Genomic DNA, 50,767 nt, shown 5'->3' on the forward strand with positions numbered 1-50,767 from the left:
CCCCGATGATCCTCGCCGTCATCGTGCTTCTCATCGCGATCGCCGCCGGCATCGCGGTGACGGTCTTCATCGGGAGCTGGTGGGCGGTCGCCCCCGGCGTCGCGGTCGGCTGCGGGGTCGAGCGCTTCCTGCGGCGGCGGGAGCCCGCGCGGGTGCGGGAGGCGCGGATGCGTGCCGTCGCGGACCTGCCGCTGAGCTCCGACCTCCTCGCCGCCGCGCTGCGCGCCGGAGCCCCCGTCGACCGGGCGGTGTCCGCGGTCGCCGAGGCTCTCGGCGGTCCGCTGGGGGAGCGGCTCGACCGGGTCGGCCGGTCGCTGCGGCTCGGCGCGGATCCCCCGGAGGCGTGGGCGCACCTGGCCGACGTCGCCGGCGCGGAGCGGCTCATCGCGGCCGCGGTCCGATCCAGCGCCAGCGGCGGGGCCCTCGCCCGCGCGCTGACCCGGCTCGCCGACGACCTGCGCGGCGACCGGGCCGCGGCCGCCGACGCCGCCGCCCGCCGGGCCGGGGTCCTCATCGTGCTGCCGCTCGGCCTCTGTTTCCTGCCCGCCTTCGTGCTCGCCGGCCTCGTGCCGGTGGTGGTCGCCGTCCTCGGCGACGTCCTGTGACAACCCGACAAAGAAGGAGATCCACGTGCGCAGACTCATCACCCGCCTCGCCACCCTGCGGGGCGACGAGGGCATGAACACCGCGGAGTACGCCGTCGGCACGCTCGCCGCGGTGGCGTTCGCCGGCGTTCTCTACAAGGTGCTCAGCAGCCCGAGCGTGCAGGCGGCCCTGACCGGGGTCATCAACGAGGCGCTGAAGTGACCGGGCGCCGGTGGCCCGGCCGGCTGCGGACGCTCGGGCGCGACCGTGGTGCGTTCACCGCAGAGATGGCGGCCGGGCTGCCGGCGCTCCTGCTGCTGCTGTTCGCCGGGCTGACCGCGGTCGGCGCGGTGACGGCGAAGGGCCAGTGCGTCGACGCGGCCCGGGAGGGTGCGATTCTCGCCGCCCGCGGCGGCCCGGGTGGCGAGAACGCCGCGCGGATCGCCCCGGCGGGCGCCCGCGTCGAGGTCGCGGAGCGCGGGGACGAGGTGATGGTGACGGTTCGCGCAGGGGTGCCGATTCTGGGTGGCCACCTGCCGGCGATCACGGTGGACGCCACCGCGGTCGCCGCGCGCGAACCGGACGGGTCGGGGAGCGTGCCGTGAGCGTCGGTGGTCCTGCCGGCCGGGACCGTGGGGCGGCGTCGATCTTCGTGTTGGCGGTGGGGTTGGTGCTGGTGGCGGCCGGGGTCGCGGGAGCGGCAGTCGGCGCGGCGCGGGTGGGGCGACATTTGGCCCGCACCGCGGCCGACCTGGGTGCACTGGCGGGTGCGGTGCGGGCCATCGAGGGCCGCGACGCGGCCTGCGCCCGGGCGGCACAACTCGTCGCCGCGAACGGCGGCCGGACCAGGTCCTGCCGGCTCGACGGCCTGGATCTCATCCTCGAGGTCGAGGTGACCGTGACGCCGTTTCCGGGCCTGACCCGGTATGCGACGGCGGTAGCCCGGGCCGGGCCGATCACCGCGCCCGTCGGTTGACCCGCCGCCCGCCGCCCGCCGCCCGCCGCCCGCCGCCCGCCGCCCGCCGCCACCGCCGGTTGACTTCGCCGCGCTGAGCTGACGGCCCTCGGCGGCTGGAAGATCGAGAATTGTCGGTGGGTTGACAACCTGATCAACCGCTCGGGCGTATGGGGTGCATGACGGTGCAGACGAGCGGGTGTGAACGTGGCAGGTGACGCACCCGAGGAAGCCCGGGTCGCGTTCACCGGTTTCTTCAACGACAGCGGGCGGCGGCTGGTGAGGCTGGCGTACCTGCTCGTCGGGAACCTGGGCGATGCCGAGGAGGTGACACAGGAGGTGTTGGAGGAGCTGTACCGCCGGTGGGCTGACGTGCGCCCGGACACCGTCCTGGCGTACGCCAGGAGGGCGGTCGTGAATCGGTCACGCAGCCTGTTGCGCCGCCGGGCTGTGGCGCGGCGGTTCGCGCCGCGACTGGCCCAGCCCGAGCAGGCCGGGCCGGCTCCGATCGAGGACGGGTGGCTGTGGGACCTGGTGCGGACCTTGCCGCGGCGGCAGCGCGAGGTGGTGGTGCTGCGGTATTGGTGCGATCTGGGCGAGGCGGACATCGCGCGGGTGCTGAGCGTCAGCACCGGAACGGTCAAGTCCAGCGCCCACCGCGCTCACGCCCGGCTCGCCACCGCGTTGGCGGAGCACGACAGCGCAGTAACCGAGGATCAGAAGGGAGCGCGGTGATGGACGAGCTCGACCGGCGCCTGAGGAACGTGCTGACCAAGGCGGGCGAGCGTGCCGACCCGGCCGCCGCGCGACTGCGTAACCCGGCCACCGCCCCGCCGCGCAAGGCCGCGCGGTTCGGCTCCGGCGGCCGGCACACCACCTGGCTCATGGTCGCGGCGTCCAGCGTGGCCGTCGTGGCCGTCGCGGTGGGTATCGCGGCCGGGATCCCGTCGATGATCGGAAACACGGGTCCGGCGGCAACCCCCGGACCGGCCGGGTCCACCGGCCCGACCGTCGGAAGGGCGGACGGCACCCACCCGCTCTGGAGGCTGGGCGCCGCGGAGAACGAGCCGTGGGCGTACGACCAGTTGACCATCGGCCGGCAGGTGACGCCGCCGGTCCCGTACACGCAGAATCCGGAGCTGGTGCCGGAGCTCGCGAAGGTGCCGACGTTGGTGACCCGGGCCGGCCCGATCCGGTTCCCCGGCACGAAGGGGGTGCACCTGGTCGCGCAGCGCCCAGCGGGCGTGTTCATCGCGGTGGCCGGCACCGGTGGCGGCGACGGCCTGTTCGACGTCGACTTCGAGCTCGTCACCGCGGACAACACCCGGCGCACGCTTCATCACAGCCCCGCGGTGGGCAGCTACGAGGTCTCTCCGGACGGCACGAAGCTGGCGCTGAGTACCTGGCTCGACCGGAAGAGCCAGCGCAGTGCACCGGCGGTGGAACTGGTCGACGTGGCCTCCGGCAGCGTCATCCAGCGGATGGCGGGCCCCTTCACCCAGGTGAGGTGGGCGTCCGACACCGTCCTGGTGCTCGGCGGCAAGCGGGGCGAGGCGACCAGCCTGGCCTGGCGCGCGCCCTGGACCGGCGAGGGCGAGCGGATCCCGGTGCGCGCAGGCTCCACTTTCGCTGTCGCCGGTGGGTTGCTGGCCTGGGACGATGCCACGGGATGCCTGCAGAAGCTGGACGGCGAGGCGACCGTGACCGCTGCCAACTGCAACGGCTGGAGCCTCGCCGGGTTCGTCTCCCCCGGCGGCCGGTACGTGTCGCTGGAGTGGGCCGACGGCAGCAGGTTCGGCGTTCTCGACCTCAGCCGGAACCAGGTCCGGTCCTGGCCGGTCCCCGGCCAGAACCCGTCTTGGCTGGGGCCGGCCGACGTCCTGCTCTCCGAGGCCGGCACCGACGACACCCCGCGGGACGCCCGCTGCGACCTGACAACCGACACCTGCTCCCTCGCCCCGAACTCCGTCACCGACTACGGGGCGGACTGGCTCGGCGGGTAGCAACGACGTCGGTACGCCGGACCCGTGTGCCGCCGGGTCCGGCGATCCCGGCTGCGGGCTGCGGGCCGTCCGGGTGGATCACCCGGTGCGGGCGGTGCCGGCGGCGAGCACCGTCGCGGCCGCCGGCACCGGGCGTTCAGTCGCCCTCGGCCTCGCCGAAGGGGTCTTCGATGACCACCGCCCAGTCACCGGTCATGCCGTCCGGGACGGCCGTGAGGACCACCGTGTCGCCCCTGTGGATCCTCGCGCCCGGGACGCTGCCCACGGCGCACGCGGCCAACGAGTAGTCCCAGAACCGGCAGGTGTCCACCGTCGCGCCGTTGATGGTGACGTTGACGGCACCCGGCGTGTTCGCGTGCACGGTCGTGCCGGCGCCGGTCCAGGCGAACGTCCTCGTCACCGGCGCCTGCGGGTCGGCCGGGTCCGAGCGCAGCACGTGGGCGCGGACGGTCGGGTCCGCGGCGGTCGGGTTGTCGGCGGGCAGCTCGAGGGGCTGCAGCGTGGCCGGCCGCGGCGGGTACGGGTACGCGGCCGGGTCGACGGGCACCCCGACGGCCAGGCCGAACTCGGCGGTCGGAGCACCCTCGGTGAAGGTGAGGACGAGGGTGGCCGGCTTGCCGGCCGCGAGGTGGAGCTCCTTGCCGGCCTTGGGCAGGGTGACGAATCCGGCACACTGCTCGCCTTGGCTCACCGGCCTGCCGTTGAGGCTCAGGGCGTGCGGATGATCGCCCTCGCACCGGGTCAGGAAGGACAGCCCGTCGACGGTGGCCGGCGTGAACGTCAGGGTGACCGACTTCGCCGGCGGAAGCGCCGTCTTCGTCGCGATGACCCGGTGGCCGGAGTCGTACTCGGGGAAGCCGTCGATCATGCGTACCTGTGCGGGGGCGACGGCGGACGTGCCGCGCTGGTGGTCCGGCACGACCAGCGTGCCCATCCCCACGGCGGCGACCGCGAGGGCCGTCGCGGCCCCGGCCGCGATCTGCCGGCGCCGGCGCCGGACGCGCAGCCGGTGGTGCACGCCGTCGAGCATCCGGTGCCCGGGGAAATCGCTGTGGTCGGTGGCGGACCGCTCGTCGAGCACGTCCCGCAGCTCGGTGAGGTTCATGAGAAGGCTCCTTCGCGGGTCAGGGTCTCGTCGAGGCGCAACTTCGCCAGGGCCTTGCTGGCCTGACTCTTGACGGTGCCGACCGAGCAGCCCATCGCCTCGGCGATCTCCGCCTCGGCCAGCGCGTCGAAGTAGCGCAGCACGATCACGGCTCGTTGCCGGGCCGGCAGCCGGCGGAGCGCGTGCCAGACTTGCTCGCGTTCGTCGTGCCCGGGGTACGGGTCGGTCGCCGACTCCGGCAGCCGGTCGGTCGGCACCTCGGCCCGCCACCGCCGCCGCCACCAACTGGTGTTGGTGTTGACCAGGACGCGACGGACGTACGGCTCCGGGTCGCCGTCGATGCGGCGCCAGGCCGACCAGGCCTTGACCAGGGACGCCTGCAGCAGGTCCTCGGCGAGCGCCCAGTCCTGGGTGAGCAGGAACGCGGTCCGCAGCAGCCGCGCGGAGCGGCTCACCACGAACTCGTCGAATCCTTCAGTTGTCACAGCGGCGCCTCTCATCGGGTGTCGCTGTTCAATACGCCCTGGCGGGGCCACGACGTTGCCTGGGTTTTCGGGGGTTTCGCGAGGGGCCGGGTTTGCGGCGACATGGACCCGTCAACCCGATCAATTCCGGTCGGCGAGGGCGCTCAGCACCGCGTCCAGCACCGCGATCGCGCCGTTGCGGTCCAGCGGGTTGTTGCCGTTGCCGCACTTCGGCGACTGCACGCACGACGGGCACCCCGTCTCGCAGCCGCACGACGCGATCGCCTCCCGGGTCGCCGACAGCCAGGCGGACGCCGTCGCGTACGCGCGTTCCGCGAAGCCGGCGCCGCCCGGGTGCCCGTCGTAGACGAATACCGTCGGTGCCTCGGTGTCCTGGTGGTTCGCGGTCGACAGGCCGCCGATGTCCCAGCGGTCGCACGTGGCCATCAGCGGCAGCAGCCCGATCGCCGCGTGCTCCGCCGCGTGCAGCGCACCCGGCACGTCCGGCGGCTGCACCCCGGAGGCCGCCAGCAGCCGCGGGGAGACGGTGAACCAGACCGCCACCGTACGCAGCTCGCGGGGCGGCAGATCCAGCGGCCGGGTGTCGATGACCTCGCCCGAGCCGATGCGCCGCCGCTGGTAGGACACCACCTGGTTGGTCACGTCCACCTCGCCCAGGAACAGGCCCACCGGGCCGGCGTCCACGCGCTCGCGGACCGAGACCACCGACAGGTCCGTCACGTCGCGGGCGTGTGTCGACCAGTCCGGCTCCGCCGCGTGGACCAGCGCCACCGCGTCGTCCAGGTCGAGGTCGTCCACCACATGGGAGACGCCCTGGTGCAGGTAGACCGCGCCGGCATGCAGCATCACGTGGGATGAGCCCTGGTCGACGGTGCCGAGCAGGCGGCCGGTCGCCGATTCGACCACCGACACCGGCGCGCCGCCGGTGCCGCGCAGGTCGACCGCGGGCCGTCCCCGGTGCGTCCAGTACCAGCCCGACGGGCGCCGGCGCAGCGCCCCCGACGCGGTCAGCGCCGCCACCGCCTCCCGGGCGGGCTCGCCGCCGAACAGTTCGAGGTCCGGCTCGGTCAGCGGCGCCTCGGACGCCGCGCAGCACAACTGCGGCCCCAGCACGTACGGATTGGCCGGGTCCATGACTGTCGCCTCCACCGGGCGGCCGAAGAGCGCCTCCGGGTGGTGGACCAGGTAGGTGTCCAGCGGATCGTCGCGGGCCACCAGCACCGCCAGCGCCTCACCGCCCGCGCGGCCGGCGCGGCCCGCCTGCTGCCACAGCGACGCCCTGGTGCCCGGGTAGCCGCAGATCAGCACCGCGTCCAGGCCCACCAGGTCGACGCCGAGTTCCAGCGCGTTCGTCGAGGCCAGCGCCAGCAGCTCGCCCGAGAGCAGGGCCCGCTCGATGGCCCGCCGGTCCTCCTTCAGGTAGCCCGCGCGATACGCCGCCACCCGGTCGCCCAGGCCGGGCACCGCCTCGTCCAGGCCCCGCCGGGTCATGGCCGCGACGACCTCCGCGCCGCGCCGGGAGCGGACGAACGCCAGCGTCCGGACGCCGGCCACGACCGCGTCCGTCAGCAGGTCCGCCGTCTCCCGCAGCGCCGACCGGCGCACCGGCGGCAGCTCGACCTCATCATCGGGGGAAGGCGGCAGCAGCGGCGGCTCCCACAGCACGAACGTCACCGCGCCGCGAGGCGACGCGTCCTCGGTCACCGGGGTCACCGGCAGGCCCGTCAGCCGGGATGCCGCGTCGCCGGGTTCGCCCGAGGTCGCGGACGCCAGGATGAACGTCGGGTCGCCGCCGTATCGTGCCGTCAGCCGGCGCAGGCGGCGCAGCACGTGCGCCACGTGCGAGCCGAAGACGCCCCGGTACGCGTGGCATTCGTCGATCACCACGTACTCCAGGCGGCGCAGGAACGTGCCCCAGCGGGCGTGCCCCGGCAGCAGCGCGTGGTGCAGCATGTCCGGGTTCGTCAGCACGAACCTGGAGTGCTGCCGGATCCACTCGCGTTCCTCGCGCGGCGTGTCACCGTCGTATGTGGCCGGCCGCACGCCGTCGAGGCCCAGCCGGGCGAGCGCGCGCGACTGGTCCGCCGCGAGGGCCTTGGTCGGCGACAGATAGAGCACCGTCGCCCGGGAATCACCCAGCAATTTGGTCAAAGCAGGCATTTGGTACGCCATCGACTTGCCCGACGCGGTGCCCGTGGCCACCACCACGTGGCTCTTGTGGTGCGCCAGCGTCGCCGCCGCGGCCTGGTGCTCCCACGGCCCGGTGATGCCCAGATCCGCGTACGCGGAAATCAGTGCCGGCGCCACCCAGCCCGGCCACGGGGTCTTACGCCCAGGTCGGGCGGGCTCGCGCCGCACGTGTGTCACGGGCGATTCGCCGGCCGGGGCGGCGGTGCCGGCGCGCAGCCGGTGCAGCAGTTCGACGGGTCCGAGCCCGGGAGAAGCGCCGCGTGCGGCCGGGATGCCCGGGACGGTCGTGGTCACGATCTGCACTGTGACACCGCCATGCCCCGAACCTCAAACGGGTACGAGGGAGGTGCCGACGCGGCGGTCCCGGACCGGCGGTGGTTAGATTCGCTGTGGAGATCGGCTGCCGGAAAACTTGCCCCCGAGGGAGGAGGACCGATGGAGCTGTCGCTGACAACCCGGGCTGTCGGCGAGCACACGGTGCTCGATGTCGGCGGTGAGGTCGATGTATACACCGCGCCGCGCCTGCGTGAGCGCCTCGTCGAGTTGGTCGACGGCGGCTCGCGCAACGTTGTCGTGGATCTCGCGCGCGTCGATTTTCTCGACTCCACCGGCCTCGGTGTCCTGGTCGGCGCCCTGAAACGGCTGCGCGCCGCGAACGGCACGTTCGGCCTGGTCTGCTCGAAGGAGCCGCTGCTCAAGATCTTCCGGATCACCGCGCTCGACCAGGTGTTCCCGATCTTCCCCTCCGTCGAGGCGGCCATCTCGACGTCGGCCGGAGATGGCGACGACATCCACCCGTCGGCGTGATGGCAACGGTACGGCTGTCTTTCTCCCCCGCGCCGGTGCATGTCCGCACGGCCCGGCTGGTCGGCGTGGCGGTGGCCCGCCGCGCGGGTGTCGCCGAGGAGTTGCTCGATGAGGTCCGGCTGGCGATCGGCGAGGCCTGCACGCGCGCGGTCGCCCTGCACCGCCAGTACGGCCTGCCGGACCTGGTCATGGTGGAGATGTCCGACTCCGACTCCTACACGGTGCGGGTCGTCGACCGCGCGCCGATCGAGGCGAGCGTCGGCCTGGCGAAGCTGCCGCCGGACGAGCTGGCCGACGAGTCGCTGACCGACGAGGCGCTGACCACCGGCGTCGGCTTCGCGCTGCTTGCCGGATTCGTGGACGACCTTCAGGTGCGCCCGGTCGACGACGGCGCCGGCACCGAGGTCCGCATGGTCTGGCCCGTGCACCGCCGCTGAGGCGCGAACGGGAGTACCGCGCGGATGAAAAATCCGCGCCGGGCGCGGGGCGCCGGTGACGCCCGACGAGGCCGCGGAGCCTAGGCCGTAACCGATTCGGGCGCCAACCGCTAACACAGCGGTAAACATCACCACGACACGGCCGGATCCGGGTGTGACCACTGACACGTCTGGCCGATACAGTACGCCGGTAATCAGCTACTGCTCCCTGGTCCCGCGTCCGCGGGCCCGGGTGTCGTCTCCCCGAGCAGGGAGTGCGCCCGCGGTTTCGTCCGCTGTCGGGTGCGTTCGGCGTACAGGAGGACATTGATGTCCGGGACCTCCATAAACCTTGCCGCGGAAAGCGGCGGGGTGTCCCTCAGCAGTCAAAACGTCACGTTCGTCATCGTTGCGATCGTCTTCGCGCTGGTGGCGCTGGCCTTCGCTGCTGTTTTCGTCAAATCGGTGCTCGCTGCCGGTCGCGGCACGACCAACATGCAAGAGATCGCCGGGGCGGTGCAGGAAGGCGCGTCCGCGTTCCTGTTCCGGCAGTTCAAGACCCTCGCCATCTTCGTGGTGATCGCGGTCGTGCTGCTGTTCCTCCTGCCGGTGCACAACACCGACAGCGAGACCGCGGTGAAGATCGGCCGGTCGCTGTTCTTCATCGTGGGTGCGGTCTTCAGCTCGTTCATCGGCGGCGCGGGCATGGCGCTCGCCACCCGGGCCAACCTGCGGGTCGCCGCGGCGGCCGGAGAGTCCGGCGGTCGCGAGAAGGCCATGGGCATCGCGTTCCGCACCGGCGGCGTGGTCGGGTTCCTCACCGTGGGCCTCGGCCTCTTCGGCGGCGCGCTGGTCGTGCTGATCTACCGCACCGACGCGGCGACCGTGCTCGAGGGCTTCGGCTTCGGCGCCGCGCTGCTGGCCATGTTCATGCGGGTCGGCGGCGGCATCTTCACCAAGGCCGCCGACGTCGGCGCCGACCTGGTCGGCAAGGTCGAGCAGGGCATCCCGGAGGACGACGCGCGTAACCCCGCGACGATCGCCGACAACGTGGGAGACAACGTCGGTGACTGCGCCGGCATGGCGGCCGACCTCTTCGAGTCGTACGCGGTCACGCTGGTCGCGGCCCTGATCCTGGGCCAGGCGGCGTTCGGCCAGGACGGCCTGATCTTCCCGCTGATCGTCTCCACGGTCGGCGTGGTCATCGCGATCGTCGGCGTCTTCATCACCCGGCTGCGGGCCTCGGACAAGAACGGCCTCACCGCCATCAACCGGGCGTTCTACATCTCGGCCGTGCTCTCCGCGGTCATCGTGGCGATCATCAGCTTCGTGTACCTGCCGGACAGCTTCGCGGGCTTCGGCGCGGACGCCGGCATCGACCCGGGTGTGATCGACAGCGGCGCCAACCCGCGCTGGGTCGCGATCGGCGCCGTCGTCATCGGCATCGTGCTGGCCGCCGCCATCCAGGCGCTGACCGGCTACTTCACCGAGACCGAGAAGCGCCCGGTGCAGGACATCGGCAAGTCGTCGCAGACCGGCGCGGCCACCGTCGTGCTGGCGGGCATCAGCGTCGGCCTCGAGTCGGCCGTGTACTCGGCGCTGCTGATCGGCGCCGGCGTCTTCGGCGCGTACCTGCTCGGCGGCACGTCCATCACGCTGTCGCTGTTCGCGGTCGCGTTGGCCGGCACCGGTCTGCTGACCACGGTCGGCGTCATCGTCGCGATGGACACCTTCGGCCCGATCTCCGACAACGCGCAGGGCATCGCGGAGATGTCCGGCGACATCGACGAGAACGGCGCGCGAATCCTGACCGAGCTCGACGCGGTCGGCAACACGACCAAGGCGATCACCAAGGGCATCGCGATCGCCACGGCCGTGCTGGCCGCGACGGCGCTGTTCGGCTCCTACACCAACACGCTGCAGGCGTCGCTGGCCGACGCGGGCATCTCGGGCGATCGGATCGGCACCGAGATCCTCAACATGCTGAACCTCTCCAACCCGCGCAACCTGGTCGGCCTGCTGATCGGCGCCGCGGTGGTGTTCCTCTTCTCCGGCCTGGCGATCAACGCCGTGTCCCGCTCCGCGGGCGCGGTCGTGATGGAGGTACGCCGCCAGTTCCGCGAGTTCCCGGGCATCATGGAGCGCACCCAGCGCCCCGAGTACGGCAAGGTCGTCGACCTCTGCACCCGGGACGCCCAGCGCGAGCTGCTCACCCCCGGCCTGCTCGCCATCCTGGCGCCGATCGCGGTGGGCTTCGGCCTGGGCGCGGGCGCGCTGGCCGCCTACCTGGCCGGTGCGATCGGCACGGGCACCCTGATGGCCGTCTTCCTGGCCAACTCGGGTGGCGCGTGGGACAACGCCAAGAAGCTCGTCGAGGACGGCGCGTACGGGGGCAAGGGCTCCGAGGCGCACGCCGCGACGGTCATCGGCGACACCGTGGGTGACCCGTTCAAGGACACCGCCGGACCGGCCATCAACCCGCTGCTCAAGGTGATGAACCTGGTGTCGCTGTTGATCGCTCCGGCCGTGGTGACCCTCAGCATCGGCAGCGACAAGAACAACGCGGCGCGGATCGCGCTCGCGGTCGTCGCGGCGCTGATCGTCGCGGGTGCGGTCGTCTGGAGCAAGCGCAAGCCCATCTCCATGGGCGAGGATGCCCCGGCCACCGAGACCCAGTCGGAGCGCATCAGCGCCTGACCGGATCGACGTATCGGAGGGCGCCCGGCACTCGCCGGGTGCCCTCCGACGCGTGTTGGCCGTACGCTGCAATCCATGCGCACGGCCCGCTCCGCATCCTCACTCATCGTTCTTTCGCTCGTCGTGACACTGGGTGGTTGCGCCGGCGGTCCCGCGCCCCGCGCCTGGGCCGCCTCGGTCTGCACGGTGCTGTCCCCGTGGCGCACCGAGATCGGCACCCTGGCGACCCGCACCCAGCAGCAGATGACCGCCGAGACGACGCCGGCGCAGGCCAAGGAGAACCTCATGCGGCTCTTCGGCGGCGCCGAGTCGGCCAGCGAGAAGGCCCGGGCCGGCGTGCAGCGGGCCGGCGTGCCCGACGTGGACGAGGGCAAGGAGGTCGCGGACGGCTTCACCGCGTCGCTCGGCGCGATGCGTGACGCCTACGGGCGGGCCAAGACGGGCGTCGAGGCGCTCGCGACCAGCCCGTCCAAGGACTTCTACGCCAAGGTCAAGTCGGTCGTGGAGGTTCTGAACACCGAGTACCAGCAGAGCGAACTGGACACCAGCCGGCTGGATTCCGAGGAGCTCAAGAAGGCGTTCGACGAGGCGCCCGAGTGCCGATGACGGAGCGCCGCTGATCATGGCCGAGCCCGGGTGGCCGCTGATTCCGCGCGAGGTGCTGCCCGCGCCGGTTGAGCCCGCCCCCCGGCGTGGCCGGCGCCGCACGATCACGGCCGTCCCGGCCGGCCGGCAGTTGTCGATCTTCGGGGTCGAGGCGGCCGACCCGTCGCTGTTCGACCTGGTCGGCCTGCTGGCCGGCCCGGGCCGGCTGGGCCGGATGGGCGGCACGGCCCGGGTCTCGGTCCGGGTCGACGCGGCCTGGCGGGTGCACGTGCTGGTGGACGAGCTGGTCTCGCGCGGCCTGGTGGTCAACTGGGCGCCGGTGGCCGGCGAGGAGCGGAACGAGCCGGTGGCCGAGCTCACGGTGGAGCCGGTTGAGCAGACGATGGCGCACACGGCGGAGCCGCCCGGGCAAGACCCTGCCGACGAGCCGGCGGGTAAGAAGGAGAGCGCGGAGCCGGATACCGTCGCCTTCGAGGTCCGGACCGCGTTCAGCAGCAGGTTGAATCCCCTGGCCCGGGCCTGGCCGCCGGCCGCCGACAAGCTCTTTCTCGGCGGGCCGCGGCTGCGGCTCTGGGTCGCCGCGGCGGGCGCGCCGCGGCCTCAGGGATACGCACTCGGTCTGGATCCCGACGGGTTTCTTGACAGGGCGACCGCCGCCGCGCTGACCCGGGCCGGGCTCGCGGGCACGATCCAGGCCGGCCCGGCATATGTGATCGCAGGTCACAGGCGCCTCGCGCGCCTCGCCGAGCTGGTCGGTGAACGGCCCGCGGCGGCGCCCGAAAGACTCTGGCCGGGCGGCGCGGGTGCGTGATCTTCCCCGATTGTGTGCGACACGACGCCATGTTCCCGGTGTACGGTGTCGCCGTCGGACGCATGCGGTGGCCGGACCGTTACCATCCGACTTCTGCATGCCCGGGGAATGTTGGCTCGTCCGGCGCGTTACGTTGAACGTCCGCACGTCTGTCGTCCGCGACGGACCGCCGAGCGAGTGAAAAGTATGGGAGCGCCGTGCCGGAGAAAGCCAGGACGACCCGTCTGGTCATCGTCGAGTCCCCGTCGAAGGCCAAGACGATCGCCGGCTATCTGGGCCCCGACTACTTCGTCGAGGCCTCCTTCGGGCATGTCCGCGACCTGCCACGCAACGCCGCCGACGTGCCCGCCAAATACAAGGGCGAGGCGTGGGCCCGGCTCGGCGTCGACGTCGACAACGGCTTCCAGGCGCTCTACGTCGTCTCCTCGGACCGCAAGCAGCAGATCGCGAAGCTGACCAAGCTGGCCAAGGAGGTCGACGAGATCCTGCTCGCGACCGATGAGGACCGCGAGGGCGAGGCCATCGCCTGGCACCTGGTCGAGACGATCAAGCCCAAGGTCCCGATCAAGCGGATGGTCTTCCACGAGATCACCAAGTCGGCCATTCAGGCCGCCGTCGCCAACCCGCGCGAGATCGACCGCGACCTGGTCGACGCGCAGGAGGCCCGGCGCATCCTGGACCGTCTCTACGGGTACGAGGTCAGCCCCGTCCTGTGGAAGAAGGTGATGCCCCGCCTGTCCGCCGGGCGCGTCCAGTCCGTGGCGACGAGGATCGTGGTCGAGCGGGAGCGCCAGCGCATGGCGTTCCGTTCCGCCGAGTACTGGGACATCAACGCCCAGCTTTCGGTGCAGGGCAAGGCCGAGGGCACCCGCAACTTCCAGGCGACGCTGATCGCGCTCGACGGCGACCGGATCGCCACCGGCCGCGACTTCGAGCCGACGACCGGCCAGGTCAAGCCCGGCGCCGGCGTCGTGCACCTCGACGGCGACGGGGCCCGCGGGCTCGCCGCGCGCCTCGAGGACCGGCCGTTCACGGTCACCCGGGTCGAGGAGAAGCCGTACCGGCGCCGCCCGTACGCGCCGTTCATCACCTCGACGCTGCAGCAGGAGGCCGCCCGCAAAATGCGCTTCTCCTCGTCGCAGACCATGCGCACGGCGCAGCGGCTGTACGAGAACGGTTACATCACCTACATGCGTACGGACTCGGTGAACCTCTCCGAGACCGCCATCACCGCGGCCCGCCGCCAGATCGCCGAGCTGTACGGCCCGAACAACGTGCCGCCGCAGCCCCGCCGCTACACGGGCAAGGTCAAGAACGCGCAGGAGGCGCACGAGGCGATCCGCCCCGCGGGCGACAACTTCCGCACCCCGGGCGAGGTCGCCGGCGAGCTCTCCGCCGACGAGTTCAAGCTCTACGAGCTGATCTGGCGCCGCACGGTCGCCTCGCAGATGACCGACGCCGTCGGTAACTCCGTCTCGGTGCGGATCCGCGCGGTCTCCACCGCGGGCGAGGAGGCCGACTTCGGCGCCAGCGGCAAGACGATCACCGATCCCGGCTTCCTGCGCGCCTACGTCGAGTCGTCCGACGACGAGAACGCCGAGGCCGAGGACACCGAGCACCGCCTGCCGAACCTGGTCAAGGACCAGCCGCTGACGCCCGAGGAGCTCAACGCGGTCGGCCACCACACCTCGCCGCCGGCCCGCTACACCGAGGCCTCGCTGGTCAAGGCCCTGGAGGAGCTGGGCATCGGCCGCCCCTCGACGTACGAGTCGATCATGCGGACGATCCAGGACCGGGGGTACGTGGAGAAGCGCGGCCAGGCGCTGATCCCGTCGTTCATCGCCTTCGCGGTCGTCGGCCTGCTCGAGGGGCACTATCCGCGGCTGGTCGACTACAACTTCACCGCCGCGATGGAGACCCAGCTCGACGACATCGCCGGTGGCGACCACGCGGCGCTGGACTTCCTCACCTCCTTCTACTTCGGCAGCGACCTGGGCGCGGACGACTCGATCGCCAAGGCCGGCGGCCTCAAGAAGATGGTCACCGAGAACCTCAGTGAGATCGACGCCCGCGCGGTCAACTCGATCGCGCTCTTCAAGGACGACTCGGGTCGCAACGTGGTGGTCCGGGTCGGCCGCTACGGGCCGTACCTGCAGCGGGCCCTGCCCGACGCCGGCGAGGACGCGCCCGAGGACCGGGTCTCGATTCCCGAGGGTGTCGCGCCGGACGAGCTGACCACCGAGAAGGTCGACGAGCTCTTCCTCGGCGGCGGCGGCGAGCGCAGCCTGGGCGACGACCCGGCGACCGGCGAGCCGGTGCAGCTCAAGTCCGGCCGCTACGGCCCCTACGTCTCCAGCGGCGAGCGCAAGTCGTCGCTGTTCAAGACCCAGACGCCGGACACGCTGACCCTGGAGCAGGCGCTGCGGCTGCTCGAGCTGCCGCGCACCGTCGGCAAGGACCCGGAGGGCGCGGAGATCCTCGCGGCCAACGGTCGCTACGGGCCGTACGTGAAGCGCGGCGACGACTTCCGCTCGCTGGACAGCGAGGACAAGCTCTTCACCGTCACCCTGGACGAGGCGCTCGCGCTGCTCGCCGCCCCGAAGCACCGGCAGCGCCGCGCGGCGGCGCCGCCGCTGCGGGAGATGGGCGTTGACCCGATCACCGAGAAGCCGATGGTGATCAAGGAGGGCCGCTTCGGCCCCTACGTGACCGACGGCGAGTTCAACGCCTCGCTGCGCCGCGGGCAGACGCCGGAGGAGCTGACCGTCGAGCAGGCCTCCGAGATGCTCGCGGAGAAGCGTGCGAAGGGCCCGGCGCCGCGCAAGAAGGCCGCCGCCAAGAAGGCCCCGGCGAAGAAGGCGGCCGCGGGCGAGGGCACGCCGGCGAAGAAGACCGCCGCGAAGAAGGCGCCGGCCAAGAAGGCCGTCGCCAAGAAGGCGACGCCGGCCAAGCGGGCGGCCAACGCCTCCCCGGCCGCGAAGAAGGCCACGCCGGCCAAGAAGGTGGCGCCGGCAAAAGCCAGCGCCACCGCCGAGTAGCCCTGTGGACGGGCCTGTGGATAACTTTTCTCAGGCCCCCAGGACCCGGTCCAGGTAGGCGTTGGAGAAGACCCGGCCGGGGTCCAGCTCGTTGCGCGCCGCGAGGAAGTCGTCGAACTTCGGGTACGCCCGGCGCAGCGACTCCGCGTCCCGGTAGTGCAGCTTGCCCCAGTGCGGGCGCCCGCCCAGCGGCTCGCAGACCGCCTCGAAGGCCCGGAAGTACGGCTCGTACTGGCTCCCGCTGAACTGGTGCACGGCGAGGTAGGCGGAGTCGCGGCCGTAGCCGTGCGACAGCCAGGCGTCGTCCGGGCCGGTGAACCGCACCTCGACCGGGAACTGCACCTTGAACGGCAGCTTGTCGATGATCTTCGGTAGCGCCGACAGCACCTCGGGCAGGCACTCGCGGGGGATCTCGTACTCCATCTCGGTGAAGCGGACCCGGCGCGGCGTACAGAAGACCTGGTCGGAGCGGCCGGTGTAGGTCCGGGCCGTCAGGGCCCGCGCGGAGATCGCGCTGATCATCGGCACGGCGGCGGGAATCACCCGGCCCAGCCGGCAGACGCCCTGGAAGACGGTGTTCGCCAGCAACTCGTCGTCCAGCCAGCCGCGGAACCTCGGCAGCGGCCGGTCCGACACCGGCACCCTGTTGTTGCGCTTCAGCTGGGCCCGGTCGGTGTACGGGTACCAGTAGAACTCGAGATGGTCGTTGCTCGCGATCTGCTCGTCGAGCCCGGCGAGCACCTCGGACAGCGGCAGCGGCCGCTCGTCGGCGAGCAGCGTGAACGCCTCGACGCAGCGCAGGGTCACCTCGACCAGGACGCCGAGCGCGCCGATGCCGATCCGCGCCGCGGGGAAGAGCGGCGAGGTCGAGTCGATCTTCTGTACCAGGCCGGAGCCGGTGACCAGGGTGAGCGACTCCACACAGGAGGCCATGGTCGAGTGATTTCGGCCGCTGCCGTGCGTACCGGTGGAGATCGCGCCGGCGACGGTCTGCTGGTCGATGTCGCCCAGATAGGGCATCGCCAGGCCGTTCTCCGCCAGGATCCGGTTCAGCCGGTGCAGCGGCATTCCGGCCTGGACGGTGACCAGATTGCCGGATATCTCCACCAGCTCGCCCAGGCGGTGCAGCAGCATCCGGCGATCGTCCGCGACCGCGATGGCGGTGAACGAGTGTCCGCTGCCGACGGCCTTGACTTTCTGTCCGGTGGCGGACGCCTCCTTGACGAAGGCCGCCACCTCGTCGACGCTGCCAGGGGTCAAGACCTCGGCGGCGACTGATTGCTGGTTGCCGCCCCAGTTGCGCCAGTGACGCGCGGCCACGGGGGGTGAATTGTCACTGGTCATTACGGCTGAGTCCTCCCGACGAGCGGACAGTCGCACAAAACCGGGAATGCCGGGTGTCGTCGGCGTCCCGTCGATGCTTCTCGCTCGTTGATCCGAGTAACGTTCCGATTATCACTGCTGAGAGGGAGTGGCGACGCGTGTCGACACCAACCGTCACCACCGGACCACTGCGCCGGGTTCCGGTGCAGGGCAGAAGCGTTGCCCGGGTCCAGCGCATGCTCGATGCCTGCGCGGAGCTCGTGGACGAGGTCGGGTACGAAGGCCTGACCACGACCCTGCTCGCCGAGCGCGCCGAAGTCGCCATCGGCTCGGTCTACCAGTTCTTCCCCGACAAGCGGGCCATCGTCCAGGCCCTCGCCATGCGCAATATGGACGCGTACCTGCAGAGTCTGTCGGCACGCTTCGCCAACGAGACGTTCGCCCACTGGTGGGACGGCGTGGACGCGGCGATAGACGCCTACATTCACATGCACCGCAGCGTGCCGGGCTTCCGGACGCTGCACTTCGGCGACGTGGTGGATCTGCACCTGCTCGACGCCGAGCGCGACAACAACGCGGTCATCGCCGACCGGCTCGCCGAGCTCCTGGTCGACCAGTTCCAGCTGATGGACCGGGCGCGGCTGCGTTTCGCGCTGCTGATCGCGGTCGAGGCGTCGGACGCGCTGATCAAGCTGGCGTTCCGGCGCGACCTGACGGGCGACGAGTCCGTGCTGACCGAGGCGAAGGCGCTGATCCGGGAGTACCTGCACCGCCACGTTCCGGCGTGAGGACCTAACCGAGGAACGCATGTCCCTCTCCCCGGTACGTCGGGGTCGGCGTTGCCGTGTCGCCGTCGACGAGGTGCACCTCGTTGACGTGTTCACACGGCTCGCCGGCCTTGGCGTGGCGGAACCAGACCCGGTCGCCGGGCTGAAGCTTGTCCGCGGCGGCGCCGATGAGGGGCGTCTGCACCTCGCCGGCGCCCTCGTCGCCGCGCAGGCGCAGGCCCTCGGGCAGCCACGGCATCGGCTGCCGCGACGGTCCGGTCGGGCCGGAGGCGATCCAGCCGCCGCCGAGCACGGTGGCGATCCGGGGCGCCGGACGGCGGACCACCGAGAGTGCGAAAAACGCCGCAGGGGTGGGCTGCCAGTTACGGTACGTGTCGAACAGGGTCGGGCCGAAGAGCCCGGAGCCGGCGGCGATCTCGGTGACCGACGGGTCGGCGGCGGTCGCCGCCATGCTGCCGGTGCCGCCTCCGTTCACGAACTCGAGCTCCACGTGCTCGCGGACGGCCCGGACCGCGGCCAGCCGGCGCTCCAGCAGCTCGGGCAGGGAGCGGCGCTGCATCAGCCGGATGCCCCGGGCCCGCAGTGCCTGGCCCGGTGGCTTGTCGCCGAGCCCGGCGATGTGCGCCTCGTAGGCCATCATCGCGACCAGCTTGAAGCCCTGCCGCTTGACCAGCTTGGCGGCGAGCGCCCCGGCCTGCGCCGCGGAGTGGACCGGGGAGCGGCGCACGCCGACGTGCAGCGGCCCGGCGGGCCGCCAGGAGGCGTCCAGCTCCAGGCAGATGCGGATGTCGGGGCGGCTGCCCGGCGCGGCGATGGCGTCGACCAGGTCCAGGTGGGCCGGGTCGTCGACGACGATGGCGATCGCGGCGGCCAGCTGCGGATCCGCGGCCAGCTCGGCGATCGCGGTCCGATCGACAGTCGGGTACGCGACCAGCACGTCGTCCGTCACGCCGCGGCGTACCAGCCAGATCGCCTCGGGCAGGGTGTATGCCATCACCCCGGACCAGCCGGGGCGGGTCAGTACGCGCTCCAGCAGGGCGCGGACGCGTACCGACTTGCTGGCAACCCGGATCGGCTTGCCGGCCGAACGCGCCGACAAAGCGGCGGCGTTGGCGTCGAAGGCGGCCAGGTCGACCGCGGCGAGCGGCGTCTCCAGCCGACTGGTCGCGCGTTCGAGGCGTTCGTGCAGCGCACTGCGTTCGACGATCACGCCAGCAACCTAACTGTTGGCGAGCCAATGCGAAACACCTTCATTTTCGCGCCACCCGGATGAGCGCAACCGCGATGAGCCGCTGCCGCCCGTTAGAGTGCTTCGAGCAGTGACCACGGGGAGGTACGGCCATCGACACCGACACGAGTACGGCGCGCAAGGAAGCAGGTCCGGTCGACCTGTCCGGCGCGGCCGCACTGCGTTCCGTTCTGCGGATTCGCCCGTTCCGACGGCTGTGGCTCGTGCTCAGCGTGGCCTCGTTCGGCGACTGGATCGGCACGCTCGCCACCGCCCTGTTCGCCTCTCAGCAGGTGACCGGCAGCGTGGCGCAGAGCAGCGCATTCAGCAGCACGATCGCGATCCGCCTGCTGCCGGCGCTGCTGCTCGGCCCGATCGCGGGCGTGTTTGCCGACCGGTTCGACCGCCGCTACACGATGGTCATCTGCGACATTCTTCGCTTCTTCGTCTACGGCTCCATCCCGGTCGTCGCGCTGATCAGTGACTCCGGCGCCGTGACCGTCACCTGGGCGGTCATCGCCACCTTCATCGGCGAGACGATCACCCTGATGTGGATCCCGGCCAAGGAGGCCGCGGTACCCAACCTGATCCCCGCTGGGCGCCTCGAGGTCTCCAACCAGCTCACCCTGATCACCACGTACGGGATCACGCCGATCCTCGCCGCGCTCGCCCTGGCCGCGCTGGACGGCGTGGTCCGCGGGCCGATCAGCGGGCTGCCCGACTGGGCGGAGCCGGTGCAGATCGCGCTCTGGATCAACGCGCTCTCCCGGGCCGCCACCGCCGCGGTGGTCTTCTTCGGCATCAAGGAGATCAGCGCGGGCCACCGGGAACGGCGCGCGAAGGCCGCCGAGACCAGCATGTTCCGGCAGTTCGTCGAGGGCTGGAAGTACATCGGCGGCACCCCGTTCGTGCGCGGCCTGGTGCTCGGCATCTTCGGCGCGTTCGCCGGCGCCGGCATCGTCATCGGCACCGCCCGCTTCTTCACCGCCTCGCTCGGCGCCGGCGACGCCGCCTTCTACCTGCTCTTCGCGACCCTGTTCATCGGCCTCGCGATGGGCATCGGCCTGGGCCCGATGGTCGTCAAGGAGCTGTCCCGGCGCCGCTGGTTCGGCCTGAGCATCGTGCTCGCCAGCGGCGCGGTCGGATTCCTGTCCGTGGCGTTCCACCTGTCCATGGCGCTCTTCGGCGCGCTCTTCGTCGGGGCCGGCGCCGGCATGGCGTTCCTGGCCGGGGTCACCCTGCTCGGCGGCCAGGTCGACGACCAGGTGCGCGGCCGGGTCTTCGCCGTGGTGCAGATCGGCGCCCGGCTCGTCCTGCTGCTGGCCATCTCGCTCGCCGGCCTCCTGGTCGGCATCGGCGGCTCCCGCTCGATCTCGGCGGGCAGCGTCTCCGTCGACATCTCGTCCACCCGCATCCTGCTGCTGGTCGCCGGCCTCATCGGCGTGTGGACCGGCGTCAGCGCCCTGCGGCAGATGGACGACAAGCGCGGCGTGCCGGTCCTGGCGGACCTGTGGAGCTCGATCCGTGGCCGCCCGCTCTCCCCGGCCGAGGAGTTCACCCGGCAGGGCATCTTCGTGGTCTTCGAGGGCGGAGAGGGCGCCGGCAAATCGACGCAGGTGAACCGGCTCGCGGCCGGGCTGCTCGAGGCGGGCCACGACGTCGTCGTCACCCGCGAGCCGGGCGCGACCGACATCGGCGCCCGCATCCGCAGCCTGGTGCTCTCCAACGGCGAGGACGCGGACGCGCCGTCGCCGCGCGCCGAGGCGCTGCTCTACGCCGCGGACCGCGCCCACCACGTGGCCACCGTCGTACGCCCGGCGCTCGGCCGCGGCGCGGTGGTGGTCAGCGACCGGTACGTGGACTCGTCGCTCGCGTACCAGGGCGCCGGCCGGACCCTGCCGGTGCAGGAGATCTCCTGGCTGTCGTCCTGGGCGACCGGCGGGCTCAAGCCCGACCTGGTCGTGCTGCTCGACGTGGACCCGGCCGTGGGGCTGGGCCGGGTCGACACCCGCGGCGCCGGCTCGGACCGGCTGGAGAGCGAGTCCCGCGCCTTCCACGAGCGGGTGCGGTACGCGTTCCTGGACCTGGCCTCGGCGGATCCGAAGCGCTACCTGGTGCTGGACGCGGCGCGGCCCGCCGACGAGATCGCCGACGTGGTGGCGACCCGGATCAACGGGCTGCTGAGCTCGGGGGACGACAGCCACCCGGCGCCGGCGTCGACGGGGGTTCCGCCGGGGCCCGACCTGAACGCCCCGGACCTGGCGGCCGCGAGCGCCTCCGACGAGACGATGGTGGTCCGGCCGGGCACCGGGCCGGACGAGACGATGGTGATCCCGCCGGGCACCGGGCCGGACGACACGATGGTGATCCCGCCGGGCACCGGACCGGACGACACGATGGTGGTCCGGCCGGGCACCGGGCCCGACGAGACGATGATGATCCCGCCGGGTGCCGGGCCGGACGACACGATGGTGGTTCGTCATGGCCCGTCCGCTTCCGAGGCGGACGAGACGATGGTCGTGCCGACCGGCTCTCCCGCCTCCGCCGACGACGGCGGGCAGACCGCGGCGACGAAGGACCGGGCCGGCGCCGGCGACGAGCCGCCGCAGGTGGGCATGCGGCCGTGAGCGAGCGAGAATCGACGCCATGACTGTGTTCGCGGACCTGGTCGGGCAGGACGAGGCCGTCGAGACGATGCGCCGGGCCGCCGCTGCCGCCGCCCGGATCGTCTCCGGCGACACCGGGGCGGCGAACGGCGCCATGACCCACGCCTGGATCTTCACCGGGCCGCCGGGATCGGGCCGCTCCGTCGCCGCCCGCGCGCTGGCCGCGGCCCTGGAATGCGAGCGCGACGGCACCGGCTGCGGCGAGTGCCACGGCTGCCACACCGTGCTCGGCGGCACCCACGCCGACGTGCGCTTCGTGGTCCCGGAGGGCCTTTCGATCGGCGTGAACGAGATGCGGGCGCTCGTCCTGCGCGCCGGCACCGCCCCCTCGGGCGGGCGGTGGCAGGCGGTGGTGATCGAGGACGCCGACCGGCTCACCGAGGCCGCGGGAAACGCGCTGCTCAAGGCCATCGAGGAGCCGCCGCCGCGTACGGTGTTCCTGCTCTGCACCCCCTCGACGCACCCGGACGACATCTCGGTGACCATCCGGTCGCGCTGCCGGGTCGTGCCGCTGCGGCAGCCACCCGCCGAGGCCGTCGCCGAGGTTCTCGTGCGCCGCGACGGCGTCGCTGCCGATGTCGCCGCCTGGGCCGCGGCCGCCGCGCAGGGGCACGTGGGCCGCGCCAAGCGGCTCGCGAACGACCCCGATGCGCGTGGCCGCCGCGAGGCGGTGCTCGCCGTGCCGCGCCGGCTGACCGGCGTCGGCGCCTGCTTCGACGCCGCCTCCGCGCTGATCGAGGCCGCGGAGGCCGAGTCGGCCACGGCGTTCGCGGAGAACAACACCACCGAGCGCGCGGCGCTGGAGCAGGCCCTCGGCGCCGGCGGCACCGGCCGGGGCGCGGCCGGCGCGATGCGCGGCGCGGCCGGGCAGCTCAAGGAGCTGGAGAAGCGGCAGAAATCCCGGGCGACCCGCTCGCAGCGCGACGCCCTGGACCGCGCCCTGGTCGACCTGGCCGGCTTCTACCGCGACGTGCTGGTGACCAACCTGCGCGCCCCGGTCGCGGTCGTGCACACCGACGTCGCGGCCTCGTCCTCGGCCGCGGCCGAGAAGTGGACGCCGGAGAGCACCCTGCGCCGGCTGGAGGCGATCGTGGCCTGCCGCGACGCCATCGAGCAGAACGTGAAGCCGAGGATCGCCGTCGAGGCGATGATGCTCAACCTCTGGCGCGGGTAATCCACAGGGGACGAAGAGGGGCTGCGCGGGGGTCACCGACCGGGTACGTTCGGTGTCGCACCGCGAAGCGGCACGCCCGGTAAGGAGCCTGTGGATGCCCCGCGAGATCGACGAGGCATGGATCGACGAGGCGATCGAACGCTACCGCCGCCTCGACGTGCTGCGGGGTGAGTTCGACAAGGCCGTCGCCGGGCACGTGGTCTCGGTGCACTCGCCGGACGACTCGATCGAGGTCCTGGTGACCGCGGCGGGCGAGATCACCGACGTGCGCATCCGTGGCAGCCTGCAGCACCGCAGCGCCGCCGAGCTGGCCCGGGAGGTGCAGGCGGTGGTGACGACCGCGACGGAGGCGGCCCGCTGGGCCCGGCAGAAGCTGCACGACGAGGTCTACGGTGCGTTCCGATCGCTGGGGGAGCCCTGACATGGAGAAGCTCGCCGAGCGCCTGGAGTCCGTGGCAGACGCCCTGACCACGGTGGACCGCTCGCTGCCCGCGCACGGTTCCTCGCCGGGCGCGTTCGGCGCGGATGACGAGGGCGCCCCGGGCCGCCTGGGCCACCGCCTGCACGAGCTCTGGACGGCCGTGCTCGCCGCCCGGTCCCGCGAGGCCGCCGACGCGGCGGCCCGGCTGACGAGCCTGGCGGCCGACGTCCGACTGGCCGCCAGGAGCTACGCGGAGACCGACGACGAGGCCGCGCGCCGCATCCGGCGGGGGATCTGATGGACCGGCTGGATCGGGTCCTGGCCGCGGCGGCCCCGCTGCTGCGCCAGGTCGACGACCTGCTGGCCGCCGGCGGGGCACCCCCGGACCATCACATCTGGACGGAGCTGCGCCGGGTGCGCCTGCTGCCGGGCGACGCCGCCCGCAGCGTGGCGGCGCTGAGGCCCGAGGAGCTGCTCGAGGCTGCTCCGGGCCTGCGCGCCGACGCCCGGGCCTACGGCGTGCTCGCGGCGTCGCTGCCCGGGCCGGGCGTGTGGACCGGGGCGGCCGCGGAGGCCTACGACGCCGCCCGGCAGCGCGCCGCGGAGCACCTGTGCGGCGGCGAGGAGAGCCTGGGCGCGCGGCTGGAGGCCTCGGCCGACCTCGCCGACGGGCTCGTCGCCTGGATGCGGGGCACCCGCGCCGAGGTGGCGGACGCACTGGCCCGGGCGCTGGGCTCGACGGAGGCGGTGGTCCTCGCGGAGGGCGCCGCCGACCCGGCCTCGTCCCGCGACCTCGACGCGGCGGCGCAGGTCGGGGCGCTGGTGTTGCGCGCGGTGGCGGACGGCTGCCTGACCGGCGCCGACCTGCTGCACGACTCGGCCGGCCTGGCCCACCCGCACTGACCCAATCGGACGGCCGCCTGGAAACGGCGACGGCGCCGCACTCGAAATCCGGTTCGAGAACGGCGCCGTGACCTCCTGCACCCCCCGCAGGCTTACGCCACACTCAACGCTTCCGACCGGCCTTTTGTCGCCGGGGCGGGCCCGGAATCGGCCGCTCGGTCGAAGTAGGACGGTACCTGCGGGGTGGCCGGGTCGAGCCGTAGGTCGGCACCTTTCAGCTCGACGGCCATATCGAAGACGCTCAGCGTCGTGAACGCCCCCGCATGCCGAACACCAGCGCGCCGGCGCCGGCGATCAGCAGCGCCAGCCCGGTCAGCGCGATCACGTCGACCCGCGGACCGGTGATCGGCAGACCGCCGCCGCCGATGCCGTTGACCGTGCCGGGCGTGCCGGGCGTGCCGCCGCCGACCGGCTCGGGGGAGACCGCTGCCGCCTCGAGCAGCCCCATCCCGAGGTCCAGGATGACACCGCCCTTGCTGGTCCCGTACGCCGTCCGGTCGGGGCCCTTGGTGATCAGGATGCGGATGGCGGTCGCCTTCGCGGCGATGGCATGGCCGGACGAGGCCTGGCGAACGTCGCCGAGCGAGACCTTGACCCGGGTGCCGGGCGCGCCGCCGGGCGAGGACTCGGCGGGCGGCTCGGAGATCACCGGCAGGCCGGGCAGGCTCGGCGTGCCCGGCAACGGAACCGGCGCCAGGGACGTGAGGCTGCCGAGCTTCGGCAACCCGCCGAGCAGCCCCGGCTTCGCGGCCTTGGCCTTCTTCTTCGGCTTGGTCCTGGGCGCGGCAGTGCCCGCCGGGTCGCCCCGGCCGCCGGCATCACCCGGCTCGCGGTGCGCGGCCTCCTCGCCCGCGTCACCCACGCCCGGAATCCCGAGGCTGGTGCCGTTGAGCAGGCCGGCGTTGGCGCCGCTCCGCTCACCGAACGCGCCGCCCTGATCGTCGCCCGCGCCGCGCCGGTCCTTGCCGCCGGGGCTGCCGGCCCTCCCGTCGTCGTCGCTGTCGTCGCCGTCGTCCAGCACCACGTCGACGCTGTCGCCGGCCGTGTCCAGCCGGGTGGTCCGGATGCCGTCCCCGGACACCTCCAGCACCGCCGGCAGGTAGCGGACCTCGCCGCCGTCCCCGGTCGACATCGCGGCTAGCAGCGAGGGCGCCTTGATCACCTTGATCCGCACGGCGCCGCCGAACACCTCGGCGCCGCCACCGGTGATGGAGGCCGAGGCCACCGTCCGCGCGGCCGGCCCGCGCCGCTCGATCCGCGTCGTGCTCAGGCTCGAAATGCCCCCGGGTACGCGCACAAGCGCGTCGTCCCCGTCCTGGAGCACCCCGACGCGGCTCAGCGCCGACCTCGCCCGGGTCGCCTCGCCGGCGGCGGCCCCACAGGCCATGCCGGCCTCCCACCTGGCGTGCGCGGTCAGCTCGCCCCGGCCGAGGCTGAACGGGCCGACGTCGGTGGCCTCGACGGTGCGTTGCTTGGCCTCCCGATGGCTCGGCGGGGCCGTCTGCTGCACCATCTCGGTAAGATCCTTGCGGTTCCCCGGCCCGCCGTTGAGCACCCGGGCGAGCGCGGCCGAATTGACCGACGACTGCGCCACCAGGGCCGACTTGGCGTCGCCGAGCCCGATCCCGGTGATCGGCTTGTCGGTCCGGCCGGCGGGGCCGAGGTCGAGCCGCTCGACCCGCATCAGCTCGGCGCCGGACTGAGCGGCATATCGCTCGGCCTGCTCGCAGGGGGCCGGCGCGGCGGCGGCGGGCAGCGGCGCAAGCAGCGCCCCCACCAGCCCGACCGCGGCGGCACCTGTCCGTTTTCTAGTCGTTCGCGAATCGGCCCGGACGGGCTCGGCCGGTGTCACACGTTCAACCCGTGCTGGCACGGCGGGCATCATGAAAAGGTCCTCCCCCAAGGATTGCCGCAAGAGCGACGTCTACGGGAAGGCCCAACGAGAGTCGATTCTGTGGGTTGCGCGGATCTATGTAGTTCTGCGCCACTTCGCACCGCGGGTCCGTCGCCGTAGGGTGTGCTCATGGGCATGCTGTGCGCGGTCAGCTTCAATCGGTACGGCCGCCTCTACTACCTCGACCCGGGCGAGTTCTCGCCCCAGGTCGGTGACCGGGTGCTGGTCCCGACCGACGACGGTCCCGAGGTTGCGGAGTGCGTCTGGGCGGCGCAATGGGTCAGCGAGGAGACCGACGGGTTTCCCAAGGTCGCCGGCCTCGCGGAGGACCACGACCTGCGCCGCGACGAGACGCTGCGCAAACGCAAGGCCGAGGCCAAGGTCGCGGCCAAAAAGCTGATCAAGGCGCACGAACTCCCGATGAAGGTCGTGGCGGTGGACCACGTCCTCGAGCAGGGTGGATCGGGCGGCGCCCGCACGACGATCTACTTCACGGCGCCGCACCGGGTCGACTTCCGCTCCCTGGTCCGAGACCTGGGGGCGACCCTGCGCTGCCGGGTGGAGCTGCGCCAGCTTTCGGCCCGCGACTCGGCCCGCGTGCAGGGCGGCATCGGTTCCTGCGGCCGCGACCTGTGCTGCGCGACCTTCCTCACCGACTTCGAACCGGTGACGATCCGCATGGCGAAGGACCAGGACCTGCCCCTGAATCCGCTACGCATCTCGGGCGCGTGCGGCCGCCTGATGTGCTGCCTCAAATACGAACATCCGCTCTACCAGAAGTTCCAGGCCACGGCGCCCGCGGTGGGCAGCCGCGTCTCGACCCCGGACGGCGAGGGCCGGGTGGTGGCCCACAGCGTCCCGAAGGACGCGGTGGTGGTCCGGATGGACGCCGACGGCTCCCGCTGCTCATGCAGCCGGGCATCGGTCTGCGCCCCCCGCCAGGCCCACGACGAGCACTACACCTGACCCCACCCCATCTCCGACCACCATCCGCCGGCCCACCCACGATTGGTCCGGTTGATTCGCGACCCTCGAAGGTTGCCGCCGCTTACTCGGACCCTGCGGCCCGCACCCGCGGTTGGTCCGGTCGGGTCTGCTGGTGGCCCTGCGTCAGCGGGGTGGCGGCCGGATCGGGTTCGCCGGGGCTGGCGCGGGTCGTCGGGCCGTCGATGACGACGGGCGGCTCGATCAGGTGGGGGTTCAGGGGCTCTTGTGGCCGCAGCCAGGAGCTGTGCGGCGCGCCGTCCGGGTCCGCGACCCATTTGCGGCAGATCTTGTCGACGCCGATCGCGTGCACGGTCAGCGTGCCGTCCGCGGCGATGTGCATCCGGAGGAAGCACTTGGCGTCCTCGATGCCCTGGCCCGCGAACAACTCGTTGACGTTCACGTCGAAGCGGCTCACGACCAGCAGGTAGAGCGACAGCAGCCCGGTGGACAGGTAGGCGATCAGCGGTCCGTAGAGCACCGCCGCGACCACCGGTGGCCCGGGCCACGCCCAGTCGTGGAACGGCAGGCGCAGCCAGACCCACGCGCCGCCGGCCGCGAGCGCGAGCTGCGCGAACCCGTGCAGGAGCCCGAGGATCCAATGCCGGGAGTGTGCCGCGTCGTTGGCGCTCGGCGGCTGGGCGAAGAGCACCGTGCCGCCGACGATCAGGAGACTCATGATCACCAGCGGGATGCTGAACAACCGCAGCAGCGTCCCGCCCTGGCCGGCCGCGCCCGACATCGCCAGCATCGTCAGCGTCTGGATGATGCCGAGCATCGCCGCGAAGCCCGGGTTGCGCATCGGCACCCGGCCGAACACGCCCCAGCTCATCCGCCTGGAGTCCGCGGCGCTAGGGAAGCGGGAGACCAGCGAATAGTCCCGGCTTCGGCTCGCGCTGCGGGTCAGCGTCTCCCGGGGCGGCACGGTGAGGGTCTCGGGCAGGTTGTGGGTCGCCGCAAGGTACGCCCCGCCGCCCCCGCACGTGATCAGCTCGCGGTCCTCGCCGGTGTAGCGCGCGTAGTGGTGCAGGTCGCCGGAGACGAGCACCCGCACGTGGGCGCCGGTCGGCGCGAGGATCGTGCGGATGAAGTAGTCGACCGCGTCGTAGACCTCGGGCTTCTTCGCTGCCTTGACCCAGGTCGGCGACGGTGTCATCAGGATGATCCGGTCGTCGGGACCCAGGTTGCGGGCGGCGTGCTCGAAGTAGATCAGCTGGGGATCGTCGATGTATGCCCCGAACTGCTCGTCGATCGCGAAGATCCACCAGTTGGCGGGCAGTTCCACCGCGAAGTAGGAGCGGTTCTGCTGGGTGCGCCACCCGCCGATGTGCCCGTCCTTGCGGCGCGCGAAGAGGCGCAGGAACGCGGTCAGCCCGTCATACCAGTCGTGGTTGCCCGGGAGCGCGTAGAGCGTGGGTCGCGGTCCGTCGGCCGGCGGCTCGGGCATGGCCGCGCGGTAGGGGCCCTTGGTGCGGTTTTCGTAGCCGTCGCCGTGTGCGAGCGGGTAGACCTGATCACCGCCCATGAGCAGGATCTGACCGCGCGGCAGGACGCGGCCGTCGATCTCGAGCCGCGGCTGCGCCAGCAGGTAGGCGATGGAATAGGTCGCGTGGAAGCCGTCGCCGAGGTCGGCGACGTAGTCGAGCCACAGCTCACCGTCGATGCCGGTTTGCGTGAAGGAGTCGCCGGAGAGGGCGTTCTGCAGCTCGCGTTTATCCAGATATGCGCCGAAGAGGCTTGCCATCAGTGCGCGGAGACCGGTGTTGAGCAGCAGCAAGGGGGCCAGCCACCCCACCGGTCGCTGCGGCGTGAAACCGAGTTGCTGCGGATCCATGCTCACCGGGCGCTGCGCCACGGAGGGCTCGGCCTCCGCGGACCGCCGACGCCGGCGGCGGTGTTGGTCGCTCACGACAGGCAGACTAGTCCGGGGGTATGACGCCGGGTGTCCGGTTGTGGCGCGCCGCGACCGGACCCGTTCCGGGGCACGTCCGCCGATGCCGTACACTCAGTGACCGTTGCCGCCTTAGCTCAGTCGGCTAGAGCGACGCACTCGTAATGCGTAGGTCGACGGTTCGATTCCGTCAGGCGGCTCAGAGGTAAAAGCCCAGGTCATCGGCCTGGGCTTCTTCTTTTTAAGAGGCCCGCGGCAGTGGCCGGCGAGGCAGTTGGACGGCCTTGAAGCCGGCACCCGCTATCCGGGGCGGGACGCCGGCTTTCGTTGTCCGCGGGCGCTCCGCGCCGGAGATGGGCTACGTCTCCGCGGTCTTGATCCAGATGAGGGTTGGTGTCCGGCATCGACGCCGGGGAAGGTGCTTGTTCGCAATCTGCAAGGTGGCACCTTGGACCCTAGCGACAAGCCTGCTGGACGTGCTGCACTGTCTTCAGGCAGAACGGGCGAGTGTGGAGGAAGAAACGGCACCCGGCGGCAACCGGGTGCCGTACTGTCTCCGGACTTTGCGTTCTGACGGGCGAGGCGAGGAATTCTCTCAGGGCCGACGCGACCTCTTTCCCCCTCGCAGGGAGCTCCGGAAAGGGAGATCGCCGTGCGCATCTACTACCGAGGTCCGGACGCGCTTCTCACCGACGAGCATTTCACCTGGCACGGGCCGGAGCGCGCCCACTTCAGCATCCGTGACCTTCGCGAGGTCGGCCGGGTCCGCAGCGTCGCTGCGGGGCTCAGCTCGCGCACCCTGCTCGGCGTCGGCGCGATATTGGCGTCCACGGTGCCCTGGCTCCTGGCGGCACCCTTCGCCGCCTATTCGGTGATCCTGATCGTCCTTGCCACCGCGGTGACCACCTTGGCCGTCGGGCGGCGGCGGAAGGTTTCGCTGTGGCAGGTCCAGGCCACCTACCACGGATCGCGGGTGACGATCTACGCCTCCGCCGACGAGCGGGTCTTCAACCAGGTCACGCGCGCGCTTTCCCGCGCCATTGGGGACGCACGGTCGCCGGTGCCGCCGAATCGGCTGGCCCCATTGTGAGCCGTTTTCAACCTGGCCTCGGGCCGGTGGCGTCCGAGCCGTCGATCCCCGCCGGGCGCTCCCCGGCTTGTTCGCAATCTGCGACATAGCATGTTGAGCGGTAGCGATCAGACTAGTGGCCATGCTGTACTTCGAACGAGTAGCGTGGTCGGAGTTCGAGGGGAAGAGCCAGACGGCACCCGGCGGCAACCGGGTGCCGTTACTGCCGTCTTTGCCTCTCGTGGAGCCGGACCGGAGTGCGGGGCGGGAGTTCCTTCGAAGTCGCCGGCCGCGGCCCTTCCATCCTCACAGAGGAGCTCGGGAGGAGTCCTCAGATGCGCACCCACTATCGCAAGGTGACTCGGCCGTCGCCGACGAGCAGCCTCATCCGGCGCGTGGCCGCGACCCAGATCATCTCCACAGTTGAGCCGCTGAATCTCGGGTCCATCCGGGGAAGACCGCCGAGACCCGGGCTCACGTCGTCGCGGGTCTCCTCCACCGTTGCCAGGGCCCTCCACCAGGTCATTCTCCGGCTCAGGCGGAGCATTGAGGACGCCCGGCCGGCCCAGCCGCTGTACGGCCTCGCCACCCTCCGAAGATCACCGGAAGTCTCGGCCAGATCACACGTTTCTTTTCGGTGAACTTCCACGCGGCGATTCTCGTTCTGATAGGACAGTGGGTAGGCTAACGCGCGATCTCGCTGAGTGCCTTGTGGCTGCCAGCGAGGTAGCGGGTCGACACCCATCTCTACCGGCTTCGACGATGAAGGACTCATGGCTGAGGGTGACTCGCCCACCGTCGCGCGCAGACGCGTGCGGATGGTGCTGCGTGACGCCCGGGAGGCGGCGAGGCTGACTCAGGCTGAGGTCGCCGATCAGATGGAGTGGAGCCTCAGCAAAGTCATCCGCATCGAGAACGGCGATGTCACCATCGCGCCGAACGACCTCCGGCCCCTGCTGAATTATCTTGGCGTCAAGGATCGCGCAGTTGTCGCCGATATGTTGGCGACCGCGAAGATTGCCCGGACCCGGCAGACCCAGCGCCATGTGTGGTATCAGACGCCGGAGTTTCGCGAGCATCTCACCGACGGCACTCGCCGGCTGATCGAGTATGAGGCCGAGGCCTCCTCGATCCACAGTTATTCTGTATTCCACATTCCGGGACCGCTGCAGATTCCTTCGTATTCCGAAGCGCTGATGAACATGTGGCGTGATGAGATGTCGGAGGAGCAGCGCAAGGTTCGTCTGGATGGCCGTCAGCGTCGGCACGACGGGGTCCTGGCCCGCGTCGGCTCCGTGCGAGTTACTGCATTGCTGGACGAATCGGTGTTCATGAGGGCCGTCGGCGGGCCGAAGGTCTTCGCGGATCAACTGAAGGAAATCCTCCGCCTGGAGGAGCAGAAACTCGTTTCGATCAGGATGTTCCCCTTCTCTGCCGATGCCGCACTCTCGTACAACGCCGGCTTCGACATCCTCTTCATTGGCGCCGACAACGACCTGTCCAACGCAGTGATGTACCGCGAGTCGGGAGTCTCCGATGAGATCGTTGAGGACCACGCGATCACGGAGCGTCACTACCGGCGCTATCAAAAGCTCTGGGAAGCGGCACGTAGTGAGGTTGAAACCGTGCAGTTCGTGAATAAACGAATTCGCGATCTTACCGGATAAAGGATCTAGTAACCGATTCCCAGGGGGAGGGGTTAGACAATCCGATGTAGTTCATCCAATTGGAAGGCACAAAACGACAGTGGATACATTCGAGCGGAATTCGTCTCCCTGGCGTCGCAGCAGCTACTGCGGCACCAACGCCTGCGTCGAAGTTGCGACGGTTTCCGGACAGATCATGGTCCGGGACTCCAAGAATCCCGACGTGCCCCCTTTTGTGTTCTCCACGGAGGAGTGGGCCGCGTTCGTGCTTGGCGTCCAGGCGGGCGAGTTCGGCGGGAACTGATGTTGCCGACCTGCATGCGGGACAGTTGATCTTGGTCCCGCATGCAGGTCGGCATCGTGGTTCCTCCTGTATCCCGACCGCGCGCTCCTGCACGGCCGGGCACTGACGTATTTATTATCATTAATCGCCACATTGGTGCGTGCCAACCGAGTTTCACTCACGTTTCCTCCTGTGACAGACCGGGCGTATCCCTTACCGTTGGTTCGGGAACCGTCACGGAGGAGTCAGTATGACAAAGCGGACGGACGACGCGGGCTGGCGCAGAAGCAGCCGTTGTGGAAACACCACCTGTGTCGAGGTCGCCAAGGTCGGGGATCACTATTTGATCCGCGACAGCAAGAACCCCGGCGGGCATTCGTTGCGTTTTACCGAGGACGAATGGCTTGCTTTCGAGGCGGGAGTCGAGGCGGGAGAGTTTCGGTTCGAGTGAGCCGTTTCGGTCACCGATCTTCGCCGAAGCTGGGGGTGCCGCGGGCCGAGCGCGGCATACTTCGCTGGTGGGCGACGCGAAGCCGCGGCCGGACCGATACACCACCAGGGTCACGGACCCTGGGCGCTTCCACGTACTGCACGAGGCATCCGAGACCCTGCTGGACGAGTTGACCGAGCGCTACGTGGTCGACCGGCGGGAGGGTAAGGAGCCGGTCGGCCCCGAGCCCGGTGCCGAGATCGTGCGTACGGTGCGGCTGATACCTCGTAGTCCCGCCGCCGGGCCGCTGTCGATCGCCTTCACCGAATTTCCGGGGGTCGTGGTGCGGCTCGGGCGGTGGTACTACGAACCGCTGCCGGAATGTGGCTGCGACGACTGCGGCGAGGATCCAGGCGAGCTCGTGATCGACCTGCACCGTCTGGCGGCCGCCCACATCGAGGGCGGCCTCTGGGAGCGCGTGCGCCGGGGTCTGACCTGCTCCTGGCTCGAGACGAGGCTCATCGGGCCGGGCCTGCGGACCAGCCGGCGTGCCCCGATCGACTCGGCCGAGGCTCGCGCCGCCCGCCGGGAGGGCTTCGCCGCGGCGGTCCGGTGGGCGCCCTGGCCCCGCCGCGCATCCTGACCGCGCCGGCAACGGATCGCCGCCTCGCCCGCGATCGCCGCCGCCGGGCGGGCCGGCCGAGACCAGCAGCCGCGCCCTGGAGTGGCAACACGCCAGCGGGCAGTGCAGTCCCGGGGAAGCGGTGGATGCGCCGGCGGCGGAGGTGCGGCCGCCGGTAACCGTGAATGTGCTGGTCGCGGAAGTGTGCGGCCCGAGGTGGTGAACGGGCCAACTATGTAGGTCTGGCCGCCCGGGCAGTGAATGTGCCGGTCGCGGAGGTGTGGCCGCCGGAGGTGGTGGATGGGCCGGCTATGTAGGTCTGGCCGCCCGGGCAGTGAATGCGCTGGCTGCGGAGGTGTGGCCGTCGAGGGTGGTGAATGCGGGTGTGCCGCCAGGGGCGTTGGGCGTGCTGGCTGCGGAGGTGTGCCGCCGGGAGTGGTGGGCGCGCGCCGTGGGGTTGGTTATCTGGTGCGGCCGCCGAGCAGGCCGATCGCGGTGCGGATCGAGGGGCGGCGCAGGACCTCGGCCATCGACAGGTCGCCGCGGCAGAACGACTCGAAGGCGCGCCAGCCCATCGGCGTCGCCATCGCGGCGTGTATGAGCGCCCGGCGCCTGCCGAAAACCTGGAGCAGCCGCCGGCCGGCCAGCATCTCCGGCACCAGTTCCCGGATGACGCGCTGATCGTATTCGGCCAGGTCGGATGATGAGCGGGCGCCGGCCGCGACCTGGCCGGCCCAGGTTCCCGAGCGCAGGGCGTAGCTGATGCCCTCCCGGGTCCACGGCTCCAGCAGACCTGCGGCGTCGCCGACCACGAGCACCCGGCCCCTGCGCAGCGGCGCGTCCTCGCCGCGGCAGCGCGTCAGATGTCCGGACTCGCGGATCACGCGGCGGTCCGCGAGGCCGAGTTGGGCGACGAGGTCCGACAGGTACCGCCTCGTCTCGGCGCCCCGGCCCTTCTCCATGATCACGCCGACGGTGAGTTCGTCGTCCTTGGGGAAGACCCAGCCGTACGACCCGGGCGCGGGGCCCCAGTCGAGCAGCGCCCGGCCGCGGTAGGCGGCCCGGTCGGCCTCGGTCGCGGCGAGTTCGACCTCGAGGCCGAGATCCTGCTGCTCGAAGGTGACGCCGACGTGCCGGGAGCTGATCGCGGCCGAACCGTCGGCGCCGATGACGGTGCGTGCGGTGATTGTCTCGCCGCTGGCGAGGGTCACGGTGGCCGCGTCTGCGTCCTGGGCGATCGTGCGGACCTGGGCGTTCTGCCGCACCTGCGCCCCGGCGGTGACGGCCGCCTTGTACCAGGCGAAGTCGAAGTCGTCGCGCCGCACCATCGTCAGCACGGGGTGCCGCCCCGAGTGCCGGGTGAAGCTGCGGCGGCCCCGGTCGGTGAAGGTCACGGCCGAGACGATGTCCCGGGCCGGCACGGTGATCAGGGGATTCGCGATCGCGAGGGAGGAGCCGAGGAGGCCTCCGCCGCAGGTCTTGTAGCGCGGATGTTCCGCGCGTTCGAGCACGATCGTGCGCGCTCCCGCGGCCGCCGCCGCGTGGGCTGCCGACAGGCCTCCCGGACCGGCACCGACCACGGCGACGTCCCACTCGGTTACCACGGCGAGAGTCTATACAGCCGGCTGTGTACAACGGTACACATCATGTGTACCGTTGTACACATGGGTGAAACGACGATGCGCGAGCGGATGCTCGCCGGCGAGCTGTACATCGCCGACGACCCGGAGCTGGCGCGCGACGCCGATCGGGCGCGGACGCTGAGCCATCGGCTCAACTCGCTGGACCCGTGCGACGACGCCGCCCGGCATGCGCTGCTGACCGAGCTGCTCGGCGCGTTCGGCGCGGACAGCAACATCCGGCCGCCGTTTCACTGCGACTACGGCTACCAGACGTTCATCGGCGCGCGCACGTTCGCCAACTTCGGGCTGGTCTGCCTCGACGTTGCCACGGTGACCATCGGCGACGACGTCAACATCGGGCCGAACGTGCAGCTTCTGACGCCGACGCATCCTGTGGCGGCGGGGCCGCGCCGGGAGAAGTGGGAGGCGGCGCTGCCGATCACCATCGGCGACAACGTGTGGTTGGGCGGTGGCGTCATCGTCCTGCCGGGCGTCACCATCGGCGAGAACACGGTCGTGGGCGCCGGCGCGGTCGTCACCCGCGACCTGCCGGCCAACGTCGTAGCGGTTGGCAACCCGGCCAGGGTGATCCGGCAGGTGGAGCCGTGACCGCCGTTATCCGGTCGGAATCCGCGCTGGCCTGGGATGGTCCGTCAGGTGGAGTCGTGACCGGCGCTGTCCGGTCGGAATCCGCGCCGGCCTGGGATGGTCCGGCAGGTCGGGCCGCGACCGCCGCCCGGTCGGGAATCGCACCGGCCCGGGTGATCTGGCAGGTCGGGCCGTGACCGGCGCTGCCGGGTCGGGGACCGCGCCGGCCAGGTCGCCGCGGCGATACGACCCCGATCGCAAGGCCCGGATCGTCGACGCGGCGATCGACGTCATCGCCGAGCACGGCGTCGCCGGCACCACGCATCGCAGGATCGCGGCCGCCGCGGACGTACCGCTGGGGTCGCTGACCTATCACTTCGACGGCCTGGAGGATGTGTTCGCGCAGGCGTTCCGGCGGCATGCGGAACGCATGTCGCGGTCCTACGAGGCCGCGTTCACCGAGGTCGGCAACCGCGAGCAGTTGATCGACGCGGTCACCGACCTGATACACGGCGATGCCGACGCCGACCCGCGCGACTGGGCCGTGGCCTACGAGCTCTATCTCGCCGCCCTGCGGAATCCGGCGCTGCGCGGCGTCACCGAGTCCTGGATGCGCACCAGCCGCGCGGTTCTCGAGCGTTTCATGGATGCCACCACCGCGCGCGGCGTCGACGCCCTCATCGAGGGTCTCGTCATGCACAAGACCCTGTCCACCACCGCCGGCCCGACCCGCGCCGAGACCCGGGGGATCGTCGCCCGCCAGCTTGGAGCCACAGCATGAGTGCCACCGCCATCGCCGAGCCGACCGCCGAGGTCCGCGCCGCGACGCGGGCGGTCTACCTCGCGTTCATCGGCGCCGGCTTCACGATGGCGTCGTGGGCCACCCGCATTCCGCAGGTCCGCGACGAGCTGGGGCTGAACCCGTCGAGGCTCGGCCTGGTGCTGCTGGCGATCGCCGCCGGGTCGATCGTGTCGCTGGTGCTCGCCGGGCAGATCGTCGCCCGGTTCGGGTCGCGGCGCACGGTCACCGCGATGGCCGGCCTCCTGCTGGTCGCCCTGAGCGCGGTCGGCATCGGATATCCGTACGGTGTGGCGCCGGTGGTCGTGGGGCTGTTCTTCTTCGGCTTCGCGAACGGCGCCTGGGATGTCGCGATGAACGTGCAGGGTGCGGTGGTCGAGCGGCGACTCGGCAAGGCGATCATGCCGCGGTTCCACGCCGGCTACAGCGTCGGCACGGTGGCGGGCGCCCTGGCCGGCGCCGCCGCGGTGGCGTTGCACCTGCCGGTCACGGCCCATCTCGTCGTCTCGGCGGTCATGGTCGGTGTGGTCGTCATTCTGGCGGTCCGGAACTTCGCGCCGGATGAGGCGGACCCGCAGGCCGGGGGCGACCAGGGCGGTGGCGGGCTGCGGCGCACGCTCGCGACCTGGCGGGAGCCGCGGACGCTGCTGATCGGCGCGTTCGTGCTCGCCTTCGCCTTCGCGGAGGGCGCCGGCATCGACTGGATCAGCATCTCCGTGATCGACGGGTACGGCGCGCCGGCCACGATCGGCACCCTGGCGTTCGCGGTGTTCCTCGCCGCGATGACGGTGGGGCGCTGGTTCGGTCCGGCGCTGCTCGACCGGTACGGCCGGGTGGTCGTCGTCCGGGGGCTCGCGGTGATCAGCCTCGCCGGGCTGATGCTCTTCGTCTTCGGGCCGGACACCTCGACGGCCTTCGCGGGAGCGCTGCTCTGGGGTCTCGGCGCGTCGCTCGGCTTCCCCGTCGGCATGAGCGCCGCCGCCGATGAGCCGGCCATGGCGCCCGCGCGGGTCAGCGTGGTCGCGTCGATCGGGTACTGCGCCTTCCTCGGCGGCCCGCCGCTGGTCGGCTTCCTGGGCGACCACGTGACCGTGCTGAAGGCGCTGACCGCGGTGGCGGTGCTGCTGGCGGTGGCGGCCGCGGTCGCCGGCAACCTGCGTCCGGTGCCGGCGACGACGTCTGACCTGACGAACTCGGAACGTTTCTGAACACGCCGCCTATGCGGCGGCGAAGTCCCAGACCGATGGCGGGTGGACATTCTCGATCGCGCGGCGCAGGGCCCGGCTCACCTGGTTGAACACCCGCTCGTCCGTCGAGGTGTACAGCTTCACCACGGTGCCGCGGTACGTCGCCCGCAGTTCCCATCGCTGCGGGCGCAGCCGCCAGAACGCGGCGCCCACCACCGTCGCCGGCACGCCCAGGGCGACCAGCGCCAGGGCCAGTGCCGGGGAGGCCTGCCACAGCGGCCAGGACGCCGTGGCGATGATCATCAGGCCGCCTGCCATCCGGGCGGCGTTCGGGCGAAAGTCGTCCGCCTCCGTGCGCGTGATGCAGACGTTCCTCAGGTCGCGGATTGCGAACGCGGTCCTCGGCGTGCCGTTGCCCACGAAGATGTCGCCGGTCACCACGGCATCGGGCCCACGGTAGTAGGTGCGCATGGCGAACTCCCCTCCAGTACTCCTTGCGAGTAGGGGAAAGGCAAGCCACCATTGGCCCAGAGAGAATTCCCCGCCTCGCTCGTGCTTCACGGAGCTTTTGGATAATTCCCGGAGCTTTCGGTACCACTCAGGCGCGTTCCTGGAGGCGACAACGGCACCCGGTTGCCGCCGGGTGCCGTTGCATGTCCTGCGACTCCGCCTCTTGCCTGTCTCAAGTAGAACACGGCTACCAGGCTGTCCGCTACACACCAAGTTGCCATATCGCAGATTGCGAGCAGGCAAAGTAGCGAGTTCAAGCCGGTACACCATGGATGACCTGCGCGAACGGGATCCGGTGCCGGGCGGTCGGGCCTGCGCCAACCGGAAAAATCAGCAGTACGGGTGACCGTGGCCGGCGCCGTTTTGTCCGTCGTGGGAACGGTTCCGAGACGAGAATACGGAATGAATGACGGGGCCGGTCGGATCTTGTAGGTCTCTGTACACGTTAGTGAATCGATGAGCGTAACTGTCATCACATTGTGTTTCGTCGGCACGGCGACCGGGTAGCCCCGATCGTTGACCCGAGTAGAGGTACCGGCAGGGGAGGCCACGGCCCGGCATGGACAGTCGACTCAGAATCGCGAACCAGGCCGTCCAGCCGGTGCTGGTGATGTTTCCGCTCGGCCTGTTCGCCATGGCCGTGCTCTTCGATATGGGTGATCTTCTCGGCGGCCCGGAAATCCTCGGCGCGCTTGCCTATTGGAACATCGTGGCCGGCCTGTTCGGCGGGGTGCTCGCCGCGATGGCCGCCGCCGTCGACCTCATATTCGTGCCCAACGGCACCCCGGCGAAGCGCATCGGGGTGATGCAGGGCCTGGCCAACATGGGTGTGCTGATCCTCTTCGCGGTCATCCTCATGCTGCGGATGCGAACCCCCGACCGGGTTGCCGGCGGTGGCCTGCTCCTGGTCGAACTGCTCGCCCTGGCCGGCGCGATCCTCGGCGCCTGGTACGGCGGCAAGGTGGTCAACCGGCGCACGCCCGCGGTCACCGGCGCGCAGGGCCGAGGCTACCGGGCCCGGTGAACGGGATAGGTGCCGCCGCTACTTCAGGACCATCCGGCCGGTCGCCTCGAATGACGCCAGGTCGGCCAGGGTCTCCTCGACGATCCTCGACTTGGGACCGGGCAGCGCGTCCAGCGGGAAGAAGCCGGCGTCCACCGTCTCGTCCGTCACCTTCAGCAGCTCGCCCTCCCAGGCGTGGATCCGGAAGGACATCAGGATCTGCTGGTAGGTGTGGCCCCACTCGTTCGTGAAGGTGCGAGTGGTGTGGAAGGCGAACGGGGTCAGCGACGTCGCGCGCAGCCCGGTCTCCTCCCAGACCTCGCGGATCGCGCAGTCCTGCATGCTCTCGCCGAGCTCCATCGCGCCCGCCGGGATCGCCCAGCGGTGATTGTCCGAGCGCTGGATCAGCAGGAGGCGGTTCTGGTCGTCGAGGAGCACGCCGCGGGCCCCCACGAAGAGAATCGTCTCGGTGTCGCCGACGCTCGTGCGAACCCGACCCAGATAAGACTCAGCCCACGTCAATGCCACGCGACAACACTAGGGCAGAGCGCGGTCACGCGGACTTCCTGGCCGCCCTCTTGGCCGGGGGTTTCTCGGCGGCGGCCTTCACGGCCTTGGCCGGCGCCGCCTTCTTGGCGGCCGTCTTCTTGGCCGGGGTGGCCTTCCTGGCCGCCGTGGCCTTCGCCGGTGCACGCGAGGACGTGGATTTCGCCGTGGTTATCGCGGTGGCCTCGACGGCCTTGGCGCGTTCCTCGGGGCCCTCGCCCCGGGCCTTCTTGGCGCGTTCGACGCTCGCCTTGAGCGCGGCCATGAGGTCGACCGCGGCGGCGGGCGCCTCCTCGGCCTCCTCGGGCGCCACGATCTCGCGGCCCTCGACCTTCGCGTCGATGACCTCCTGGAGCGCGGCCCGGTAGTTGTCGGTGAACTCGTCGGCCTTGAAGCTGCCGGCCATCGAGTCGATCAGCGAGCTGGCCATGGCCAGCTCGGCCGGGCGGGTCTCGATGTCCTCGTCGAGGAAGCCGAAGTCCGGGGTGCGGACCTCGTCCGGCCAGAGCATGGTGTTGAGCACCAGGACGTCGTCGTGCACCCGCAGCGTCGCCAGTTGCTCCCGCTGGCGCAGGGCGACCTTGACGATGGCCACCCGGTCGGACTCGGCCAGCGCGTCCCGCAGCAGCACGTACGGCTTGGCCGCCGGGCCCTCGGGCTCGAGGTAATACGCCTTGGCGAAGAGCAGCGGGTCGATCTGCTCGGCCGGCACGAACTGCAGCACGTCGATCGCCCGCGAGGTGGTCAGCGGCAGCTCGGCGAAGTCCTCGTCGGTCAGGATGACCATCTCGCCGCCGCCGAGGTCGTAGCCCTTGGCGATGTCGTCGTAGGTGACCTCCTCGCCGTCGATCGAGCAGGTCCGCTTGTACTTGATCCGGCCGCCGTCGCTGCGGTGCACCTGGTGGAACCGGATGTCCTTCTCCTCGGTGGCCGAGAAGAGCTTGACGGCGATCGACACGAGGCCGAACGAGACCGCACCCTTCCAGATCGCTCGCATTTCGTCTCCTACCCACCCGTGAGCAGTCCCCCGATCAAGGATTGCATTAGTAAGAGGCCCGCGTAAGGTGTTCGATCCTGCCTATGGTGATCGGGTGCCGGGTGCACCGCTCTCGCCGATGCTCGCCACCGCGGGCCCGCTTCCACGCGGCCCGGGCTGGAGTTACGAGTTCAAATGGGACGGTGTACGTGTCCTTTCGTCCTTTTCCGGCGGCCCGCCGCGGCTCTGGGCGCGCTCCGGCGCCGCGGTAACGCCCGCCTATCCCGAGGTCGCGACGCTCAGCCTGCCCCCCGATTCGCTGCTCGACGGCGAGATGATCGTGCTGGACGCGGCCGGGCGGCCGTCGTTCACCGCGCTCGCCGAGCGCATGCACGTCCGGGATCCGGCCCGGGCGGCCAAGCTGGCGGGGACCCTCCCGGTCACCTACATGATCTTCGATCTCCTTCGGTACGCCGGGGAGTCGCTGCTCGCACTCCCGTACGCCGAGCGGCGCGCCCGCCTCGAGGAACTCGATCTGGGTACGGGCCGCTGGATGGTGCCGCCGGCGTTCACCGACGGGCCCGCGACCGAGGCCGCCGCCCGGGAGAACCTGCTCGAGGGCGTCGTCGCGAAGCGCCTGGACACGCCGTACGTGCCGGGGGCCCGGTCGGCGGACTGGGTGAAGGTCAAGTTCGACCGCACCGGCGACTACGTGATCGGCGGGTGGCGCCCCGGCGTGCGCAAGCTCGGCGGACTGCTGGTGGGCGTGCCCGGGCCGGACGGGCTGCTGCGGTTCCGGGGCCGGGTCGGCGGCGGGATCGGCGCGGCCGCGGAGCGGGACCTGCTGGCGGCGCTGGCGCCGCTGGCGACCGGGGAGTCGCCGTTCGCGCCGGGTGCGGTGCCCCGCGAGGACGCCCGCGGCGCACAGTGGGTCAGCCCCGACCTGGTGGTCGAGGTCCGTTACGGAAACCGGACCCCGGACCGCCGGTTGAGATTCCCGCGTTTCCTGCGGCTGCGCCCGGATAAATCCCCCGGCGAGTGCGTGGAGGAGGACGACGATGGCGAATGAGCCGGCCCGCGGCGCGAGGCAGGGCGCCAAGGCGGGTCAGCGGTTGCCCGTACAGATCGAGGGGCGCGACCTCGAGCTGTCCAATCTCGACAAGCTGATGTATCCGGCGGCCGGTTTCACCAAGGGCGAGGTCATCGACTACTACACCCGGGTGGCGCCGGTGCTGCTGCCGCACCTGAGGGACCGGGCGCTGACCCGGATCCGCTACCCCAACGGCGTCGACGGCGCGCACTTCTTCGAGAAGAACGCGCCGGGCGGGACGCCCTCCTGGGTGCGGCTGGAGACGTTGCCGGTGCCGGGCTCCACCAAGGCCCGCGAGACCATCGACTTCGTGGTCGTCGACGAACTGGCCACGCTCGTCTGGGTGGCGAATCTGGCGTCGCTCGAACTGCACACCCCACAGTGGCGAATCGGGGCGGACCCCGATCTCATGGTGGTCGACCTGGACCCGGGCGCGCCCGCCGGGCTGCTGGAGTGCTGCGGGGTCGCGATGCTCATGCGCGATCGGCTGGCCGAGGACGGCATCACCGCGTACCCGAAGACCTCCGGTAAGAAGGGGATGCAGCTGTGCTGTCCGATCTCCGGCGAGCAGGATGCCGAGGTCGTCTCCGGTTATGCAAAGACGGTTGCCGAGGAGTTGGCGGCCATGGTGCCCGGCTCGATCACCGCCAAGATGGCGCGGGCGATCCGGCCGGGCAAGATCTTCATCGACTGGAGTCAGAACGCCGCGGCGAAGACGACCGTGGCGCCCTACTCGCTGCGGGCGCTGCCGTCGCCGTCCGCGTCGGCGCCGCTCACCTGGGGCGAGGTGGAGGCCTTCGCGACCGGGGCGGTGCCGGCCCGTCAGCTCGGCGCGGCCGAGGTGCTCGATCGCGTCGCCGAGCATGGTGACCTGCTGGAAGGCCTGCTCACGCGGGGCCCGCGGGTGCCCTGAGGCTTCCGCCGTTGAGCTACCTTGCGTCGCCAGGTACTGTGTGGCGCATGGCAGATGTCGCGCAGCTATCGACCAGCCTGCGGCGCGGGACGCTCGAGTTCTGCGTGCTGGCCATGGTCGAGCACGAGGATCGCTACGGCACGGAGATCGTCCGGCGCTTCGGCGAGGAGCGGAACCTCACCGCCTCCGAGGGCACGATCTATCCGCTGCTCTCCCGGTTGCGCCGGGTTGGTTGGCTTGACAGCAAGTGGAGCGAGTCGCCCTCCGGGCCGCCGCGCCGCTACTACGCGCTCACCGACGCCGGCCGGTCCGCGCTTGAGCACTTCCGCACGGAGTGGGTTTCCTTTCGACAGACCGTCGACCGTCTCGTAGGGACCGGACCGGCATGAGCGACTGCACCGAGTGGAGCGAGGGCCGGAAGCGCATGCGAAAGGTAGGCAGAGCATGAGCGACTGCACCGAGCGGAGCGAGGGCCGGAAGCGCATGCGAAAGGTAGGCAGAGCATGAGCATCAACAAGTCTGACGACGCCGTCGCCGAGTACCTGCACGAGTTGGAGCTGCGGCTCAGTGGCCTGCCCGTGCTGCAGCGCCGCGAGCTGCTCGCCGACCTCGATGCGCACATCGTCAACGAACGCATCGAGCGTGGCGCCGTCTCGGAGGGCGAGGTGCTGGAGATCCTCGAGCGCCTGGGCAGCCCGGAGGTCGTCGCGGCCGCCGCCTACGAGGAGGCCGGCCTGCTCCAGCCCGCCGGCGCCGCCGCGGGCCGGCGCCTGCCGCCCGTCCCGCCGCCGCCGGACGAACCCCCGTTCCGGGCGGCGGGCCCGCCGCCGTTCACCGGGTCGCCCTATGCCGGGCCGCCGCCCCTGATCGGGCCGCCGCTCTCCCCGCCGCCGTTCATCGGTCACGCGCCGGCGAAGCCGCGGGCCGGTGCCGGGGCGCGGATCGCGATCGGGATGGCGATCGCCGCCGCGGTCTTCATCGCCTTCGGCTGCCTGGCCGGCATGTTCCTGCTCAGCCGGCAGGGCGAACCCGTGTCGGCGGTGCCTCCCGAGCAGGTGGCCACGGCACCGGCGCCGCCGACGCCGCCGGAGCCTCCGGCGCCCAGCGGACTGCCCGGGTGACCGGCGCTCAGTCGATCTGCGGCAGGGGCGGGCCGAGTACGTCGTCCGCGTCGACGATCGTGTAGGCGTAACCCTGCTCAGCCAGGAAGCGCTGGCGGTGTGCCGCGTACTCGGTGTCGATGGTGTCGCGCGAGACGACCGTGTAGAAGTGCGCCTGGCGGCCGTCGGCCTTCGGCCGCAGCACCCGGCCCAGCCGCTGCGCCTCCTCCTGGCGCGAGCCGAACGTGCCCGACACCTGGATCGCCACGGCGGCCTCGGGCAGGTCGATGCTGAAGTTGCCGACCTTTGAGATCACCAGCGTGCGCAGCTCGCCGGCGCGGAACGCGTCGAAGAGCCGCTCGCGCTCCTTGTTCGTCGTCGAGCCCTGCACGATCGGGGCGTCGAGGTATTCGCCCAGCTGGTGCAGCTGGTCGATGTAGGCGCCGATCACCAGCACCTGGTCGCCCGGGTGCTTCTCCACCAGGGCCCGGATCACGGGCAGCTTGGTGCGGGCGGTCGCCGCCACCCGGTAGCGCTCCTCGGCCTCGGTCACGGCGTACGTCATGCGCTCGGCGTCGGTGAGGGTCACCCGGACCTCGGTGCACTCGGCCGGGGCGATCCAGCCCTGCGCCTCGATGTCCTTCCAGGGCGCGTCGTAGCGCTTCGGCCCGATCAGCGAGAACACGTCGCCCTCGCGGCCGTCCTCGCGTACCAGGGTCGCGGTCAGGCCGAGCCGGCGGCGGGCCTGCAGGTCCGCGGTGAAGCGGAAGATCGGCGCCGGGAGCAGGTGCACCTCGTCGTAGATGACCAGGCCCCAGTCGCGGGCGCCGAATAGGTCGAGGTGGGTGAAGGCGCCGCCGCGCCGCGAGGTGAGCACCTGGTACGTCGCGATGGTGACCGGGCGGATCTCCTTGCGCTCGCCCGAGTACTCGCCGATCTCGTCCTCGGTCAGCGAGGTGCGGGCGACCAGCTCGCGCTTCCACTGCCGGCCGGCGACCGTGTTCGTCACCAGGATGAGGGTGGTGGCCGAGGCGACCGCCATCGCCGCCGCGCCGACCAGCGTCTTACCCGCGCCGCAGGGCAGCACGACCACCCCGGAGCCGCCGGCCCAGAAGCAGTCGACGGCCTCCTGCTGGTAGGACCGCAGGTTCCAGCCGTCCTCGGCCAGGGAGATGGCGTGCGCCTCGCCGTCCACGTAGCCGGCCAGGTCCTCGGCCGGCCAGCCGAGCTTGAGCAGCGCCTGCTTGAGCCGGCCGCGCTCCGAGGCGTGCACCGAGATCATTTCGTCGTCGATGCGGGAGCCGAGCATGCCGGCCAGCTTTTTGCTCTTGGCGACCTCGATCAGCACGATCCTGTCGAGACCGCGCAGGACCAGCCCGTGCGACGGGTCGTTGACGAGCTGCAGCCGGCCGTAGCGGTCCATGGTCTCGGCGACGTCGACCAGCAGCGCGTGCGGCACCGGGTAGCGCGAGAACTTGATCAGGGAGTCCACGACGCTCTCGGCGTCGTGCCCCGCGGCGCGCGCGTTCCAGAGGCCCAGCGGGGTCAGGCGATAGGTGTGCACGTGCTCGGGGGAGCGCTCCAACTCCGCGAACGGCGCGATCGCCATCCGGCAGGCCTTCGCGTCCGGATGGTCGACCTCCAGCAGCAGGGTCTTGTCGGATTGCACGATCAGAGGTCCGCCGGTCACCAGGTGCCCTTCGACGAGCGAGAGAAGACCCTCCAGTGTGACACGGCCCTCGACGTACTGAAGAAGGTTGATCCCGTGTGCGACGCTTCGCTCAGGCTCGGCGTTGTTTCATCGGCACCACACGGACGGGTACGGATCGCGCGCGGTGGAGAAACGGGGGCGCGCGGTCCCGACCGTGACCGGGCTCACTCCTCGACGACCGCGGCCGTGATCCGGTGCAGGGCGAAGGTGTGCAACGTTTCCGTCCGTTCGTCCTCGGCGCGCAGATAGCCCGCGCTCAGTGACACCGGCCGGACCAGCCGGGACAGCGTCGCGCCGTGCGTGTCCACGTAGCCGACCCAGACCCGGACCTTGTCGCGTACGGCCTGCTGGAGCACCGCCATCGCCTGGGTGTGCGCCTGCACGGACGTCAGCCCCGGAACGCTCTGACCGTTCGCGGCGCGGACCGTGACCGGGGTGCGGCGGGCCGCGCGGGTCGCGATGTCCCCACGCCGGATCTGCTCGACCACCCCGGCCAGGCGCGGCCCGGCCAGCATCGGGGGCCCGGCCTGATCGCCCAGCCGGATGGTGGCGGAGCTGCGGGTCGGCGCCCGCCGGACCTTGGGTCGGGCGAGCACGGCCGACCCGGCGGCGTCCTCGGCCACCGGGGCGAAGCCGGCGTCGCGCAGCGCGCCGAGCAGCCGGGCCAGCTGCAGCGGGCTGCACAGCACCGTCGGGGCGAGCCGGCGCAGCGCCAGGGCGCCCAGCCGCCGGTCCGCCAGCACCTCGGCGATCAGTGCCTCGTCGTCGCTGCGCAGGTAGGAACCGGCCGATCCGGCGCGCAGCCCGCCGTGCCTGCGTGCCGAGTCGTCGATCAGGTAGGTCAGCGCCTGCGGCACCGGGGTGCGGGACCGGCGCTGGAAGAGCGCGTGCAGGTCGCCGGCGCTGTAACCGACGTCCAGGGCCCGCCGCACGCTGGCGGTGGTCACCCGGTGGACGCTGGCCCCGCCCGCCGACTCCGGCTCGGCGACGACGTCGAGCTCCGCGGCCAGCTCCGGCTCGGGCGGGCCGGGCACGACCACGGACAGGTCCGCCTGGACCAGCACGTGGTCGACCGGGGCGGGCAGCAGCGCGTCGAGGGTGCGTACCGCCTCGGAGACGCCGGGGATCCGCTCGCCGCGGGAGCCGGCGCCCAGCGGGTCCCGGTCGTCGGGCCGGGCCTCCGCCTGCAGCAACCGGCCGTAGGAGGTGATCGCGCCCAGCCCGGTGATGCCCAGGGCGGCGGCGCCGACCAGGGCGTCGCGGTGCACCGCCTCCCGGCCCCGGGCCCGGCGCGGCGCCTGCCAGGAGAGCATCTCGAGGACGTCGTCGGTCTTCGGCGCGGTGCCGGGCGCGAGGTCGGCGAGCACGGCCAGCACCTCGCGCCGGGCCTGCGGTGACCCGGCGCGCTCGGCGTCCGGCGCGAGCGTGTTGATCGGCCGGTCGCGGTCGTCGCGCTGCCCGATCAGGCCGGTCTGCCGGGTCATCGCGAGCCACGCGCAGGCCAGCGCCTCCCAGCGCCGGGCGATGCTCAGGGCTCGCCACATGTCGTAGGCGACGGCGGGCAGGAAGATCTCGTCGACCGCGCCGTTGGCCCGGCCGGCGGCGCCGCCCCGGCCGGCGCCCGCCAGGTCGGACTCGCCGAGCAGCCCGGCCGCGTAGGCCACCTCGATCAGCAGGGCGGCGGTCGGCTCGTCCAGGTTGGCGGCGCGGGCCAGGCGCTTGAGGTCGCGTACGCCCAGGCCGCCGGTCTTGAGCACCGCGGCCGGCTCGGCCGACAGCGCCTCCAGCAGGGTCTCGACGTGCCGGACGGCCTCCATCGCCTGACCCGTCCCGGCCGAGTCCACGGACTTCGGGTCGCGCGCCGCGCCGTCGGGGACCGGCGGCGCCGGCCGCAGCGGGCCCAGCGGGCCCGAGTCGCGGCGCAGCAGCATCCCGATCTCGCGCGGCAGTTCAACCAGCTCGCCGTCGAAGCGCGGCGCCCGGCCGGCCTCGGAGACCGGCACCAGGATGTGGTTGTCGATCAGCCACTGCACCGGCTCGGCGATCGTCCCGCCCGAGCTCAGCGCGCCGACCGGCGGGCCGGCGGCGAGCCGGTCGAGCACGGCCCGGGCGCCCGGCGGCGCGGCCAGCAGCCTCCGGCGCAGCTTCGCCCGGTCCGCGCACAGGGCGGCCGTCTGCGGGTCGAGGTAGTCGGCGGGGCGGCCGAGGCCCGCGGGGTACGGCGAGCTCACCTCGTCGACGGCGCCGACGACCTGGGCCGCGTCCTCCGGGCCGTGCAGCAGGAACCGGGCGCGCAGGCGGCCGAATGCGGCCCGGACGGCCTCCGGGTCGGCGGCGCCGGCGGTCAGCTCGAGAACCGCGGCGATCGAGGTCAGCGCCGTCTCGGCCGAGCGGCTCAGCCGGGCGGCATCGAGCACGGCGAGCGTGAACTCGTCCAGCGCGTCGAGACAGCGGGCGACCGAGCCCCGGGACTGGGCGCGGACGGCCAGCGCGGAAACGTCGGACGGCACGGGTACGACGAGATCCGGGCGCAGTTGAATCAGCGCCCCGAGGGCGTCATCGGTGAGCGACCGGAGCTGGTCGGCGTATGCGGTGGCCATCGTTCTCAACGCTAGCCGCCATGGGACCATGGTGAGGGGTCCGGGGCGTGGCCGGATCCTTATAAAGATCTTGAAGAAGGAGTCACCAGTGGCGCGTGCAGACGACAAGGCCCGGAGCTCGGCGGCTCGCGAGGGCTCGGCCTCGGCGAAGGAGGCGCACCTGGCCGTCTCCGAGCTCGTGTCCGACCGCGCGGCCGCCCCGTCGCCGTTCGGCGACGACCAGACCTTTCCGCTGCCGGTGGAGCGATTGAATTACATCCCCACCGTCTCGCTGTGACCCCGGCGGTCGGTTTCGACCTGGACATGACCCTGATCGATTCCCGCCCCGGGATCCGCGACGCCTACCGGGCGCTGACGGCGAAGACCGGCGTGTGGGTCGACGCCGACCTGGCGATCACCCGGTTGGGCCCGCCCCTGCGCACCGAGCTGGGCGAATGGTTCCCGCCCGACCGGGTCGAGGCGGCGGTCACCACCTACCGGGCGCTGTACCCGGACCACGCGATCGCACCGACCGTCGCGACGGCCGGCGCGATCGAGGCGCTGGCGGCCGTCCGGGAGCAGGGCCTGCGGGTGGTGGTGGTCACCTCGAAGCTGGGCCGGCTGGCCGCCCTGCACCTGGAGCACCTGGGCATGGCCGTCGACGAGCTGGTGGGTGACCTTTTCGCGGAGGGCAAGGCCGCGGCGCTGACCGAGCACGGCGTCCGGTGGTATGTGGGTGATCACGTCGCCGACATGGTCGCCGCGCGCACGGCCGGCATCCCGGGCATCGGCGTGGCCACCGGTCCATGCGACGAGGATGAGTTGCGCGCCGCCGGGGCCTCGCACCTGATGTCCGACTTGACGGCATTTCCGGCGCTGTTGCGAAAGATTGCGGTTGGGTGTGGCTCGGCCGCTGGATAACCTTGCCGTGAGCAGTTGAGTCCATTGAGTGAAGTTGAGGTCAGCGGTGCCCACGGGTCGAGTGAAGTGGTACGACGCGGCGAAGGGTTTCGGGTTCGTCACCAGTGACGAGGGCGGGGACGTGTTCCTGCCCAAGGGCGCCCTGCCCACCGGGACCGCCGACCTGAAGGCCGGTCAGCGGCTGGAGTTCGGCGTGGTGGACAGCCGCAAGGGGGCGCAGGCGATGGGCGTGAAGGTCCTCGACGCGCCGCCGTCCATGGTAGAGCTGCGCCGGCGCCCAGCCGATGAGCTGCACGGCATGGTGGAAGACATGATCAAGGTGATCGAGGCGAAGATCCAGCCGGACCTCCGCCGCGGTCGCTATCCCGACAAGCGCACGGCGCAGAAGATCGCGCAGCTGGTCCACGCGGTGGCCAGCGAGCTCGAGGTCTAGCCGGCCAGCGGTTTGACCGCCGGCGTGATACCCGCCGCCGCCGCGCGTCCGAGCAGGGCGTCGGCGGCGGCGTAACCTTCCTCGCCCAGCTCGAGGGTGAACTCGTTGACGTAGAGCCCGATGTGCTGCTCGACCACGGCGGGCTCCATCTCCTGGGCGTTGGCCAGCACGAACTCGCGGCTCGCGGACGGGTTGGCCCACGCCATGCTCACCGATTTGCGGATCCACTCCGCCGCCTCGGCCGGGTCGACCGCGTCCCGGCGGGCCAGGATCGCGCCCAGCGGGATCGGCAGGCCGGTGTCGCCCTCCCACCACTCGCCGAGATCGACGAGCGCGGTCAGGCCGTAGCGCGGGTAGGTGAAGCGGGCCTCGTGAATGACCAGGCCGGCGTCGTAACGCCCGTCGGCCACCCCCGGCATGATCTGGTGGAACGGCACGACCTCGATGCGCGCCGGCGGATTCTTCTGCGACCAGAGGCGGAACAGCAGGTAGGCCGTCGTGCGGTCGCCGGGCACGGCCACGGTCGCGCCGGTCAGGTCGCCGCCGGCAACCCGGCCGTCGCCGCGGGCCAGCACCAGCGGGCCGCAGCCTCGGCCCAGCGCGCCGCCGCAGGGCAGCAGGTGATAGTCGTCGAGCAGCCAGGGCAGCGCGGCATAGCTGACCTTGACCAGGTCGAACCCGCCGCCGACGGCCGCGGTGTTCGTCACGTCGACGTCGGCGAACGTCAGCCGCACCGGCTCGGCGCCGGGCACGAGGCCGTGCACCAGGGCGTGGAAGACGAACGTGTCATTGGGGCAGGGCGAAACCGCCAGAGAAAGCGCCACGTCCCTCACCGTAACGACGCGGGGGGCCCGGCACCCGCAACGAATCGTGTCTGCAATGCCACACGTCGCCAGCCACAAAACCGTCGTCCACAGGTTTATCCACAGGCAGCCGCGGCCACGGTGAGGGCGGCGAAGGCCTCGCGGAGCCGCCAGGCGGCCCGGTCCCGCGGCCCGATCGGGTTGGAGATCGTGCGCAGCTCGGCGAACGGGACCGCGGCGGTCTGCGCGGCGCTGGCCACGCCGTAGCCCTCCATCGCCTCGGCGACGGCGGCGGGGTGACGTTCCCGCAGGACCGCGGCGGTGCCGGCCGTGCCGGTGACCGTGGCGAGCGTGAGGATGTCACCGACGATCGCGTCGGGCAGGGCCTGCGACAGGGCCTTGAGCAGCACCGGGTCGGCGTCCAGGACGCTGGTGCCGAAGCCCAGTTCCGCCACGGCGATGAAGCCGTCCGGGGATTCGGCGCCCAGGTCGGCGGCGATCGTGCGGGCGCCGAGGACGGTCGCGCCGACCCGCGCGCGGCCCGGGAAGCCGCCCGCGATGCCGGCGCTGACGACCCCCCGGTACGGCCGGCCGGCGGCCTCCGCCAGCGCCAGCAGCCGCGCCGTGCCGGCGGCAGCCGCGGCCGGGCCCACACCGACGGCCGCCACCTCGACGGCGGCCGGGTCGGCACCGGCCCGCACGGCATCCGCCTCGGCGGCGACGGCGGTGATGATCAGCAGGCGCGCGGGCGCCGCGGCTCCGGCCGTCACGACGGGTTGGTCTCGTCGTGCCGGGTGCCGTTTCCGGTGGCCGCCGACGACGGGCGGTAGATGTGGAATCCCGGCGGGGGCGCGTCGTCGTCCGGGGGCGGGGGCTGCGCGGGGCCGGGCTCGGCGGAGGGTGCCGGCTCCGGCGGCGGTGCCGCCGCCCGCCGGGCCGCACCGGAACGGGAGAAGAGGCGGCGCC

General features: G+C 71.7%; 50 protein-coding genes, 1 tRNA gene and 1 pseudogene. 36 read left to right on the plus strand and 16 right to left on the minus strand.

Going from position 1 to position 50,767, the window contains the following annotated elements:
• Nucleotides 1–5: 5 nt before the first annotated feature.
• The 6 genes from AB0F10_RS15405 (at nt 6) to AB0F10_RS15430 (ending at nt 3,543) form a co-directional block, all read left to right on the plus strand.
• Nucleotides 6–605, plus strand: coding sequence for a type II secretion system F family protein (locus AB0F10_RS15405; RefSeq protein WP_360624266.1), 600 nt, complete (start codon nt 6–8; stop codon nt 603–605).
• A 19-nt stretch (nt 606–624) separates the two neighbouring features.
• On the plus strand, nt 625–807 hold the full coding sequence (locus AB0F10_RS15410) for a DUF4244 domain-containing protein (RefSeq protein WP_360624269.1): 183 nt from the start codon (nt 625–627) through the stop codon (nt 805–807).
• Nucleotides 804–1,190 carry a TadE family type IV pilus minor pilin gene (locus AB0F10_RS15415; protein WP_360624151.1) on the plus strand — a complete coding sequence of 129 codons (387 nt, stop codon included), beginning with the start codon at nt 804–806 and terminating at the stop codon, nt 1,188–1,190. Before AB0F10_RS15410 ends, AB0F10_RS15415 begins: the two co-directional genes overlap by 4 nt.
• The gene (locus tag AB0F10_RS15420) at nt 1,187–1,561 is read left to right on the plus strand and encodes an Rv3654c family TadE-like protein (protein WP_360624153.1); all 375 of its coding nucleotides are present in this window, start codon (nt 1,187–1,189) and stop codon (nt 1,559–1,561) included. The genes AB0F10_RS15415 and AB0F10_RS15420 overlap by 4 nt, the downstream gene beginning before the upstream one ends.
• A 186-nt stretch (nt 1,562–1,747) precedes the next feature.
• Nucleotides 1,748–2,275 (plus strand): sigma-70 family RNA polymerase sigma factor, encoded by a 528-nt coding sequence (locus tag AB0F10_RS15425; RefSeq protein ID WP_360624155.1) that lies wholly within the window; start codon nt 1,748–1,750, stop codon nt 2,273–2,275.
• On the plus strand, nt 2,275–3,543 hold the full coding sequence (locus AB0F10_RS15430; protein ID WP_360624157.1) for a hypothetical protein: 1,269 nt from the start codon (nt 2,275–2,277) through the stop codon (nt 3,541–3,543). The genes AB0F10_RS15425 and AB0F10_RS15430 overlap by 1 nt, the downstream gene beginning before the upstream one ends.
• 136 nt (nt 3,544–3,679) lie before the next feature.
• Here AB0F10_RS15430 and AB0F10_RS15435 read toward each other — a convergent pair whose 3' ends face one another.
• The 3 genes from AB0F10_RS15435 to AB0F10_RS15445 form a co-directional block, all read right to left on the minus strand.
• Nucleotides 3,680–4,648 carry a hypothetical protein gene (locus tag AB0F10_RS15435; protein WP_360624159.1) on the minus strand — a complete coding sequence of 323 codons (969 nt, stop codon included), beginning with the start codon at nt 4,646–4,648 and terminating at the stop codon, nt 3,680–3,682.
• On the minus strand, nt 4,645–5,133 hold the full coding sequence (locus tag AB0F10_RS15440) for a SigE family RNA polymerase sigma factor (protein ID WP_360624161.1): 489 nt from the start codon (nt 5,131–5,133) through the stop codon (nt 4,645–4,647). Before AB0F10_RS15440 ends, AB0F10_RS15435 begins: the two co-directional genes overlap by 4 nt.
• Before the next feature lie 120 nt (nt 5,134–5,253).
• On the minus strand, nt 5,254–7,551 hold the full coding sequence (locus AB0F10_RS15445; protein ID WP_360624272.1) for a DEAD/DEAH box helicase: 2,298 nt from the start codon (nt 7,549–7,551) through the stop codon (nt 5,254–5,256).
• 207 nt (nt 7,552–7,758) lie between these two features.
• Between AB0F10_RS15445 and AB0F10_RS15450 the strand changes: the two genes are divergently transcribed.
• From AB0F10_RS15450 to topA, 6 genes are all read left to right on the plus strand, one after another.
• Nucleotides 7,759–8,130 (plus strand): STAS domain-containing protein, encoded by a 372-nt coding sequence (locus AB0F10_RS15450; protein WP_360223410.1) that lies wholly within the window; start codon nt 7,759–7,761, stop codon nt 8,128–8,130.
• The gene (locus tag AB0F10_RS15455; RefSeq protein WP_360624163.1) at nt 8,127–8,567 is read left to right on the plus strand and encodes an ATP-binding protein; all 441 of its coding nucleotides are present in this window, start codon (nt 8,127–8,129) and stop codon (nt 8,565–8,567) included. The genes AB0F10_RS15450 and AB0F10_RS15455 overlap by 4 nt, the downstream gene beginning before the upstream one ends.
• A 309-nt stretch (nt 8,568–8,876) precedes the next feature.
• A complete protein-coding gene (locus tag AB0F10_RS15460) occupies nt 8,877–11,243 on the plus strand; it encodes a sodium-translocating pyrophosphatase (RefSeq protein WP_360624165.1) in 2,367 nt (788 codons plus the stop codon).
• 75 nt (nt 11,244–11,318) lie between these two features.
• Nucleotides 11,319–11,849, plus strand: coding sequence for a hypothetical protein (locus AB0F10_RS15465; protein ID WP_360624167.1), 531 nt, complete (start codon nt 11,319–11,321; stop codon nt 11,847–11,849).
• A 16-nt stretch (nt 11,850–11,865) separates the two neighbouring features.
• Nucleotides 11,866–12,660, plus strand: coding sequence for a hypothetical protein (locus AB0F10_RS15470; RefSeq protein WP_360624169.1), 795 nt, complete (start codon nt 11,866–11,868; stop codon nt 12,658–12,660).
• Nucleotides 12,661–12,857: 197 nt separating this feature from the next.
• The gene (gene topA / locus AB0F10_RS15475; protein ID WP_360624171.1) at nt 12,858–15,698 is read left to right on the plus strand and encodes a type I DNA topoisomerase; all 2,841 of its coding nucleotides are present in this window, start codon (nt 12,858–12,860) and stop codon (nt 15,696–15,698) included.
• Between the two features lie 30 nt (nt 15,699–15,728).
• Here the strand turns inward: topA and AB0F10_RS15480 are convergent, their stop codons facing one another.
• Nucleotides 15,729–17,042: a D-arabinono-1,4-lactone oxidase gene (locus AB0F10_RS15480; RefSeq protein WP_360624173.1), complete on the minus strand. Its 1,314-nt coding sequence runs from the start codon at nt 17,040–17,042 to the stop codon at nt 15,729–15,731.
• 137 nt (nt 17,043–17,179) lie between these two features.
• Between AB0F10_RS15480 and AB0F10_RS15485 the strand changes: the two genes are divergently transcribed.
• Entirely contained in the window at nt 17,180–17,809 is a 630-nt protein-coding gene (locus tag AB0F10_RS15485) for a TetR family transcriptional regulator (protein WP_360624175.1), read from the plus strand.
• A gap of 4 nt (nt 17,810–17,813) precedes the next feature.
• Here AB0F10_RS15485 and AB0F10_RS15490 read toward each other — a convergent pair whose 3' ends face one another.
• Entirely contained in the window at nt 17,814–19,019 is a 1,206-nt protein-coding gene (locus AB0F10_RS15490; RefSeq protein WP_360624177.1) for an amino acid deaminase/aldolase, read from the minus strand.
• Nucleotides 19,020–19,261: 242 nt separating this feature from the next.
• On the opposite strand from AB0F10_RS15490, the gene tmk reads away from it, so the two are divergent.
• The 5 genes from tmk to AB0F10_RS15515 all read left to right on the plus strand — a co-directional run bounded on the left by tmk (nt 19,262) and on the right by AB0F10_RS15515 (nt 24,201).
• On the plus strand, nt 19,262–21,664 hold the full coding sequence (tmk, locus tag AB0F10_RS15495) for a dTMP kinase (RefSeq protein ID WP_360624179.1): 2,403 nt from the start codon (nt 19,262–19,264) through the stop codon (nt 21,662–21,664).
• A 19-nt stretch (nt 21,665–21,683) separates the two neighbouring features.
• The gene (locus tag AB0F10_RS15500; protein WP_360624182.1) at nt 21,684–22,877 is read left to right on the plus strand and encodes a DNA polymerase III subunit delta'; all 1,194 of its coding nucleotides are present in this window, start codon (nt 21,684–21,686) and stop codon (nt 22,875–22,877) included.
• 94 nt (nt 22,878–22,971) lie between these two features.
• Nucleotides 22,972–23,298: a YbaB/EbfC family DNA-binding protein gene (locus AB0F10_RS15505; protein ID WP_360624184.1), complete on the plus strand. Its 327-nt coding sequence runs from the start codon at nt 22,972–22,974 to the stop codon at nt 23,296–23,298.
• Nucleotide 23,299: 1 nt separating this feature from the next.
• A complete protein-coding gene (locus AB0F10_RS15510; RefSeq protein ID WP_360624187.1) occupies nt 23,300–23,596 on the plus strand; it encodes a type VII secretion target in 297 nt (98 codons plus the stop codon).
• Entirely contained in the window at nt 23,596–24,201 is a 606-nt protein-coding gene (locus tag AB0F10_RS15515; protein ID WP_360624189.1) for a hypothetical protein, read from the plus strand. The genes AB0F10_RS15510 and AB0F10_RS15515 overlap by 1 nt, the downstream gene beginning before the upstream one ends.
• A gap of 241 nt (nt 24,202–24,442) precedes the next feature.
• Here the strand turns inward: AB0F10_RS15515 and AB0F10_RS15520 are convergent, their stop codons facing one another.
• Nucleotides 24,443–25,978, minus strand: coding sequence for a hypothetical protein (locus AB0F10_RS15520; RefSeq protein ID WP_360624192.1), 1,536 nt, complete (start codon nt 25,976–25,978; stop codon nt 24,443–24,445).
• A gap of 246 nt (nt 25,979–26,224) precedes the next feature.
• On the opposite strand from AB0F10_RS15520, the gene ricT reads away from it, so the two are divergent.
• Nucleotides 26,225–27,061, plus strand: a complete 837-nt coding sequence (gene ricT, locus AB0F10_RS15525; protein ID WP_360624194.1) for a regulatory iron-sulfur-containing complex subunit RicT — start codon at nt 26,225–26,227, stop codon at nt 27,059–27,061.
• 82 nt (nt 27,062–27,143) lie between these two features.
• Here ricT and AB0F10_RS15530 read toward each other — a convergent pair whose 3' ends face one another.
• The gene (locus AB0F10_RS15530) at nt 27,144–28,913 is read right to left on the minus strand and encodes a metallophosphoesterase (RefSeq protein WP_360624275.1); all 1,770 of its coding nucleotides are present in this window, start codon (nt 28,911–28,913) and stop codon (nt 27,144–27,146) included.
• Between the two features lie 183 nt (nt 28,914–29,096).
• On the opposite strand from AB0F10_RS15530, the gene AB0F10_RS15535 reads away from it, so the two are divergent.
• From AB0F10_RS15535 to AB0F10_RS15560, 6 genes are all read left to right on the plus strand, one after another.
• Nucleotides 29,097–29,170, plus strand: a tRNA-Thr gene (locus tag AB0F10_RS15535).
• 452 nt (nt 29,171–29,622) lie between these two features.
• On the plus strand, nt 29,623–30,060 hold the full coding sequence (locus tag AB0F10_RS15540) for a DUF6232 family protein (RefSeq protein ID WP_360624197.1): 438 nt from the start codon (nt 29,623–29,625) through the stop codon (nt 30,058–30,060).
• A 752-nt stretch (nt 30,061–30,812) separates the two neighbouring features.
• On the plus strand, nt 30,813–31,706 hold the full coding sequence (locus AB0F10_RS15545) for a helix-turn-helix transcriptional regulator (protein WP_360624200.1): 894 nt from the start codon (nt 30,813–30,815) through the stop codon (nt 31,704–31,706).
• 79 nt (nt 31,707–31,785) lie between these two features.
• Entirely contained in the window at nt 31,786–31,989 is a 204-nt protein-coding gene (locus AB0F10_RS15550; protein ID WP_360624203.1) for a DUF397 domain-containing protein, read from the plus strand.
• Nucleotides 31,990–32,218: 229 nt separating this feature from the next.
• Nucleotides 32,219–32,419 (plus strand): DUF397 domain-containing protein, encoded by a 201-nt coding sequence (locus AB0F10_RS15555; protein WP_360624206.1) that lies wholly within the window; start codon nt 32,219–32,221, stop codon nt 32,417–32,419.
• Nucleotides 32,420–32,486: 67 nt separating this feature from the next.
• On the plus strand, nt 32,487–33,041 hold the full coding sequence (locus AB0F10_RS15560; RefSeq protein ID WP_360624209.1) for a DUF6226 family protein: 555 nt from the start codon (nt 32,487–32,489) through the stop codon (nt 33,039–33,041).
• Between the two features lie 440 nt (nt 33,042–33,481).
• On the opposite strand, the gene AB0F10_RS15565 is transcribed toward AB0F10_RS15560, so the two are convergent.
• Entirely contained in the window at nt 33,482–34,624 is a 1,143-nt protein-coding gene (locus AB0F10_RS15565) for a geranylgeranyl reductase family protein (RefSeq protein ID WP_360624211.1), read from the minus strand.
• A 60-nt stretch (nt 34,625–34,684) separates the two neighbouring features.
• Between AB0F10_RS15565 and AB0F10_RS15570 the strand changes: the two genes are divergently transcribed.
• The 3 genes from AB0F10_RS15570 (at nt 34,685) to AB0F10_RS15580 (ending at nt 37,237) form a co-directional block, all read left to right on the plus strand.
• On the plus strand, nt 34,685–35,251 hold the full coding sequence (locus tag AB0F10_RS15570) for a sugar O-acetyltransferase (RefSeq protein WP_360624214.1): 567 nt from the start codon (nt 34,685–34,687) through the stop codon (nt 35,249–35,251).
• Between the two features lie 172 nt (nt 35,252–35,423).
• Nucleotides 35,424–36,011 (plus strand): TetR family transcriptional regulator, encoded by a 588-nt coding sequence (locus AB0F10_RS15575; RefSeq protein ID WP_360624217.1) that lies wholly within the window; start codon nt 35,424–35,426, stop codon nt 36,009–36,011.
• Nucleotides 36,008–37,237 carry an MFS transporter gene (locus tag AB0F10_RS15580; protein WP_360624220.1) on the plus strand — a complete coding sequence of 410 codons (1,230 nt, stop codon included), beginning with the start codon at nt 36,008–36,010 and terminating at the stop codon, nt 37,235–37,237. The genes AB0F10_RS15575 and AB0F10_RS15580 overlap by 4 nt, the downstream gene beginning before the upstream one ends.
• A 9-nt stretch (nt 37,238–37,246) precedes the next feature.
• Here AB0F10_RS15580 and AB0F10_RS15585 read toward each other — a convergent pair whose 3' ends face one another.
• The gene (locus tag AB0F10_RS15585; RefSeq protein ID WP_360624223.1) at nt 37,247–37,687 is read right to left on the minus strand and encodes a DUF6232 family protein; all 441 of its coding nucleotides are present in this window, start codon (nt 37,685–37,687) and stop codon (nt 37,247–37,249) included.
• A gap of 598 nt (nt 37,688–38,285) precedes the next feature.
• Here AB0F10_RS15585 and AB0F10_RS15590 point away from each other — a divergent pair.
• Nucleotides 38,286–38,750, plus strand: a complete 465-nt coding sequence (locus tag AB0F10_RS15590) for a DUF2231 domain-containing protein (RefSeq protein ID WP_360624226.1) — start codon at nt 38,286–38,288, stop codon at nt 38,748–38,750.
• An 18-nt stretch (nt 38,751–38,768) separates the two neighbouring features.
• Here the strand turns inward: AB0F10_RS15590 and AB0F10_RS15595 are convergent, their stop codons facing one another.
• Both AB0F10_RS15595 and AB0F10_RS15600 read right to left on the minus strand, forming a co-directional pair.
• Entirely contained in the window at nt 38,769–39,257 is a 489-nt protein-coding gene (locus AB0F10_RS15595; RefSeq protein ID WP_360624229.1) for an NUDIX domain-containing protein, read from the minus strand.
• Nucleotides 39,258–39,282: 25 nt separating this feature from the next.
• Complete coding sequence (locus AB0F10_RS15600) at nt 39,283–40,272, minus strand: Ku protein (protein WP_360624232.1); 990 nt, start codon at nt 40,270–40,272, stop codon at nt 39,283–39,285.
• Nucleotides 40,273–40,366: 94 nt separating this feature from the next.
• On the opposite strand from AB0F10_RS15600, the gene ligD (AB0F10_RS15605) reads away from it, so the two are divergent.
• The 4 genes from ligD (AB0F10_RS15605) to AB0F10_RS15620 all read left to right on the plus strand — a co-directional run bounded on the left by ligD (AB0F10_RS15605) (nt 40,367) and on the right by AB0F10_RS15620 (nt 43,375).
• On the plus strand, nt 40,367–41,320 hold the full coding sequence (gene ligD / locus AB0F10_RS15605; RefSeq protein WP_360624235.1) for a non-homologous end-joining DNA ligase: 954 nt from the start codon (nt 40,367–40,369) through the stop codon (nt 41,318–41,320).
• A complete protein-coding gene (gene ligD / locus AB0F10_RS15610; RefSeq protein ID WP_360624238.1) occupies nt 41,310–42,254 on the plus strand; it encodes a non-homologous end-joining DNA ligase in 945 nt (314 codons plus the stop codon). Before ligD (AB0F10_RS15605) ends, ligD (AB0F10_RS15610) begins: the two co-directional genes overlap by 11 nt.
• 47 nt (nt 42,255–42,301) lie before the next feature.
• Nucleotides 42,302–42,643: a PadR family transcriptional regulator gene (locus AB0F10_RS15615; RefSeq protein ID WP_360624241.1), complete on the plus strand. Its 342-nt coding sequence runs from the start codon at nt 42,302–42,304 to the stop codon at nt 42,641–42,643.
• A 114-nt stretch (nt 42,644–42,757) separates the two neighbouring features.
• Nucleotides 42,758–43,375: an HAAS signaling domain-containing protein gene (locus tag AB0F10_RS15620; protein ID WP_360624244.1), complete on the plus strand. Its 618-nt coding sequence runs from the start codon at nt 42,758–42,760 to the stop codon at nt 43,373–43,375.
• Nucleotides 43,376–43,382: 7 nt separating this feature from the next.
• Here AB0F10_RS15620 and AB0F10_RS15625 read toward each other — a convergent pair whose 3' ends face one another.
• Nucleotides 43,383–45,044 (minus strand): DNA repair helicase XPB, encoded by a 1,662-nt coding sequence (locus AB0F10_RS15625; protein WP_360624247.1) that lies wholly within the window; start codon nt 45,042–45,044, stop codon nt 43,383–43,385.
• A gap of 185 nt (nt 45,045–45,229) precedes the next feature.
• Nucleotides 45,230–47,665, minus strand: coding sequence for a helicase-associated domain-containing protein (locus tag AB0F10_RS15630; protein ID WP_360624250.1), 2,436 nt, complete (start codon nt 47,663–47,665; stop codon nt 45,230–45,232).
• A gap of 88 nt (nt 47,666–47,753) precedes the next feature.
• Here AB0F10_RS15630 and AB0F10_RS15635 point away from each other — a divergent pair, with 88 nt between their 5' ends.
• Genes AB0F10_RS15635 through AB0F10_RS15645 form a run of 3 tightly spaced genes read left to right on the plus strand, consistent with a single transcriptional unit; the run spans nt 47,754 to nt 48,998 of the window.
• On the plus strand, nt 47,754–47,942 hold the full coding sequence (locus AB0F10_RS15635; protein WP_360624278.1) for a hypothetical protein: 189 nt from the start codon (nt 47,754–47,756) through the stop codon (nt 47,940–47,942).
• On the plus strand, nt 47,939–48,565 hold the full coding sequence (locus AB0F10_RS15640; RefSeq protein WP_360624253.1) for an HAD family hydrolase: 627 nt from the start codon (nt 47,939–47,941) through the stop codon (nt 48,563–48,565). The genes AB0F10_RS15635 and AB0F10_RS15640 overlap by 4 nt, the downstream gene beginning before the upstream one ends.
• 46 nt (nt 48,566–48,611) lie before the next feature.
• Complete coding sequence (locus tag AB0F10_RS15645) at nt 48,612–48,998, plus strand: cold shock domain-containing protein (protein WP_360624256.1); 387 nt, start codon at nt 48,612–48,614, stop codon at nt 48,996–48,998.
• Here the strand turns inward: AB0F10_RS15645 and AB0F10_RS15650 are convergent.
• The 3 genes and pseudogenes from AB0F10_RS15650 to AB0F10_RS15660 form a co-directional block, all read right to left on the minus strand.
• Nucleotides 48,995–49,822 (minus strand): 1,4-dihydroxy-6-naphthoate synthase, encoded by an 828-nt coding sequence (locus AB0F10_RS15650; RefSeq protein WP_360624259.1) that lies wholly within the window; start codon nt 49,820–49,822, stop codon nt 48,995–48,997. The genes AB0F10_RS15645 and AB0F10_RS15650 overlap by 4 nt on opposite strands.
• A gap of 95 nt (nt 49,823–49,917) precedes the next feature.
• Nucleotides 49,918–50,571, minus strand: a complete 654-nt coding sequence (locus AB0F10_RS15655) for a futalosine hydrolase (RefSeq protein ID WP_360624262.1) — start codon at nt 50,569–50,571, stop codon at nt 49,918–49,920.
• A pseudogene (locus AB0F10_RS15660) lies at nt 50,568–50,767 on the minus strand (MFS transporter); the annotation flags it as partial. The pseudogene AB0F10_RS15660 and the gene AB0F10_RS15655, both read right to left, overlap by 4 nt.

It is taken from the genome of Actinoplanes sp. NPDC026623 (assembly GCF_040638275.1).
Classification (GTDB): domain Bacteria; phylum Actinomycetota; class Actinomycetes; order Mycobacteriales; family Micromonosporaceae; genus Actinoplanes.

Coding starts and splice junctions, on each gene's coding strand:
- AB0F10_RS15405 (WP_360624266.1), top strand. CDS start 6: ATGATCCTCGCCGTCATCGTGCTTCTCATCGCGATCGCCGCCGGCATC.
- AB0F10_RS15430 (WP_360624157.1), top strand. CDS start 2,275: ATGGACGAGCTCGACCGGCGCCTGAGGAACGTGCTGACCAAGGCGGGC.
- AB0F10_RS15435 (WP_360624159.1), bottom strand. CDS start 4,648: ATGAACCTCACCGAGCTGCGGGACGTGCTCGACGAGCGGTCCGCCACC.
- AB0F10_RS15450 (WP_360223410.1), top strand. CDS start 7,759: ATGGAGCTGTCGCTGACAACCCGGGCTGTCGGCGAGCACACGGTGCTC.
- AB0F10_RS15460 (WP_360624165.1), top strand. CDS start 8,877: ATGTCCGGGACCTCCATAAACCTTGCCGCGGAAAGCGGCGGGGTGTCC.
- AB0F10_RS15465 (WP_360624167.1), top strand. CDS start 11,319: ATGCGCACGGCCCGCTCCGCATCCTCACTCATCGTTCTTTCGCTCGTC.
- AB0F10_RS15470 (WP_360624169.1), top strand. CDS start 11,866: ATGGCCGAGCCCGGGTGGCCGCTGATTCCGCGCGAGGTGCTGCCCGCG.
- AB0F10_RS15480 (WP_360624173.1), bottom strand. CDS start 17,042: ATGACCAGTGACAATTCACCCCCCGTGGCCGCGCGTCACTGGCGCAAC.
- AB0F10_RS15500 (WP_360624182.1), top strand. CDS start 21,684: ATGACTGTGTTCGCGGACCTGGTCGGGCAGGACGAGGCCGTCGAGACG.
- AB0F10_RS15505 (WP_360624184.1), top strand. CDS start 22,972: ATGCCCCGCGAGATCGACGAGGCATGGATCGACGAGGCGATCGAACGC.
- AB0F10_RS15510 (WP_360624187.1), top strand. CDS start 23,300: ATGGAGAAGCTCGCCGAGCGCCTGGAGTCCGTGGCAGACGCCCTGACC.
- AB0F10_RS15515 (WP_360624189.1), top strand. CDS start 23,596: ATGGACCGGCTGGATCGGGTCCTGGCCGCGGCGGCCCCGCTGCTGCGC.
- ricT (WP_360624194.1), top strand. CDS start 26,225: ATGGGCATGCTGTGCGCGGTCAGCTTCAATCGGTACGGCCGCCTCTAC.
- AB0F10_RS15530 (WP_360624275.1), bottom strand. CDS start 28,913: ATGGATCCGCAGCAACTCGGTTTCACGCCGCAGCGACCGGTGGGGTGG.
- AB0F10_RS15545 (WP_360624200.1), top strand. CDS start 30,813: ATGGCTGAGGGTGACTCGCCCACCGTCGCGCGCAGACGCGTGCGGATG.
- AB0F10_RS15555 (WP_360624206.1), top strand. CDS start 32,219: ATGACAAAGCGGACGGACGACGCGGGCTGGCGCAGAAGCAGCCGTTGT.
- AB0F10_RS15570 (WP_360624214.1), top strand. CDS start 34,685: ATGGGTGAAACGACGATGCGCGAGCGGATGCTCGCCGGCGAGCTGTAC.
- AB0F10_RS15580 (WP_360624220.1), top strand. CDS start 36,008: ATGAGTGCCACCGCCATCGCCGAGCCGACCGCCGAGGTCCGCGCCGCG.
- AB0F10_RS15585 (WP_360624223.1), bottom strand. CDS start 37,687: ATGCGCACCTACTACCGTGGGCCCGATGCCGTGGTGACCGGCGACATC.
- AB0F10_RS15590 (WP_360624226.1), top strand. CDS start 38,286: ATGGACAGTCGACTCAGAATCGCGAACCAGGCCGTCCAGCCGGTGCTG.
- AB0F10_RS15600 (WP_360624232.1), bottom strand. CDS start 40,272: ATGCGAGCGATCTGGAAGGGTGCGGTCTCGTTCGGCCTCGTGTCGATC.
- ligD (WP_360624238.1), top strand. CDS start 41,310: ATGGCGAATGAGCCGGCCCGCGGCGCGAGGCAGGGCGCCAAGGCGGGT.
- AB0F10_RS15615 (WP_360624241.1), top strand. CDS start 42,302: ATGGCAGATGTCGCGCAGCTATCGACCAGCCTGCGGCGCGGGACGCTC.
- AB0F10_RS15620 (WP_360624244.1), top strand. CDS start 42,758: ATGAGCATCAACAAGTCTGACGACGCCGTCGCCGAGTACCTGCACGAG.
- AB0F10_RS15630 (WP_360624250.1), bottom strand. CDS start 47,665: ATGGCCACCGCATACGCCGACCAGCTCCGGTCGCTCACCGATGACGCC.